The organism is Rhizobium sp. TH135 (assembly GCF_002855515.1).
Lineage (GTDB): Bacteria > Pseudomonadota > Alphaproteobacteria > Rhizobiales > Rhizobiaceae > Allorhizobium.
This window is the reverse complement of the sequence record NZ_PKRP01000006.1, coordinates 385,678-440,060: the sequence shown is the minus strand read 5'-3', so window position 1 is coordinate 440,060 and position 54,383 is coordinate 385,678. Positions and strand designations below refer to the sequence as shown.

Here is a 54,383-nt window from a genome sequence, read left to right as displayed (position 1 = left end):
CAGGAAAATCAACAGAATGAGGACGGGAAAGGACCAGAGGCCGATTTCAATACTGCTCATCAGTGCGCTCCCATCGCAGCAACAATTGGTTTGCCACGGCGGATGTCGCGGATGTCGGCAGCGATCACGAAGAGGCAGACGATGACATTGGCAATCAGGATGGCAAGCGCGATGGCAAAGCCCCACCAGACCGGCATCAGCAGCAGGGGCGTGGTCTCGCCATTGCCGATCTTGTCCATCGTACCGACGGCATGGCGCCAGGTGACGAGGCCGATCAGCAGCGTGATGACAACGTCGCCGATCAGCTGGGTCCAGTTCATGGCTTTCGGTCCGAAGGCGGAAATGAGGATGTCGACCCCCACATGGCCACGCTTCAACTGGCAGAAGGGCAGAAAGGCAAAGACGGCAAGGCCGCACAGCGCCTCGACAAGTTCGATTTCCCCGGGCAGCGGCCGGATCGTCAGGCCGCCGACGATGGAGGCTACCGTCAGGCCGCAGGCGACCACGAGACAGAAGCCGCCGAACAGAACAAGGCCTGAGGCCAGGGCATGACAGCCCCGCTCCAGTCTGTCGAAGCTGGTTGAAGTGGCAGGTGCCATCAATAAGTCCTCTGATACGCTCAAAAGGTCCGGGCGCCTTCCGACAAGCGCCCGGACAAGTCGGGGAGGTTACTTGCTGTTGGCCTGGATCAGGGCAAGAGCGTCGTTGTAAAGCGTGGTGCCATCAAGCCCCTTGCCGTCCATTTCGGCAATCCAGGCCTTGGTCACGGCCTCGCCGGCCGCCTTCCAGCGGGCGGTTTCCGCTTCATCGAGCGTATAGGTCGTGTTGCCGGCCTTGTCGGCAATGTCCTTGCCGCGCACATCGCCTTCATCCATCGCCTTGCCGAAGAGACGAGCCAGTTCCTTGCCGGAATTGTCGTCGATGATCTTCTTCAGGTCGTCGGGCAGCGCGTCGTAGCTGTCCTTGTTCATCGCAAAGACGAAGGTACCGGTGTAAAGCCCGGTGGATCCGGAAAAGCCGGTATGGTTGGGCGCAAGTTCCGCGATCTTGATTGCCGGCGTCACTTCCCACGGCACGACGGAGCCGTCGATGACGCTCTTCGACAGGCTTTCCGGCACGGCCGTGACCGGCATGCCGACGGCCGACGCACCCATGGCTTCCAGCATCTGGTTGACCACCTTGGAGGTGCCGCGCAGCTTCAGGCCCTGCATGTCTTCAAGCTTCTGAACCGGCTTGGAGGCGATGGTGTGGATCAGGCCCGGACCATGCGTATGGACGGCCAGTACGTGATATTCCGCCAGTTCGTCCTTCAGGTGCTTGTCGGCATATTCCTGAAACGCAACCGAGGTCGCTTCCGCCGTCGTCACCATGAACGGCAGCTCGAAGGCTTCCGACTTCGGGAAACGGCCGGGCGTGTAGCCGAACAGCGTCCAGGTGAGGTCGACAACGCCGTCCTTGACCTGGTCGACGAGGTCGGACGGCTTGCCGCCCAGCTGCATCGCCGGATAGAGCTCGACGGCGATGCGGCCGCCGGAATCAGCCTGGATCTTCTCGGCCCAGGGCTGCAGCACCTTCGACGGGATCGTCGCCTGTGGCGGCAGCATCTGGTGCAGCTTGAGGGTAACGTCCGCAGCGAAAGACGCTGCTCCGGTCAGGCAAAGTGCAGCACCGGACAGTCCGGCGATCAAAAATTGGCGCAACATGATTTCCTCCTCCCATGTTTTGTTCAGCTGGGAATATCCACCGGCTCGAGGCAACGGAGCAATCAAAAAACATGACTAAGACAGTCATGTAAAGATCGCGTCGCCCGGTTCCTCACTCCCATCCGGCAGACTCTTCCTTGTCAGTTATGATTACAGAAGGGATGCAGGCAGGCAAATAATTATGTGGCCGGAAACCATAACCGGATTGGTATGTATCCAGCTGTGCAAAGCCGTGTTCGACAAACCTGTCGCAGGTGCGCTGAGCCAGCACTTCCGGCATTCCGCCGGCCTTGGCTCTTGGCGCAACTTCGTTCTGCGGTTATAGCTCGCGCCGGCTGCCCGGTCATGAGGACGCGTGGCGGCGGTTGTCGATCTGCAAGGATGATCCTGTATGCGTTTTCCGACCTTCGGCGGCCATGGCCGGTCGCGTTTGACCCTTTTGGCGCTCTGCGTGGTGTCAACCGCTGGCCTCACCGCCTGCGCCGGAAGGCCCGGACCGGAAACGCTGGATACGGTTGCCGTAGGCGACTTCCAGCCGACACGGGTCGAAACGCTCTATTCGGTCACCACCCGCGACCGTGCCGAGCCCGGCAAGAACGTCTTCACCACCGAAAAGACGCGTCAGCCGAATTATGCGAGCTTCGACGTCTCCATTCCGCCGACCCATGTCGCAGCCAATATCGAATGGCCGAAGCCCGGTCGCAAGGTCGACCCAAAGACCGATTTCGCCGTCGTCTCCCAATCCGTGCTCGACCGGGAAAGCCTGCTGCAGGCGGTTCGCGGGCGGGAGAAGGGCGCGCCTGTCGTCTTCGTCCATGGCTACAACTACAATTTCCAGGAATCGCTTTTCCGGCTGGCCCAGTTGAAGACGGACAGCAATATCGACGGAACGCCCATCCTCTTCTCCTGGCCCTCGCTCGCGGCATTGCCGGGTTATGTCGCCGACAAGGAATCCGCCACCTATTCGCGAGACGCCCTGGCCGACATGCTGACCGACGTCGTGCGCGCCCGCAAAGGCGAAGTCGATGTCTTCGCCCATTCCATGGGTGGCTGGCTCACCGTCGAAGCGCTCCGCCAGCTCCGGCTGGAAGGCAAGGGCGATGTACTCGATCGCCTCCGGGTGATCATGGCAGCCCCCGATATCGACGAGGATGTGTTCACTGCCCAGCTTGATGTCATCGGCCGCATGAAGACCCCGATCACCATTCTGGTCGCACCCGATGACCGCGCCCTGCTTGTCTCCAGCGTGCTGGGTGCCGGCACCCAGAGGGTAGGGGCGCTCGATGCGCGCAATCCCGAGGTGGCCGAGGCGGCAAAGCGCTATGGCATTACCATCGTCGATATCTCCTCGCTGGAATCCGTCGATGCCACCAACCACAATCGCTTCTTCGACGTGAAGCAGCTGGCAACGACGCTGAACAAGCCGGCGTCTGTCGCAACGCTCGGCGATGCCGGTGCCTTCGTCTTCGACGCCGCGGCGCAAACCGTGTCGAGCCCCTTCTCGCTCGCCGCAACCGTCCTGCGTCAGCGCTGACCGTCTGATCCTGACGTGGCGAGGGGGGCATTGGTCCGCTCGCCACGCAGGGCAGTCTTGCGTTTCGTCAGCTTGACCGACGAAGAAATCCGGTGTCTTGCGCAATTTATGCGTTGGCTTACCGACTCGTTTACCCGTTGGTGTCACAAGCTTCGGTCCATGCATGGGCGCTAATAAGCGTTCCGTTTCCCTTTGTTCGTGGTCCGGTTTATGGCTTCTTCTCTGTCCGATGCCGAGGCGGCGGCTCCTGCACCTTCATCAGGTCGCACCAAGCCCCTGTCTGTCGTCGCTCTCTCGCTGATCCCGAAGCTTGTCCTGCGGGCGCCGCGCACCGGCATGGTGCTTGGCGCGCTTGCCATGCTGGCACTGCTCGGTCCGGTCCTGGTTGAAGAGAACCTGTTGAAATTCGGCTGGGGTCTGGTGCTCGCCCGCCATGGCATCGATGCAACCGAAGGCACGCTTGGCCTGTCCATGGTGCTCGGTGTCATCGCCTCGCGTGGCCTGGTGCGCAGCCCGCGCCGCAAGCGGGAAGAGGAAGACGATGCCGCCACCGATGTCGCCCGCGCCACAGCACTTCTGCCGCAGCAGGAGAATGCCAGCGCCGGCCTCGTCCGTCTCGGCGACAAGCGCATCCTCTTCTCTGACTGTGGTCAGGGCTTCATCATGTATGCCCGCCAGGGTCGCTCGCTGGTGGCACTCTTTGATCCCGTGGGTCCCAAACATCTCTGGGCGCCGCTGGTCGAAAAATTCATCGCCGAGGCCCGCCGCACCCGCAGCCGGCCGGTGTTCTACCAGGTTTCCGCCGACTTCCTGCCGGTCGCCGTCGACATGCGCCTCCAGGCGCTGAAGCTCGGTGAGCAGGCGGTCGTTGATCTCACCGCGTTCACGCTGGCCGGTGGCGACTGGCTGAAGCTGCGCCGCTCGATCAACCGCGCCGAGCGCGACGGGCTTGCCTTCGAACTCCTGGCTCAAGAAGCCGTGCCATCCGTCCTGGACGAACTTGAGACCGTATCCGACACCTGGCTCTCTGCACACAAGGCCGGCGAAAAGGGCTTTTCGCTCGGCACCTTCGATCGCGCCTATGTTGCCGCAGGCCCTGTTGCCGTCATTCGCCTTGAAGGCCAAATCGTTGCCTTCGCCAGCCTGATGACCGCGTCTTCGAACGGCGATGCCTTCATCGACCTGATGCGCCATGTCCCCGGCGTCCATCGTGGCATGATGGATTTGCTCTTCGTGAAGATCATGGAAGCGCTGAAGGGGCAGGGGTTCCGCACGCTCAACCTTGGCATGGCGCCGCTGGCGGGGCTCTCAGGACATCGCCGTGCGCCCGCCTGGAACCACGTTGCCCGGCAGGTCTTCGAACACGGCGAACGCTTCTACAATTTCCGTGGCGTGCGCGCCTTCAAGGAGAAATTCGATCCGGACTGGCAGCCGCGTTATCTCGCCGTTGCCGGCCAGGGGCTGCCCATCCTGTCACTGATCGACGTGACGCTTCTGATCGGCGGCGGCCTGAAGAGCCTCTTGCGCAAATGACGCGCCCGCGCGGCCAGAGCCCGATCCTGATCCGGATGGCAAAACTGCTCGCCGCCTGTGGCCTCGTCTTGCCCCTCGTCGCGGGCGTGCCAGATGTCTCGTCTGCCGCCGATGGCATCGTCAGCCTGCCGCAGGACCGGATCACCGCCCCCGACGACGGGAGCATGACAGGCGTCGTTGTGATCATCTCGGATGCCAACGGCTGGGACATGGCCGAGCAGGCAGCACTGGAAACCGTGGTTGCGGGCGGCGCGGTTGGTGTCGGCGTTGATCTGCGAAGCTGGCGTGCCGCACTCTCGCGCGAGACCGAGCGCGATTGCCTCTTCCTGCCCGCCGATATCGAACGCCTGACCCGGCAATTGCATCGCAGCCATACGGCGGAGTTCTATCGCCCGCCGCGCATTCTCGGTTTCGGCGAAGGCGGAGCGCTGGCACTCGCCATCGCCGCCCAGACCCCGAACGGCAGCTTTGCCGAGACGATCGGCGAAACGGTCGCCGTCGACCCGACAGAAGCCATCGCCCTGCCAAAGCCGCTCTGCACGCCGGCCCCGCGCCGCGAGACGGTAGAGGGCACGGCCTACGGCCTTTCCCCCGGAAAGCTGCCCAATCCTGTCCGCATCCCCCTCTCCGTCGCCGCGGATCCAGAGGCCAGGCGGCATGCGGCATCGCTTCGGGAGAGCCATCCCGATGTGGTGGTCGCCGAAGGCGAAGGTGGCCCGGCGCGCATCCTCTCGGCTGAGGCGACCGGTCTCGTCGCCCGCTTGAAGCCCGACGATGTGGCTCTCGATCTGCCGCTAGTGGAAGACATCGTCACGCCCGCCCATGACACGGTGGCTATCTTCTATTCCGGCGATGGCGGCTGGCGCGATATCGACCAGCGCATCTCGGCCCGGCTCAACGAACAGGGCGTGCCCGTCATCGGCGTCGATGCGCTACGCTATTTCTGGAGCGAAAAGACCCCGGAAGCGACGGCCGCCGACCTCTCGGCCATGATCGGCCACTATCGCAAGCGCCTAGGCGTCTCCAAAGTCGTGCTGATCGGCTATTCCTTCGGCGCCAACCTCTTGCCCAAGGTCTATAACCTTCTGCCGGATGAAGACCGCAAGGCCGTCACGCTCCTCTCGCTGCTGGCGCTCTCTCACCAGGCCGATTTCGAGATCGTGCTCCGAAGCTGGGTGGGCGTTGCAGGCACGGCCAAGCATGGCGACCCCGTCGACCATCTCGCCACCATCGACGCAGCCATAGTTCAGTGCGTCTACGGCCTCGAAGAGGAAGACAGCGGCTGCCCGGCGCTCGCCGGCCGCGTCAAGGACGGCCTCGAACTCATCGCCCGCCCCGGCGGCCATCATTTCGATGAGAACTATGAACTGGTGGCAGACCGCATCCTGGCGCGGATCACGTCCCGCTGAGCCCGACCGCCTTATCAGCGGACCGTTTTCGCGGTATGATCCCGCGAGATCAGGGAGCCAGTCCATGAACGAAACCGTCAAGCCATCAGTCCTCGACGACGAGGACTTCCACGCCGCCGCCGAAAGCGTGTTGCGCGAAGGCGAGACCGTGGCCGATCTGATCGACCGCTCGGCACGGGCGGAGGTGGAGTATCGGCGGGAACAGGCGGAGTTCGTGGCACGAGGTCTGGCTGCCCTAGAGGAGGCCGAACGCACGGGCGTCTGGTACACGACGGAAGATGTGCTCTCGATGATGCGAGCCAAGCTTGATGCTGCCAAGGCAGCCCAAGGCAAATGACCTACGAGATCAGGTATACCAAGGATGCATTGGATGACCTTGATCGACTTTACACTTATCTCGTCCAGTATGACCTGGCGCTTGCGGAACGTGCCTACACAGCCGTACAGGCGGCAATTTCCTCGTTAGAGAGGCTTCCGCTCATCCATCGAATGGCTAAGGGTGGAGATCCGGCGTTGAGGGAAATGGTCATAGCCTTCGGAACCACGGGTTATGTCGTGCTCTACCGGATCGTCAGCGACGATCTTCTGACCGTCGCTGCCATCCGCCACCAGCGCGAAGACGACTATCGCTGATCCTTACCGGTCGCTGACTTCCCAGCGCGGGTTGATCCAAGGCTCCTGATTGCTGCGGGGCAGGGGCTGCTTGCCTAGAATATGATCTGCCGCCTTCTCCCCCGTCATGATCGAAGGGCCGTTCAGGTTTCCATAGGTGACATGCGGGAAGATCGATGAATCTGCCACGCGCAACCCCTCGACGCCGATCACCTTGGTGGTCGGATCGACAACCGCCATCGGATCATCCGCGCGGCCCATCTTGCACGTGCCGCAGGGATGATAGGCGCCTTCCAGATGTTCGCGCAGATAGGCGTCGATCTCCTCGTCCGACTGCACATTCGGCCCCGGCGCCACCTCAATCTCTCGATAGGGATCGAAGGCCTTCTGGTTGAAGATCTCGCGGGTGACGCGCACCGCATGGCGGAACTTCACCCAGTCTTCCGGGTCGCTCATATAGTTGAAGCGCAGCACCGGCGCGTCCTTGACGTCAGGCGAACGCAGCGTCACCGAACCGCGCGACTTCGACATGTTGTAGCCGACATGCGCTTGGAAGCCGTGACCACCAACCGCCGACTTGCCGTCATAGGAGATGGCGATCGGCAGGAAGTGATACTGGATGTCAGGCCATTTGACGCCCGCAGCCGAGCGGATGAAGGCCGCCGCCTCGAACTGATTGGACGTGCCCAAGCCCTTCTTGAAGAACAGCCACTGCGCGCCGACGATGCCCATCCAAAACCAGTTGTTCTTCGAATGCAGCGTGATCGGCAGCTTCGACTTGAACTGATGGTAATATTCCAGGTGATCCTGCAGGTTCTGCCCTACGCCCGGACGGTCGGCGACGACGTTAATGCCCATCTCTTGCAGGTGCGCAGCCGGTCCAATGCCCGACAGCATCAGGATCTTTGGCGAGTTGAAGGCCGAGGCCGCAACGATCACCTCGCGGTTCGCCCTGACGATCTCTGTTCTGCCGCCGATCTCGACCTCGACGCCGACGGCGCGGGTGCCTTCCATGACAACCTTGCGGGCATAACAGCGGATCAGCGAAACATTCGGCCGCTTCAGCGCCGGCTTGAGATAGGCATTCGCCGTCGACCAGCGTCGCCCCTGCCAGCTCGTCTGTTCCATCAGGCCGAAGCCTTCCTGTTGCCGGCCATTATAGTCCTCGGTGACCGGGAACCCGGCCTGCCTCCCGGCTTCGATGAAGGCGCGGTAAAGCGGGTTCTTCACCTCGCCGCGCCGCACATGCAGCGGCCCGTCGGTCCCGCGCCAGCCCTCTTCGCCGCCATGCGAACTTTCCTGCCGCTTGAAATAGGGCAGCACGTCGGCATAGCCCCAGCCGGTCGCGCCCAGTTCTTCCCAGCGATTGAAATCCTCTGCGTGGCCTCGCACATAGACCATGCCGTTGATCGACGAAGACCCGCCGATCACCTTGCCCCGCGGCGCAATCATCCGGCGATTGTTGAGGTGCGGCTCGGGCTCGGTCATGTAGCCCCAGTTGTAGCGCTCCATGTTCATCGGATAGGCGAGGGCGGACGGCATCTGCACGAAGGGCCCGATATCGGAGCCGCCGAATTCCAGCACGATGACCGTGTTCTTGCCGTCTTCCGACAGGCGGTAAGCCATGGCAGCCCCTGCCGAGCCGGAACCGATGATGACGAAGTCTGCGCTATGCATGGTCTCAGATCCGAGTGGTTGAAGAGTTATAGCTATTTGCTATAATCGCGAGATGAAGAGGGTGGAGTACACCAAGGCGGCCAGCAAAGTTTTGGACCGGATGCAGCCCAAGCGACGGGATGCAATCCGGTCGAAGGTCGATGCCTTCGCGCGCGGCGAGCGTGTTGACGTGAAGAAGTTGACGGGCAGCGCACTTTTCAGAATTCGTGTCGGTGATGACAGGGTCATCATCGATGAGCAGACGATGCTGGTTATCGTTGTCGAGGTCGGGCCGCGCGGCGGCATCTACAAGGAGTGAACCATGGGCGAGCTGCGAAAGACCGTCATCGACGGCGAGACCTACGTTCTCGTTCCCGAGGACGACTACGAAGACCTGATCGATGGCATTGAGGCCGAGAAGATCCTCGCGCGCGTTAGGGCCGGGGAGGAGACTTGGCCGGATGAGCTCGTTTACGAGCTGTGGGAAACCGACAGCCGCATCCGCACCTACCGCACCTACCGAAAACTCTCCGTTTCCGAGCTTGCCGAGGCCGCCGGTATTTCCCAGCCCTACCTCTCCGAGATCGAAAGCGGCAAGAAGACCGGCTCCGTCGATGTGCTGAAGCGGATTGCTGCGGCCTTGAAGGTCGATCTCGACGATATCGTGGTGTGAACGTTTGTCACGACCGAACGTCTGAAGCCTGAACCGCCCGGCCCCGTCACCCGCGGCGCAACTTGTTGCGCCTGGCCTCCGCTTCGCTCGGCCATCCTCTCCGCGAGGGGAGAGGAGCTGACGTACTCGCCGCGCGCTCCCTCTTCTCCCCAGCGGGGAGAAGGTGCCCGAAGGGCGGATGAGGGGGTGAGCTTGCGCGACGGCCTCGCTCATTTCAATACGGCGCCTCGCACTTGCCCATGCCGACATAAACCGTCTTCAGCTCGGAATAATGCTCCAGCGCCGCTGCCGAATTCTCGCGGCCAAAGCCTGACTGCTTCGAACCGCCGAAGGGGATCTCCACAGGGCAGAGATTATAGGTGTTGATCCACAGCGTGCCGGCTTCCAGCTGATCGACCACGCGATGCGCGCGCGAAAAATCCGCCGTGAAAACACCGGCCGACAGACCGAATTCCGTGGCGTTGGCCCGCGCGATCACCTCTGCCTCGTCCTCGAAATCGAGCACGCACATGACAGGCCCGAAGATCTCTTCGCGCGCGATGGTCATATCGTCGGTGACATCGGCAAACACGGTCGGCTGGATGTAGAAACCTTCACCAGTGACGCTGTTCGGAATGCCGCCGCCGGTGATGAGCGTCGCGCCCTCTGCCTTGCCCTTGTCGATATAGGACAGGACCTTTTCGCGCTGCGCCAGCGAGACCATAGGCCCCATCTGGGTTGCCTCGTCCTGCGGATCGCCGATCAGGATGGCCTCAGTGCGGGCCTTCAGCCGCGCCAAGAACGTCTCCTTGATTGCCTTGTGCACGAAGACGCGCGTGCCGTTCGAGCAGACCTGGCCGGTCGAATAGAAATTGCCCAGCATCGCGCCCGAGATCGCGCTGTCGATATCGGCATCGTCGAAGACGACGATCGGCGACTTGCCGCCGAGTTCCATGGTGACGTGCTTGAGCTGCGAGGCCGCCGCCCCCGCCACCTTGCGGCCGGTCGGCACGGAGCCGGTCAGCGACACCTTGGCGACGTCAGGATGCGACACGAGCAGCGGACCGGTCTCGCGATCCCCCTGGATGACATTGTAGACGCCCTTCGGCGCGCCGGCCTCGATCAGGATCTCGGCGATCTTAAGCGCGCCGAGTGGCGTCACTTCCGACGGCTTGAACACGATCGCATTGCCGGCGGCAAGCGCCGGTGCGCCCTTCCAGCAGGCGATCTGCTGCGGGTAGTTCCAGGCGCCGATGCCGACGACGACGCCGAGCGGCACGCGCTTGGTATAGGCCCAGTCACCGCCGAGCGGGATCTGGCTGCCGTTCATCGCGGTCGCGATGATGCCGCCGAAGAATTCGAAGCTGTCGGCCCCCGAAGTCGGGTCGGCGACGATCGTTTCCTGGATCGGCTTGCCGGTGTCGAGCGTCTCAAGCTCGGAAAGCTCGCGATTGCGCTCGCGCATGATTTCGGCGGCCTTCTTCAACACGCGTCCCCGCACAGCAGGGCTCCACGACGCCCATTCCTTTTGCGCCCGCTTGGCGGACGCGATCGCCTTTTCGATGATCGCAGGTGTCGCGGCATGCAGCCTTGCGATCACCTCGCCGGTCGCCGGATAAATGCTCTCGATGACGGTGCCGTCGGTATCCTCGACATATTCCCCGTCGATGAAGTGGGAGGCTTGCGGTTGGGCTTTCATGTCCTGTCTCCAGACGGGTGTTCGAATTTGCATCTTGCTATTAAGGGCCCCTCATCCGCCCTTCGGGCACCTTCTCCCAGCAGGCGGGGAGAAGGATACTCCGGCGCTAGCGGTCGGCTCTCCCTCCCGCTTGCGGGGAGGGGGTAGGGTGAGGGGCAATTGTCTCAGTGGTCACGGCTTGCAGCTGCCCCGTCACATAATCCTCGACCAATGCGACAGAGGCATCAAAGGAAAGCGGGGCGGCTTTGAGAGATTGCCGGATGTAGAGCCCGTCGATCATCGCGGCTGCGCCATCGGCAATGCGGCTCGCGTCGGCGGGGCCACACAGCGGCTTCAGTCCCGAGATCAGGTTCGACTGCAGCCGCCGGGCATAGAGCGCCAGCAGTCGGCGCACCTCTTCCGAACGCTGCGCTTCCGAATAGAAGGCGAGCCAGGCGGCGACGACTTCTGGCGCGAACTGGTCGGCCTGGAAGGAGATGCGAATGACCGCCGAGATCCGCTCGCGCGGCGTCTTCGCTTCGCTCAGCGCCGCCCCCGCATCGGCGCGCAATTGGCGCAGCAGCGAGCGGATGGTCTCGATCAGCAACTGATCCTTGGAGCCGAAATAGTGGTGAGCGAGCGCTGCCGACACACCCGCCTCGCGGGCGATCTCCGACATGGTCACGGTCAGCGAGCCGTGATGGCCGATCGTCTTCAACGCGGCATCAACGAGCGCCTTGCGGCGCACCGGCTCTATTCCGACCTTCGGCATGTGATATCCCCTATCCTGACCCATGATAATTTTGATTGACTGATCAATCAATAAAAAATCTGCGACATGCACCGTAGCGAGAGCGCCAGCCGTTTAACCGTAAACCGTGTGCAGTGAAGCCCATTCGGATCTGCTGAAGTATGGCGCGCAGTGTCCCGAAAAACCGTCCACAAAGCCTGACACGCAGGGCTTTCCAGACAATTTCTGCTGCGATCCGCCGCCAATACCGGATCGGTTGTGCCATGAAACTTTCATCCCGCTGTCACACAACGGAAAGCCTTTGTTGACGATTGGTCCGCCAAATTTCCGCCCATAAAAACAAATGCATAATGGGAGTATCGCGTATGGGTGCGGGGGTCGCGGAAGATTTGGGCGCGCTGCGGCGTTTTGCCAGTGACCAGCTCGTCACGCTAGCCAAGCTCGTCGTCGAAAACGCCTTCCAGCCGATCGTCGAGGTCGGCACCGGCGCCGTTTTCGGCCATGAAAGCCTGATGCGCGGCCAGGACCGCATCGGCTTCGAAAGCCCGCTCGACCTGCTCGATCAGGCGGCCGCGACCGGCCAGCTTCTGCCACTCGAGCAGATGGTCGCCACCCGGGCTCTCGCCAAGTTTGCGACCCTTCCCGATTGCGCCGGCGCCACGCTCTTTCTGAATCTCGATGTCCGCCTGATCCCTGAAGGCAATGCGCTGGTCGATACGCTGCTCGACCAGCTGCGCAAGGCCCATGTGCCGCCTTCCTCCGTCTGCTTCGAGCTTTCCGAGCGCTTCGACAACACCCGCGTTCCAGAATTTGCAGCCCTGGTCGAGCGCCTGCGCCGCTCCGGCTTCAAGCTTGCCATCGATGATTTCGGCGTCGGCCATGGCGAGATGAAGCTGCTCTGCGACTATCCGGTCGACTATGTGAAGATCGACCGCCACTTCATCGCCGGCCTCGACAGCAATCCGCGCAAGCGCCACCTCGTCAAGAACATCGTCAACTTCTGCCATGTGCTCGGCGTGCGCGTGATTGCCGAAGGCATCGAGACGGAAGGTGAATTCCTCGCCTGCCGCGAATTCGGCGTCGACCTCGTGCAGGGCTGGTATATCGCCCGCCCGAGCACGATCGTGTCGGAACTGAAGAGCGCCTTTCCCCATCTCCAGGACGTCGGCAAGGCCCGCCGCGCCACCCAGTCGCTCGACGAAATCCTCATCCGCAAGCAGATCGAGACGCTCCCGACAGTCTTCGAGCACGAAAACATCGATCACGTCTTCGATCTCTTCCGTCGCAATCCCGGCCAGTCCTTCTTCCCGGTGCTGAACGCCAATGGCGAGCCGCGCGGCATCATCAACGAGCGGCATCTGAAGGAGTATATCTACCAGCCCTTCGGCCGCGACCTGTTGAAGAACAAGCTCTATGAGCGCTCCATCTCGCATTTTGTCGACCGCGCCCCGATCGTCGGCCTCGATGCCGATGCCGAGCGGCTGATGACGATGTTTGCCAATATGGAAGGCTCAGACTGCGTCATCCTGACGGAAAACATGCGTTATGCCGGCGTCGTTTCCGCCGCCTCGCTGATCCGCATCATGAGCGAGAAGCAGCTGAAGACCGCCCAGGATCAGAACCCGCTGACGGGTCTGCCCGGCAACCGTGCTATCCGCGATTTCATGCGCTCGGCAGCGCTGGATGGCGATGGCGCGCGTTTCTTCTGCTACTGCGATTTCGACCACTTCAAGCCGTTCAACGACCACTACGGTTTCCACCAAGGCGACCACGCCATCTCGCTCTTTGCCGCTCTTCTCCGCCGCTACTTCTTCTCCGAAGGCGATTTTCTCGGCCATGTCGGCGGCGATGATTTCTTCATCGGCGTCAGCGACTGGACCCGCGAGGAACTGACCGAAATCCTCGACCGGCTGCTCTCGGATTTCCACGACGACGTCATCGACCTCTATTCCGAGGACGACCGCCAGGCCGGCCAGATCAAGGGCCTCGACCGCCAGGGCCTGGAACGCGATTTCCCCCTGATGCGCTGCTCGATCGGCGTGCTGGAACTCCCCTCCGGCCTCGTCATCGACGACGTCAACCGGATCAGCGGCGAGATCGCCGAGCTGAAGAAGCAGGCGAAGGAGAATGAAGGCGGTCTCTCCTTCGGTTCTATCGGCGCCTGAGCTCGACGTATCTCAACCTCGGTCAGCGAAACAGCTGCATCAATGTTTCGCTGTTGTTGTTGGCGATAGACAGGGACTGCACGGCGATCTGCTGCTGGGTCTGCAGGGCTTTCAGCCTGGTCGAAACCTCGTTCATGTCTGCATCGACAAGGCGGCCGACGCCGCTGTCGATGCTGTTGGAGAGCCGCTCTGCAAACTCTGCCTGCATCTCGATCCGCGTCTGCAGCGCGCCCAGTCGGCTGGCGCTGCTGATCGCCATCTTTTCCATGTGGTCGACACCTCTCAGATACTGGTCGATGGTCCGGACGTTCTGGGTGATGTCGACTTCTGCCAGATCGAAATCAGGCGCATAGGGTGGGTTGGACTGAACATTGCCGACATAGACGCGTGCAGCGCGATTGCCGGCTTCCGGGTAGACTGTCTGGTCGGCGGAGAAGGTGATCGTATCGCCGCTTGCAACCGCCATTAGATTGCTGCCGATGGAGGCCTGGCTGATGACGGTGGCCAGATCCGCCGCGCTGCCGATATAGCCGTCGACCGTGCCGAGTGCCGCATCAACGACCCCTCGATTGATCGTATAGGTCGTCACGGCCCCGGGGCCGACCTGGACATCGAAATAGACCTCCGCCAGGGGAGACACCGTAAACCCGGTGGTGAATGAGATCGACGCCTCGGGATACATGTTGTCGTGGTTCTGGTCCGGTGCGTCCTCCAGCCCCATGGCGAAGCCTCCGGCGAAACTGGAGCCAACGTTGGAGATGGTGATGCTGGATCCCGGATGGCCGGATGTTTCCAGCGATCCGATCTCGAAATGTGTCGTGGAACCAGTGCCGGAAAACAGGGCTTCGTAAGCCGTCGCCGGAACGCCGTTGTCTGTGAATGCCCGTTGTAGCACGGCACGCAACTGCGCGGTACTGGTCACGTTTCCGTCCGTGGTCCCGAGCGCTGCATCCACCAGAGCCTTGTCGATCGTCAGTGTGTAGTCACTGCCCGTCGTATGGGTCCCGCCATCGACATTGATGTCGAAGGTGATGGTATCGCCGGCGCCAAAGGTCACGCCACCGGTGAACTTGTGGCGCTCATGCCCCTGATGCGCGACGGAATTGACACCGGTTCCGCGGAAGCCGCCGATATCGCCGACGCTGTGGATCTGCTTCTGGAGGATGCCGCCACCGCCGCCTTCGTTCAGCATGCTGGAGTGTTTCAGGTCGATATCCATGGTCTTGACCTGAACATTGCTGCTGGCGTCGCGGACGAAGGAAGAGACCACGCTTGTCGTCATCGGCCCCTCTTCGAGCAGGGGCAGAGTGGATTTCGTCTTCAGCAGGTTTTCACCGCTGAAACTCGCCGATTCCACGATGGATTCGGCCTGTGCGTTCAACTGCGAAAGTTCTTCCTGGACCTTCGCCCGGTCGACGCCCTGCTCCTTGGCGGCAACCAGTTTCGCCTTGAATTCCCCGAGTACGTCGACGATGGCGGAGGTGCCGGCATAGGCGGTGTCGAGCTTGGCAGCGCCGAGGCCGAGTGCGTCGGAGACGGCGGAAATCGCCATGTTGTCCGAGCGCATCGTGGTGGAAATAGACCAGTAGGCTGCATCGTCTGCCGCGACGGAGACCCGGAGTCCGGAGGCTGCCTGCTGCTGGGAGACCGTCAGGTCTGCGGCAACGCTCCGCAGTGTCTGGAGCGCAGCAATGGCGCCCAGATTCGTAAGAATACTGGTCATGAAAAAGACTCTCGGAAGGAGAAGAAGGGGACGCATCATGCGTCGCTAAGTGACATCTGTTTAAGTGCGCGCATGGTTAACGAAACGTAACGCGGTCTATGCGAGGTTTCATGCTTTGGGCTTTGCAACCAAAAATGATCACCTTGCCAGCCGAGGCAATTCACCACATTTCTGCTGACGGTATCGTGCGTTAGCTATCATCCCAGTCAATTGGAGTTCCCCCCATGTCACTGCCCGCCACCATGCGCCATGTCGACCTGCCCACCCACGGCGGCCCGGAGGTCATGCGCCTCGTCGAGGGACCGCTGCCGGTTCCGCGCATGGGCGAAGTGCTGGTGAAGGTGGAGGCGGCGGGCGTCAACCGGCCGGATGTCGCCCAGCGCCAGGGCGCCTATCCGCCACCGAAGGATGCAAGCCCGATCCTCGGGCTGGAGATCGCAGGCGAGATCGTAGCACTTGGCGAAGGCGTCACCGACTTTCAGATCGGCGACCACATCTGTGCGCTCGCAAACGGTGGCGGTTATGCCGAATACTGCACCGTGCCTGCCTCCCAGGCCCTGCCATTCCCCAAGGGCTATGACGCCGTGAAGGCGGCAGCACTTCCGGAAACCTTCTTCACCGTCTGGGCCAATCTCTTCCAGATGGCGGGCCTCACCGAAGGCGAGACCGTGCTCATCCATGGCGGCTCTTCGGGTATCGGCACCACCGCCATCCAGCTCGCAAAGGCCTTTGGCGCCACCGTCTACACGACCGCCGGCTCAGCCGAAAAATGCGCCGCCTGTATGGATTTAGGCGCAGCAAGGGCCATCAATTATAAGCTCGAAGACTTCGTCGAGATCGTCAAGGAAGAGACCCAAGGCAAGGGCGTCGATGTCGTTCTCGACATGATCGGTGCTGCCTATTTCGACCGCAACCTGCAGGTCCTCGCCAAGGACGGCTGCCTCTCAATCATCGCCTTCCTCGGCGGCTCCATGGTGGAAAAGGCCAATCTGGCTCCGATCATGGTCAAGCGCCTCACCGTGACAGGCTCCACCATGCGACCGCGCACCGCCGAAGAAAAACGCGCCATCCGTGACGACCTCATGACGGAAGTCTGGCCCCGCCTGGAACGCGGCGAAGTCGCCCCGGTCATTCACACCGTGCTACCCTTCGAAGAGGTCGTCGAGGCGCACCGCCTGATGGAAAGCTCCGCACATATCGGCAAGATCGTGCTGAAGCTGGGGTGAGAATTGCTGTTCGTGCTAGATCAACACTTGGTTATGGCTGGGCTAGCGCCGCCATAGCTGAGGCGGACCATCAACTATGTCTATTGTGTTGAATTCACCTTGAGGTTTAGCATTCAAGATCAAAGGTATCTGATCGGATCTCGGTCAGATCCTGTAGGACCAACCCATATTCAACTCGAAATTTCTCTCGTCCGTACACTTGTGTAAAATGTCACGAACGGCTGTTAGACCTTCTCCGGATTGTTGAGGTGTCGCATCCTTCCCCTCATGCATCAGTACGTTCCGAGTAACACGCAAACTGTCGAGTCGCTGCGCGAGGAACGCCTCTAACACTCCAGCTTCCTTTAAGAAGTTGATGCTGGCGTTTAACTTCATCGATTTGGCTACAGAGCGCGAGATTGGTGTCGCTCGCATGGCATGCGATAAGCGAGCCGGTATGTCTTTGACTAACCCATAAGCGTAGACGAGTTCCTGGAGCGCTGCTTCCGCGACAACCGCTTGCAAAGCGATGCTCGCTCCAGCGTGTTGTCGATTATGCAGTATCATTGCCTGATAGGTCATGACGATTAGCGATACAGGATCAGCCGCTTGATAGCTATGTCGGGCGCTTAGAAGGCGAGAGGCGAGGCCAAACCCATCTAAGACGTGCGAGGTCGGTATCAGTGCTCGGGAAGCACCTCGACCCGAGATGCGCGATAATAGCTCTGCCGCTGCATGTCCTTGGATGCCGAACAAATCTGGACGTGGCAAACACCAGTCGAAGATTTCGTCCAGACCGGGGAAGAGCGCGTCATAAATTGACGAATTGCTCAAATGGGCATGTGTGCCGTATACGCATGCCGTTACGAAGGTCGCGAGACGCATTCTTGCGCTTTGAATTCGAATAATATTCGCAGTGCTATCCATGACTTCCTCTGGGACCTCACCAGAGCCGTCAAATTGAACTTTAGTTATCCCGCCCAGTTCGGGATCGTGGCTGAAGTCGAATGCGAGCAGGCCAACATCAATCGCCAGTGCCTCTGCACCATTAGGCAGGCGCGACCTTGTAACGACGTTGAAGCGTCCATTGCTCAAATTCTCGCCGAAGCAGTAGCGGTCGCTTGGGAGGATTGCGAAGCGATCTGGAAATGGTGTTCTGCGTAAGCCCATGCTTCATTGTAGCTCGTGAATGAGCTCTTAGCTATCCTTTCGGTTGCGTCGCTGCCGTCTGATCGACTAAGGGCGGCGTGCGGCATTTCAGCTCCGGCACGGCTGAGCAGTTATCAGGCCTATGCCCGAACGCGACGAAGTAGCATCGATCATCCATGCACTGATACTACTCACGAAGGGGCGAGGCTCGCAGGCGGATCGGAAGCTCGGGCAGATCGGGGGGCGTGCTGAAGCTTGGGTAAAGCGGCATCTCCGAGAGAAGAAGCCCCGCCTCAGATACCAAACGACCCCGCCCTGCCGTCACGACACGCTCACCGGCTTCGACCGCATCTTGCTGGCCGTTGCCGGATCGGCGCGGCGGCAGAGGCGGGGCGGAAGGCCCTTCATGATCAGTTCGGCATCGGCAACGGCCATGGATCCAAGCGCATAGAAGGCGTCCCGCGTGCCGCCGGTCCTGTGGGCCGAGAGCAGAATGCCCGACGCCTGGCGCACGGGATCGTCGGCGGCCACAGGCTCCTCCGGAAACACATCCGTCGCCACCTGGATATGGCCGGATTGGGCAGCCTCGATCATCGCCGAGAAGTCGACGACGGCGGCCCGGCTCATCAACAGGAAGGCCGCCCCCGGCTTCATCATCGCGAATTCTTTGCTGCCGATGAAACCCTCGTTCTCGCTGGTGACGCTCGCAAAGACGAAGACCATCTGGCTCTCGCTGAGCACCTCGTCGAGCGTCGACGGCTCGCAATCCTGGCCTTCGATGATCTCCTTAGGCAGCCAGGGATCGAAAACGCGAACCCTGTTCTTGAACGGGCGGATGAGGTCGCGAAACGCATGGCCGAGATCGCCGAAGCCGATGATCCCGACAGGCGCTCCGGCAAAACGGAAGGTCTTGGCATTGCCCTCCAGCCCGTAACGCTCGACACCCTGGCGAAAGTCGCGATCCGCCGCAGTGATGCCCCGGGCAAGGTCGAGCGCCATGGCAAGGGCTGCCTCCGCCACCGGTGAGGCGAAGGCCGAGGCCGGTGTGATCACCCAGATCCCGCGCTCGACGCAGGCCTGATAGTCGATATTCGGCAGGAAATTCGACTCGACATTAATGATCGCCTTCAGCCGTGGCGCCCTGTCCAGGCGCTCCCTCGGCATGTCGGTCTGGCCGAAGATCAACACGGTGTCGGGAAGATACCGGTCGACATCTTCGGCAGGCATGGGACGATCCTCTGATACGATCACCTCGCCCAGCGCGTCGAGCCGGGCCCTCACGGACGGCTCCATGATCAGATCGAGTGTCCTCGGCAGTGGATCGACCAGAATGATATTGCGGCGCATTGTTTCCTCCCTCGAGAATCTCGGCTTGATCGAAGCTTAGCTCGAAAAGCCTCTCGCGGGGCAGGCCTCCACCATCTCAGGCAACCAGAGAAAATCTGCCTAGATCCAGGGTGGGGGGCAGTTCGCGGTCGATACCGCCGCCATTTCGCTTCGCGCGGTAGGATGCCTTGTCCGCCGAGGCCATCATGTGGTCCAACTCCGCAGAACCGGCAAGGGCCATCGTATAGCCGAGGCTGATGCCGATGGTGATCTCCTCAGCCACAAGACGATAGGGCCGGCCGAGCGCAGAGAGGATCTGCCGCGCCAGGTTCTCCGCCTCGGCGGGATCGCGAACATCAGGTTGAAGAATGACGAACTCGTCGCCGCCGATTCGAACCGCGATCGCAGGCGGCTCCAGGCTCTCGCGCAGCCGCTCGGCAATCCCCGCCAGCAGCGCATCTCCGACTGCGTGACCGAAGCGATCATTGATCTCCTTGAACCCGTCCAGATCGAAGCAATGCACGCAGGTGAGGGTGTCGTCTGCGCGGCCAAGGCTGGAATAGGCCTCGCGCAGCGCCGTGCGGTTATAAAGTCCTGTCAGCGCATCGTGGCGTGCCTGACGCTCCATCTCCAGACGCAGGCGGATCTCCCGCGTGGTCGTGCGATAGACATGCAGCACGCTCTGCAGCGCAGCGAAGAGGAAGATCGCAGACATCGCAGCCAGGATCCAGTGGACCGTATCGCCATACAGCATGACCGAGATTGTGGTCGGCAGGGCTGCAATCAAGATGGTCGTCGCGGCGATAAAGGGCCGGACCGATATCCTGACGGTCACCCCGGCGCAGTATCCAAAGGTCAGTGATGCGGCGAGGATGTGGACCGACAGGTCCCGGGATGCGAAGGCGATCGTGGCGATCGTCCCCACACAGGCCGCAATCAGAAAGATGAAAAAGCCCTGCACCTTCTCCCAGCGGGCGGCATCCGCAACCGTTGAGCGCTTGGTGGTCTCAGCGCGCCTGTGAGCGAGGGAAACGGCAATCTTGCCCAGCGATGCAATGGCTCCGCAGATCGTCGCAATCAGGATCGGCGTGTTGCCCAGGCTTTCATAGGCGAACAGCCCGACGGCAAGGATGGTGATCCCCATGATCGTCGTCGGGGTCAGCGTCGAGTGCAGCTCCGACACCAGCGTCGTGAACACATCGTCGGCCTCTCTGTAACGCACTCCAAACCTCTCAAGCACCGGTTTCGGACCCGTTGATCGGCCCATGGCTGCAAGCATAGTGAGGTGAGGGAGCTTAACATTCGGTCAGGTCGCCCTACAAAATCTGATACCTTGATAAATAGGCGCTCCTCGGCGGAGCAGCATCTCGTCAGAATTTGCACGGGCGTGGCGCGAGGCAACCGTGAGATCGCCACCTCAAACGTGACGACATCGCCCCATCGAGTAACACTGCCGTGAGAAGCCCCTGTTCCCAGTGCCACGCGAGCAAGCGTCTTTGAACATCCCCACCCTCAGCCTTGATTCCGCCCGCTTCTTAAGAGCTTGTTAAGACTTACATCCTGTCGGAGGTCTTCATGGCGCTTGGCGCTTCGCATCGTTTGCAGGACGGCGTCTTGGCCGTCGAAACCATGACCCGCTTTGCCCTTGCGGTTCTCGCTCTTGCCTCCGGCGTCTATACCTATCTCGGGGTCCGCAGCCTCCTGGATGGCTCGGCGACCGCCGTCTTCTTCGCCGCCATCATCTATGCGGCCTCGGTGTCGGTGGCGATCTATGCCTTCTGGTCCTACATGGCGCGCTTCTATCCGCATGTGACCGGCGCTGCCGGTCGCGGCGCGATGATCGGCGTCATGGCGCTTGGCTGTGCGATGATCATCGCCATGTCGAGCTGGCTGAATGCGGCAGCACTCGCGGGCTCTGCAGCGCTCGAACAGCATCTCGCCGAGACCGTGCAGGACTACACCGCCGACCTCGACCAGGCGCATCAAAACGCGCTGGCCGCCCAAAGCCTGTTGCCGGATATCCAGCGCACATCGGAGCGCTTTTCGCGGCTTGCCGAAGACGAGCGCCAGAACGGTGCGCTCACCGGTACCACGGGTGCCGGCAGCGTCGTCCAGCTTCTGACGCAGATGTCCGCGCAGCTGAACGAGCTGGAAACCGGCATCGTCGCCTCCCGCGAACGGGTCACGACGCTCTTCGACCAGGGGAGGGCGCATCTGGCAACCATGCGCACGCTGGTTTCGGCGCCGGGTGCCGTCGCCCCCCGCAGCGATGAATTCTCGGCGGAAGTCGTCGCCCTCTCGGGCGTCATCACCTCCCTGGAGCAGACCTCGATCGCCCCCTCGGTCAAGCGGGCGGCCGAAGACCTCTCGCTCGGCTTCATCGCCCCGGTGGCCGATGGACGGGCTGCCGATCTGGCCGATCGTCAGGACCAGGTCATGGAAACGATCCGCGCCTCGGTCTCGGCCCAGTCTCAAGTTTTGTCGCAGGCGGCCGACGATATTCTCGCCCGCGAGCCGGTGGCCGAGCGCCGCTTCGTGCCGCTGTCTTCGGCAGAAGCCGTGTTGCGCTATGCCGCCGATTTCATCCCTGCCTGGGCCGGCGCAATCTCCATCGATCTGCTCCCCGCCGTTCTCGTCTTCATCCTCGCCGTCGTCCATGGTGCCATCCGGCGGCAGGAGGAGCGCATGCCCTTTGCCCAGCGGATCACGGCGGCAGAACTGATCGAGGCTCTCGAGGTGCAGCGTGCGCTCGGTCGCCAGGGCATCGATGTGGAGCAGGCCTTGCAGGCCGCAGAAGCCGACGAAGAGCGAAGCCGGGCGGACTCCAATATCACCAGCCTCGACATGTCGGCGAAGGCGCCCAGAAAGGGTCCGCCGGCGTGAAACCCTCCTCGCTCTTCCAGCGTTTGAAGGCAGCCTTTCTCAGGGCCGATGACGGGCTCCTGATGCGCGGCGCATTCTTCGGCCTTCTGGCGGCGGCAGGCGCCTTCCTGTTCGTCGATCTGCGCGAAATGAGCCTCGCAAATGCAGCCCTGCCGGGCCATGATCCGATGACGACCGACGCGCCGGTGCTTCCGCCGGCCCTGACGGATGGTGTGCCGCAAGCGCCTCCGGTCGAGCCGGAAACGTCGCGGGAAATCCTGCGCCAGCCGATGCGCTTCGAGCTGCTGCCCGGTGGCCTGCTCAAGGCGGAAGGCGCAATCGATCTCGGTTCTGCCGACCGCTTTGCCGAAGAGATCGGCGCACGCGGCGAATATGTGAAGGCCGTATTGTTGAATTCGCCGGGCGGCTCTGTCGAAGATGCACTCGCCATGTCCCGGCTGATCCGCGAAAAAGGTCTTGATACGAGAGTGGCGACCAAGGCGCTTTGCGCCTCATCCTGCCCGCTGATCTTTGCCGGCGGCGTCGCGCGCGAGGCAGAGGAGAACGCCATCCTCGGCGTGCACCAGGTCTTCAATGCCGGCGAGGAGCGCCCTTCGCCGGAACAGGCCATGTCGGAAGCCCAGCGCACCACCGCCCGCATCGCCCGGCATCTCGACGAGATGGGCATCGGCGACGGTCTCTGGATCCACGCGCTCGAAACACCCCCGGATCGGCTCTATTACCTGACGCCGCAGGAGATGGTGGAATTCAAGCTGATCACCGCACCGGTCACGACGGCAAAGCAGGCGGATTAGGCTTGGGTGCCGTCGCTCATTTCGTGGCCCCTGGTAGCGAGCGTACCGTCAGCTTGTTGCCGTCAGGGTCACGCATATAGGCGACGAACGATCCGTCCGGCCGCTCCGACGGCGGGGTCTCGATCGAAGTGCCGCCATGCGCGACGCCTTCGGAATGCCAGGCGCGCACCTGATCTGCACTCGCAGCCAGAATGCCGATCGTCCCGCCATTGGCCGAAGTTGCCGGCTTGCCGTCGATCGGTGCAGTGACCATCAGGCGGCTGCCGTTGTGAAGATAAATCAGCCTGCCCCGCGCGTCCGTCTCGCCGGGCTTTCCGCCCAAGGCCACGAAGGTGGCGTCATAGAAGCGCTTCGAGCGCTGCAGGTCGTTGCTGCCGATCATGATGTGGGTGAACATGCCTATCTCCAGAATTGCGGATATTCAAAAATGGTTCGGTCTGCCGATAACAGCCGTCTCCGTTACGTGTTCCGGACACATGGCCCTGCCTGAACTCCGGTGGTTTCGCTTCGCCGGGAATGCCCGATGATGGTGGGCTCTCTCAGATCCCCGAGCCATCCAGCTCCTTCTCGTCCTCACCCTCCCAAGCTGGCGGGCGGGCCATCGCTTCCATATTGACCCCGGGCAGCGGCATCCAGCATTTTAGCTCCGGCTCCGCATAGGCGATGATCAGCCCCGGCGTCGAATCCGACGACCGCCAGCCATCGGCGCCGAAGCGGTCGCCCTTGGACCAGTAGACGAGATCGACGGCGCCCGGCCCCTGTTCGGACGCGCGGATGGTCACCAGAATGCGGCTGCCGTCCCTCGGCGCGCTCAGCATGTTCCGCCAGCGGATCGGTTCTTCCATGATGTACTCCTCCCATTGCAGAGAGGAGTGTCACCGCCGGAGCGGGGACGGTCAATATGAATTGGCGATCTGACCAGTGCTGACCACTTGGCTGCGGGTTTCCACACGGTCTGTTTTCAAGTCCGTTTCATGCCATAGGATATCGCAGGCCTCCTGAGGCCCTGAACGAACCCGCACCGCGACAAGGAAGATCTTCATGCCCAAAAGCCCTGTCACATGTGAAGTTCGCTATCACCTCCATCCGGAACGCATCTCGGAATTCGAGGCTTATGCCCGCATCTGGATCAAACTGATCGAACGTCATGGCGGCACGCACCATGGCTATTTCATGCCGCGAGAAAAGCCGCAGGATGCCAAGGTGAGCTTTGTAGGCTTGGGAAGCGAGGGGGCGAGTGACGTTGCGATCGCGCTGTTCACCTTCGCGGATGAAGAAGCCTATGCGCGCTATCGGGAGCAGGTGGCAAAAGATCCGGATGGCGTGGCCGCGAATGCTCGGTTCGGTGAAGATCCGCCGTTTCGCAGCTATGAGCGCGTTTTTCTGACGCCTCTAGCGAGAGCGGACTGAGCTCCGAAGCAGCGCGCGAATTGTGAACGAAACCTGCCGCAACGCAACACAATTATCCCAACAAATCGTCACACAACGTGCCTTGTCGAATCCCCTCGACCACCCTACCTTCTGATCATCGGCAACGTAACGAAAGGAAGGTGATCCAATGTCTAATGAGATTTCGGTCTGCGTGTGTGACTTTGGTAAGGGTGTGGTTTTGACGGGGCAGCCCTCGGCCTGATCCAGCCTTCCTTCGGACGGTTTCCCGTCCGGGTCCAGACAAAGGACTAAACTCATGGGAGCCACCCTCGCGGGTGGCTCTTTTGATTCATGGGGTTTGTTTCGAGGGCAGGGCGATCAAAGCCCGATCGTGCCGAAGCCCGGCACCTTGATGCCCGGCCGGGCGAAATCCACGCCGGCCACCAGCCCGAGGAAATTCACCTCCAGCCCGCTGCGCACACCCACGGACAGCCCGGCAAAGCCGCCGAGGCTCAAATGCAGGTCGCGGCCATCCTTGTCGAGGTGATAGAAGGCTCCACCCGCCAGATAGTCGCGACCGACGGCATCCGCCGGCAGCACGGCGCCGAGTTCCGGCACCTCGCGCAGCACATGCGCGACGAAGGTGTTCGAGTTCGGGCCCGGATAGATCCGGTAGCCGCCCGGCTGGCCATACTGGTATCCGGCGATCGCCGCTTCCACCATCGGGATCAGCCGCTTGGCCTCTTCGCCCTTCACCTCCGCCACCAGTCGCGGCGGGTTGGAATACCAGAAGGCATCGGGTGCCCGGTGGTTACGGCGGATCGGCGAACCCCATCCCACCTTGTCATAGCGCTGATAGGCGCCATTCTCTTCCTTGGTGACAATCCAGGCATGGCTGGCGATCGCGCCCTTCAGGCCGCCGGTCATCGCCGAGAATATGTAGATCGCTGCCTCCGGGCTCTCCTCAGCCGATGGCAAAAGGCCCGACGAGCCCCATTTCGCTGAACTCCAGCCGTCCGGATGGTCCCGTGTCGCCCAGAGCCCGGCGGACACCAGGGTCGGAAGCACGAAGACCAGCAGGATGACGGAGACGATACGCAGCAGAAATTTCAATCCGGACCTCGAACGCGATGGCGATGCATGCTTTAACAAGTCTCCGAGAATATTGGCATTTTGAGGCAGAGCATGGAAAATCCGATCACGGTTGAAGTCACGCGCGGTCAACTCGTCGAGAGCCGCCATAGGGGTCTGGCGATCGTGGTGGATGCCGAGGGCAAAACCGTCTTTTCCGCCGGGGATGTCGATGCCGGCGTTTTCCCGCGCTCGGCTTGCAAGGCCATGCAGGCCTTGCCGCTCGTCGAAAGCGGCGCGGCTGACGCCTATGGCTTCGGCAATCGCGAACTCGCACTCTCCTGCGCCTCCCATTCCGGCGAGCCGGAGCATGTCGCAACGGCTGCCGCCATGCTGAAGGCTGCCGGAAGGGATGAAAGCGTGCTCGAATGCGGCGCCCACTGGTCGTCGCACCAGTCCGTGCTGATCGACCAGGCCCGCACACTGGAAAAGCCGTCGGCCCTCCACAACAATTGCTCCGGCAAACATTCCGGCTTCATCTGCACCTGCTGCCACACCGGGGAAGATCCGCGCGGCTATGCCGGCTTCGATCATCCGCTGCAGCAGGCGATCCGAGCCATCATGGCGGACCTCACCGGCGCTGTCCTCTCGCGCGACAATTGCGGCACCGATGGCTGCTCGATCCCGACCTATGCCGTGCCGCTGTCTGGCCTTGCCCGCGGCTTCGGCAAGCTCGCAACGGGCAAGGGGCTCGAGCCCATCCGCGCCGCTGCCGCCCGCAGGCTGATCAATGCGTGCATGGCCGAACCCTTCTATGTCGCCGGCACCAAGCGTTTCTGCACGAAGCTGATGGAAGTCGCACCCGGCAAGATCTTCGCCAAGACCGGCGCGGAAGGTGTCTTCTGCGCGCTCCTGCAGGACAAGGGCCTGTCCTTCGCCGTCAAGGCCGAGGATGGCGCGACCCGCGCCGCGGAAGCCATGATCGCGGCCCTGCTTGCCCGTCATTTCGAGGACGGCAGCGCAGAAAAATCCGCCCTGCTTGGGCTTTCCCGCCATGGCATGACCAACTGGAACGGATTGCATGTCGGCACGATCAGGGTGACGGACGTGCTCTTGTCCTGATCTCCAGGTCGCCGCCGCTGCCCCGTCGGTTGAAGGGGAGAGGTCTCTGCCTCAAGGGAGGTTTAACCCTTGGCGGATAGACTGCCGCCTCGACCCATCGCGCGCAACCGACGAGCCCGATCACCATGGATGCTTCGACCAGAGGCCGACAAAGGCCCCAAGGCGAAACTGATGTCTGTTCTTCCATCGGGCGCATTGCGTTCGAGGGGCGCATGCTCGAACTGGAATGCCGCGAAAACCTTGGCCAACTCGCTGATCTCGAGGAAACCTGGCGTGACCTGGAAAGGCGCTGCGCGGAACCCTTCACCTACTTCCAGAGCGCCGACTGGTGCCTGAACTGGGCCAGAACATTCCTTTCGGATGGGCCAGGTTCCGGCGCTAGCCCGAGGGTCTATGTCCTCTGGGATGGCGCCGAATGCCTGATGATCTGGCCGCTGATGACGCGCCGCGTAAGCCCCGCCATCACCGCTCTGGTGCCGCTGACGGCACCGATGAACCAGTATACCACCCTTCTTTATGATCCCGCCCGCTTCAATCCGACCCTTGGCCGCATGGTCTTCGACGAGATCCGGAATGGCGGCGGACCAGACGCAGTCTGCCTCGATCATGTGCCGCAATCCGCGCTTTTGGCGCAGATGTTGGAAGGCGAGGGATATGCGCCAGACCTGATGCAGCAGTCCTCGATCCTTGACCTGTCCGGCATGGCAGACTGGGAAAGCTACCACCGCGCCTTGCCCAAGAAGCAGCGCCTGCAGCGCAACAGCCGCCGCAACAAACTGGAGAAGCTGGGCGCTCTCGATTATCGCATCTGGTCGCCGGGCAGTGAAGGTTTCGCCGAAAACATCGACCGCTGCATCGCCATGAAGCAGGACTGGCTGAAAGGCACCGGCCGCCTGGGCCGCGATCTCTTCGATCCACGCTTTGCCGCCTTCCTGCGAAACTTGGGCGCGGTAGAGGTAGCGGATCACGGGCGCGTCTATCTGCATGCCCTGACGCTCGACGGTGTCCCGATCGCCATGGAACTCGGCATGCGCTTCCATGAGGACTACTACTGCTTCCTCGGCGCCATCGACCTTGCCTATCAGAAATACTCGCCCGGCAAGGTGCAGATGGAAAACGCCCAGCGCTGGGCCATTGAGACCGGCATCCGCCGCTTCGATTTCCTCAATGATCCCTCCACCTACAAGTCGAGCTGGACCAACACCACCGAGCCGCTCACCGCCTGCTACATTCCGCTGACCAGTCTCGGCCAGCTCTATTGCCGACACTGGAAGGCGGGCCTGCGTCCGCGGCTTCGCGCGTTTTATCAGGGCATTGGTCCGGCCTGGAGAACGAGGGTTCGGGGCATTGCCGATGCACTTCAGCGGCTTGCGGGCCGCAGCGGCGGCACGATGAGCCTCGTGCTGTGCTGCATGCCATGATTGGCAAGCTGCGGCGCAAGGCCCTTGATCTCCTCAGCGATCCCGGCCTTCGCGGCGCCCTTGTCAGCATCTCCGTGCGCATTGCAGCAGCCTTTGTCGGCCTTGGTCTGCAGATCCTGCTGGCCCGCCTGATGGCGCTCGAGGACTACGGCATCTATGTCATTCTCTGGACCTGGGTCAGTGTCGTCGGTCAGATCGGCGTGCTCGGCTTTTACGATTCCGCTGCCCGCTTCATTCCCCGCTATGGCAGGCGCGAGAGCCATGACCATCTCGCCGGCTATCTTGCGACCGGCTTTCGCGCCGTCATCGCAGGCTCCGGCCTGCTCGCGGCAGCAGCACTCACCTTCCTCTTCGTCCTGCCGGGTCTTATCGATCCGGCCTTCCTCCTGCCGCTCGGAGTTCTGGCCCTCGGCTTTCCCATTCTCTCGCTCGAAACCTATCTGACCGGTATTGCTCGCGGCTTCGGCTGGTATGCGCTCTCAACCGTCCCTGGTTACATCCTGCGCCCGGCGCTGATCATGCTCGGCGTCGGTCTGGCAAACACGGCAGGCTGCCACCTCGATGCCGTGACGGTTCTCGCCATCGTCGTCTTCGCCTCCATCATCGTCCTGCTCGTCCAGGCACTTCTCCTGCGCGCCCGCCTGCCGAAACGAGCGCGACCGACCACCAACCGTGAGCGCCGCCGCTTCTGGCTTCTCGCCTCTGTCCTGATGATGCCGGCAATGACGGCGGAAGAGCTCTTTGTCTGGATCGATGTGCTGATCCTCGGCTTCCTCGTCGCCCCGGAACAGGCCTCGCTCTATTTCGCCGCCCAGCGCTCGCTCTCGCTCGCAGCCTTCGTGCAATATGGCTTCATGCTGGTTGCCGCCCGCGGCTTTTCGCTGTCGCTCGCCTCCGCCGACAGGGCAGGGCTGCAGGGCCGCATCACGCGCTCCACCAACGCCACCTTCTGGCTGACCATCCCCTCCGTCGCCCTCACGCTGGTCGCCGGCTATCCCTTGCTCCACCTCTTCGGTCCGGCCTTCGTCGCCGCCTATCCGTGCCTTGCCCTGCTCGGCCTTGCCTATGTCATCCGCGGCGCAACCGGCCAGGCGGCAGAACTCCTCGTGGTGCAAGGCCGCTATCGCCTGAGCCTCCTGATCGTCTCGATCTCGGTCGCCACCTGCATTTTGCTGATGCTTCTCTTCGTGCCCCTCTGGGGCATCAACGGTGCCGCTGCCGCCATGGTGCTCGTGCAACTGATGCGTCTCGTCGTTGTGACCTTCCTGGTCCATCGCCAGACCGGCTATTGGGTGCTGGTCCGGCCGTTCACGCGGGTCGCAGACGCGGGCTGACGTTCAGGCGAGGATCAGCGCAGCACCGGCCGCCCTGTAGCCGTCAAGCACTTCAGGGGCCGTCTCCGAGGCCACGATCAGTCCCGTCAGCTCGGAGAGCGATGCGATGCCGAAGGGCGAGACACTGTCGAGCTTGTCCAGCGTCACCGGGCAATAGGTCGCAAGGCTCCGCTCCAGGAGCCTCCGCTTGATCGCTGCCTCCTCGAAGTCGCCCGTCGTCAGGCCTTCCATGGGATGCACCGCCGTCGCACCAAGAAAGAAGACATCCGGCCGCAACCTGTCGATCGCCGCAAGCGCGGTCGGGCCTACAGCCACCATCGAATGCTTGTAGATCCGCCCGCCGACCAGGATGACCTCCACGTCACCATGGCATTCCAGTTCGGCGGCGATCGTCGGCGCATGGGTGATCACGGTCAGCGCCATATCCCGGGGGATCTGCCGCACGATCTCCGCCGTCGTCGTGCCGCCGTCGAAGAACACCACCTGTCCCGGGGCGATCAACCGCACCGCTGCCGCCGCCAGCCGCTGCTTTTCCTCGGTCGCAAGCCCGCGCCGCACGGAAAGCTCGGGCAGGGGCGCCGCAACCGGCAGTGCACCACCATGCACGCGCTTCAGCAGACCCGCCGAAGCCATGTCGCGCATGTCCCGCCGGATCGTGTCCTCCGACACGTTCCACAGCCGCGCAAGCTCGCCCGCCACCGCCCGCCCGTCGCGCTTCAGCACATTAAGGATCTGCCGGCGTCTCTGTTCTGTCAGCATGTTTCTGCCCGAATGTTCACGATATTGCCTAATAATAGCGAGATGGATTCGACAATCCAGAAGAATCGTGCGGATATGGGCATGTTCCCGCATGAGGCGGAACACTTTCAAGGAGAATGACATGCTGATTTTGATTGCCGGTCCTTATCGTTCGGGCACAGGAGACGATCCTGAAAAGATGGCCACGAACCTGAAAGTCCTGGAAGCGCCCTCACACGCCCTGTTCAAGGCAGGCCATGTTCCGATGATCGGTGAATGGGTGGCGCTGCCGATCTGGCATGCAGCCGGTGGCAAGACGGTCGGCGACGATCTCTACGAGGACATCTTCCACCCGGTCGCCGGCCGGTTACTGCAACTCTGCGAGGGCGTCCTGCGCCTGCCCGGCGCTTCCAAGGGCGCCGACAACGATGTCCGCATCGCCACCGAACGCGGCATCCCGGTCTGGTACAGCCTCAAGGACGTCCCCGGCTGCGGCTGAGGGGCGGGGGGCAGGGGGCAGGGGCTAACGCGGGCACTGCTTGAAAAACCCAACTTCATGGGTTACTGTTTTGCATGGTCACCGTACTTCGCAAGCATGGCATGCGCTTCGTGATCTACACAGCGGATCACGAGCCACCGCATGTCCACGTCTATGGCGATGGCGAAGCCCGGATAGACATCGTGACATTGAGGGTCATGACGCAAGGCGGCCTTTCGGATCGGGTCGTTCGCAAGGCCGTCGAGGAGATCAAGACACAGCAAGCGCTCTTTCTGGCAACGTGGAGGCAGTATCATGGTTGAGATCACCGACGCCGAATTGCAGAGCGCCAAGGCCCGCTGGGCAGAGGAGCGGGCAGGGCGACCGATTCCGGTTGGTGTGCGCTTCGATCGCGAAACCGAGCGGATCGTCGTCGATTTCGCCAATGGCGCGACATTCCTGGTCCCAGCCCGGGCTCTCGAAGGCCTCGAACATGCCACTTCCGATGAACTTGCTGAAGTTGAATTGCTGGGCGAAACGGGCCTGCATTGGGAAACGCTCGATGCCGATTATACCATCCAGGGCCTGATGGCCGGCATCTTCGGGTCCCGCGCCTTTCTTGAGGCCCAGCGCCGGGGCGGACAGTCACGCTCCCCGGCCAAGGTCGCCGCCAGTCGCGCCAATGGCGCCAAAGGCGGACGGCCGAGGAAAACTGTCGGTTGAGCGGTCAGGGAGCTTTCGCCCCCTCACTCCACCTCGGCCAGCCGCTTTTCCCACATCGCCTTGAAGCCCGGGCGGGCCTGCACATGGGCGAGCCAGGCCGCCGTCTTTGGATGGGCGTCGAACAGAGGCTGGTAGGCCTGCGCATAACGAACGATCTCGGCCAGGTTGATGTCGGCCACGGTGAAGCGGCCGCCGACGGCATAGTCGTTGGCGGCAAAATGCTTCTCCAGCACGCCGAAGGGCCGGGCGAGAATGCGGGCGACGGCCTTGGCTTCCAGATCGCCGGCCTCCGTGCCAAGACGCCCCTCAGTGTTGGCCATGGAGATCTTCAGCGCTTCCGTTTCGATCGAGGTCGCGGCAAACAGCGACCATTGCAGCATCTGCGCCTCTTCGATGAGATCGCGCGGTCCGATCGGCCCGCCATGCTTGCGCGCCACATAAAGCGTCTGGGCGAGGGACTCGTTCAAGACCAGCCCGTCATCTTCGATCGTCGGAATGCTGCCCATTGGGTTGATATTGAGGAATTCGGCCGAGCGCGTGTTGAGCCGTGCGTCCGGCGCCATCGGGTCCTTGAGCTTGTAGGCCTGCAGCACCGGTACGAGCTCGAATGGAACGCCGAGCTCCTCCAGCAACCAGAGAATGCGTGTCGCGCGCGATTTGTAGACGCCGTAGATCTTCAACATGTGGAACCCCCGTGAGTGTTGCCGCGGAGGCTATCCCGCGTAAGGTCTCCGGGAAAGCCGGTTGCGCTGATGCGACCGATGAAATTTCCTGATCGACGGCGTAATTGACATGATCGGCCTGCCGCGCTTATCTCTGAGCTTCCAGGGTCTGCAGTCCACCCAGGCGTCACCGCCCCGATAAGGGGAGCTAAACCTGCTATTATCTTGTCGATGTCGGCTCGTTTTTCCCGTGCCCCGTCGGAAGTCGGTGACCACCGGCCATGTTGGCTGCTTGAGGCAGCCGGGCACGACCAGGAGACATACGATGTCGAGGATGACCCATGCCTATGCCGCGCCCGATCTGTCGGCGCTGGCCAAGAACCTGAAGCGCGAACTCGAAGCCCGGGCCGATCTGCCCGGCCATGTCGAGCTCTTGAACATACTGACCCGCGCCGTCGGCTTCCGCAACTACCAGCATTTCAAGGCAAGCCACGCGGCTGAAGAGCGCCTCGCCAATCCGCCCGTGGTCGAAGCAGAACCTGCCGCAGACTTCCGTCGCGTCGAGCTCACCGCCCGCTGCTTTGCCGGCACGGATTGCCTCGTCCGCTGGCCGGGCAAGCTCAATCAGCAGCAACTGGCGCTCTGGGTGCTCTGGTCCTTCCTGCCGGCCGGAGAGGAACTTCCGGAAAAGGCCGTGAACGCGGTTCTGATGCGCCATAACGGCTTCGGCGATCATGTCCTGATCCGCCGCGAACTGGTGAATATGGGGCTGCTCACCCGCACACCCGATTGCCGTGTCTATCGCCGCATGGAGAAGCGCCCACCGCCCGAAGCGCGCGCGCTGATCCGCCTGGTCACGAGTGCACGGACTGCGGTCTGATCAGGGGTTAGGGGAGAATGTGATGGGAGCGCGGCGGTATTAAGCTGCCGCGCCTCAGCTTGCCTTGTCGAGCGCCAGGTGCTGGCGCTCACGCAGGATCCGCATCCAGTCTGCGTGGTAGTTGCTGACTTCAAGCATCTCGCGCACGCTGTCGCGATCGACAGGACGGGCAAAGAAATAGCCCTGGCCGGCCTTGCAGTCGAGCGACACCAGTTGCTCGGCCTGGGCTTCTTCCTCGATGCCCTCAGCCACGACCCAGATCCCGAGGCCCCGGGCGATGTCGAGCAGACCCTTGGTGATCACGCTGCCGCTGCCGGCATCGGCCAGACGCCGCACGAAGCACTTGTCTATCTTGATGATATCGACGGGGACGGTGAGAAGATGTGTGAGCGAGGCAAAGCCGGTGCCGAAATCGTCGAGCGCGACCTTGATCCCGGCTTCGCGCAGCGCATGGATCTCGTCGGCAATCACATTGTCCTTCTGGGCGAGATAGACGGATTCCGTCACCTCCGCCACGACCGTACCCGGGGCAAGTCCGACACGCTCAAAGGCGTCGACGATGCGGCGCGTCAACCCGCCCCGGTGAAAGTCGGCCGCACTCAAATTCAGGCCTACGCGCGAGAACAAAAGCCCTTCGCGCGTCCAGTCGCTGGCCGCTGAAGCAATGCGCTCCAGCATGCGATCGGTGATCTCGATCGCCACATGGGCGTCCTTCATCGCTTCGTGAAAATGCGCGGCCTCGATCACGCGCCCGTCGGGCATCCGCATCCGGCAGAGCGTTTCGAAGCCCATGATCCGCCCGGTGGCGAGCTCGATGATCGGTTGGTAATGCGCGTCGATCCGGTCGTTGCGAAGGGCCTGGTCGACCTCCTGGACCGAGCGGAAACGCTTGACGATCGAGGAGTTAAGACCCGGCTGATATTCGAGATAGCGCCCACGCGCCCGTTCCTTGGCATGGTAGAGGGCATAGTCGGCGTTCTGGCGCACCTGCTGCGGGCTTCGCTCCAATCCGGCTCGGGCACCGCCCAGGGTCGCCGCGGGGTAGATGAGGTGCCCGGCGCAATCGGCAGGCTCCTTGATCCGGTAGATAAGCTTTTCGGCAAGTTCCGCCGGATCGGTTGTTACAAGACAGGGCACGATCACGGCAAATTCGTCACCGCCGAGGCGGAAGGTCATGCCCGGTGCGCATTCCTGCTTCATGCGCTCGGCGACAATCCGGATCAGATCGTCTCCGGCGCCATGGCCGAACGTGTCGTTGACCATCTTCAGATTGTCGAGATCGACCAGCATCAGGGCCCAGTCGCCGTCTCGCCGCGAGACCTCGGATATGACCTCGTTGAACCGGCTGCGGTTCGGCAGCCCGGTCAAGCCGTCGGTATCCGCCATGCGTCGGCGCTCCGCCATGCGCTGGTCGCGTTCCATGGCAATGGCGCAGAGATGCACGCAGGCATTGACGATCTGCCGTTCGGGGTCAGATGGCCCACGAATGTTGCGATAATAGAAGGCGAAGGTGCCGAGCACTTTTCCAGATCCGATGATCGGCGTCGACCAGCAGGCCTTCAGCCCCAGCGGCAGGGCAAGCTGCTTGTAAGGCTGCCAGTATTCATGGGTATCGATGTTTTCGACCAGCACAGGTTCCCCGTGAAAGGCAGCCGTGCCGCAGGAGCCAACACCATGGCCGATCGCGATGCCGTCGATTGCGGATGTGTATTCCAGCGGAAGGGAAGGGCCAGCGAGGTGGCGCAGGCGCTGCTCCTCGTCGAGCAGCAGGACGGAGCAGACGATATCGTCCGTCATGGTCTCCACTTCCCGACAAAGGTAATCGACGGTCTCCGCCAGCGACTGTCCAGTCGCGATCTTCTCCAGAATGGTGTTCTGCAAGGGTAGAAGCATGGGACCCGCAATAAGTTGGTTATCGCAGAGTAGATCAGATCGGCCTTAAACAGAAATTACGACAATTCGGAAGGTCTCATGTTGGTTTCCGAATTCTTAACGCTTGCAGTCCGGACCGTTACGGTCCGCCACCACCCGCCCGATTGCCAGAGAGTGTGAGGTGCGGAAATCCGGTCTCGCCATCGGCGATCGGCCCACCGACCCGGTCATTCCAACGATATCCGACCACAGCGCCTTCAGATGCGCCATCGACGATATTGTTGCGGATCACGGTCTCGCCGGCACCTTCCACCACGCTGATCCGCATGCCTTCCGGGCTACCGCGCAGTATGTTGTCGCTGACGATGACATTGCGCAAATAGGGCCCCCAGCCGATCGCGAGCGCTGCCGTCTCGGCCCCATCCACCAGATTGCCGGTCACCAGCGTGTCGGCCTCGACCGAGATGCCGAAGCCGAAGCCGCTGACCGTCGGCTCGTAAGGCCCCTTGTCTGCGATGCCGCGCACGATATTGCCGCTCACCGTCGAGAGCCGCCCGCCATGGTCGAAATTGGCGACCGAGATGCCGATAGCCGCCCCATCGATGACATTGCCCTCGATCAGCGCACCCTCGAATTCAAATTCGGCATAGATCGCCGTCTCGCCCGAGCGGAAGGCCTGGTTGCCGCTGATCGTGATGTTGGAGGCCGAATTCGCGCGGATCGCCGAGAAGGCGCAGTCGGAGACGTGGTTGCCGGACACCAGCACATTGTCGGCCCGGAAGATATTGATGCCATTGCCATATTGCCCGGTGCCGCCATTGGTGGCTGCGATCCGCGCCACTCGGTTGCCCGAGATGACGGTGCCGTCCTCGCCCTTCGTCCAGCGATGAACCAGGATCCCGCCATTGCCGCAGTCGAAGACCTCATTGTCGCGGATGGTGAAGGCGCGGCCCTCGATCGCCCATACCCCGGCCTCGGCAGCACCGGAGATGCGCGAGCCCTCGACCCGCCCGCCGGAGCGCGCGAGATAGATCCCGCATTTGCGGCTGCCAACGATCTCGCAGGCGTCGATCGAGACCTCGTCGACGCTGCGGAAGGCGAGAAGCCCCTCGGTGTAGTCGGCCAGCCAGCGGTTCGCGCCATCGAAGGTGATGCCGGAAAGGCTGACCCGCCGGATGTCCTGGGCCGCGATCAGATGTCCGTCACCACGATAGACGAGCCGCGTCAGCCCCGGAACGCCGGTCAGCCGGCTGCCGTCGCGCAGCTCCAGATTGGCCACCTCATAGGTCCCGGCCGGCAGGAAGACCGGTTGCCCCACGGCGGCTGCCCGATCGATCAGGTCCTGCAGCTTGCGGCTTTGGTCGTCCTCCGTCCCCGGCAGGATACCGGCCTCGGCGGCGTCGAACCCGCCGCGCAACTCCGCCATGGCAAGCGTCTGGGCGCGCGGCGTGCGGAGACCCATGGGCAACCCCGCAGTGGCGAGCAGCCCGCCCAGTCCGGCAATCACCGAGCGTCGAGAAATCATCCTGTCGTTCCTGGCAGAATCCGATGCGCGACCTTGGCCGAAGCGGACTGGACCGGCAACAAAAGGCTTAAAACAGTGTTAACGCCGGACATGAGCCACTTCGCCTTTGGTCTAAGCCTCAGGCGCCAAGGACTTGAGCCAGATCAAGGAAAACCCCGGCAGGCCGCTTATGGTGATCATCGAAAGACATGAACACCAAGGAGACTGATCATGCTTCGTCTGACCGCAGTCCTCTACATCCTCGTCGCCAGCGCCGTGGCGGGTGCGGCGGTGGTCGCGGTCCTGTCGCTCGACATGCGCGAGGGCTGGCAGATCGCAGCGGCATTCGCGGCTGGTCTCGTGATCTCCATTCCGATCGCCGCCGTACTGGGCAAGAAAATCTACAACGCCCTTCAAGGTCCGAAGCCCGTCTGAACCATTCCCTTCGGCGTGGGACGCAAGCCCTTCCTGTCCTGGCGGAGCGGGAAGGGTGGTGAAGAACCAGTCCCATGACGACCGACCGGCATTTTCTCGGGGGAGGGAGTGCCGGTCGGGTCGATTCCAGCCGACGGTCGTTGCGCGCTACCGGTTTTCGTCCTGTTCGAACCGGTCGAACTGCGCCTCAAGCCCTTCGGTAAACCGCATGTAGAGGCGCCCGAAGGTCTCCACGTCCTCGGCCGACCATCCGGCGGTCGCCTCCGTGATCGTCTCGCGCTTGATGGCCTCGATCTCGTCCAGCACCTTCCGGCCCGCAGCCGTCACCCTGACCAGGCTGCGGCGGCCGTCCTCCTGCGAGGCGGCGCGCTCCAGCAGGCCCTGCTTCACGAGATCCGCCACGATCCGGCTCCCGCGCGAAGGGTCGATCCGCAGCTGCTCGGCGATCGTGCCCACCGTCACCTCCTGCTGGCTGCCGATCCGCTTGATCACGCCGATCGCGTCGATGTCGGAGAGTTCAAGCCCCGTCTCCATGCGTTTCAACGCCATGCGCCCGATGAAGCGCCGGCCGATCAACAGCCGCATGCGCGTCATCGCCTGGCCGATGGCAAAGAGCGGCGAGCCGCTCGCGGCCGATCCGTGTTCGGTTTCGGGGGCGTGGTCGGAAGCCACGGGCTTGGGATGCGAAGCAGAGGTCATGATCGAAGCATAGCAGAGCCGCTCTTCGGGGAAAAGCAAAATGCATGCTGTTAGCAAATATGTGCTATTGACATATAATTGCGAGAGGCACATTTTGAGGTCAGACAGGAGCCCCCGATCCATGACCAAGTCCAGCACCGCCGCCCCCTCCGGGCCAGAACCCCGTTTCGAACCCCATCCGACACCATCCAATGGCAGGGGCGGGGCAAACCTCGACAACACGCCGCTGGTCACCGATCCCAGGCTCCGCCTTTTCGTCTATCTCCTCCTGATGTCCGCCATGTTCATGGCGACGCTCGACAACCAGATCGTCTCGACAGCGCTGCCGACAATCGTCGGCGAATTCGGCGAACTCGAGCGCTTCGGCTGGGTCGGCTCCGCCTATCTGCTCACCACCAGCGCCGTCATGCCGCTTTATGGCAAGCTGGGTGATCTCTTTGGCCGCAAATATGTGATCATGGCCGCCATCGCGATCTTTACGCTCGGCTCCCTGGTCTGCGGTCTGGCCGTCTCCATGGACACGCTGATTGCCGCCCGCGTGCTGCAGGCGCTCGGCGGCGGCGGCATCATGGTCTCGATCTTCTCGATCAATGCCGATCTCTTCGAGCCACGCGAACGCGCCCGCTACCAGAGCTATTCCAGCCTCGTGCTGATGGCCTCGGGCGCGCTCGGCCCCGTGCTCGGCGGCACGCTGTCCGACCTTTTCGGCTGGCGCTCGATCTTCCTCGTCAACCTGCCGATCGGCATCGCCGTCTTGATCGGCCTTGCCTTCCTGCTACCCTATCGCAAACCGAACCGTAGGCCGAAGATCGACTATGCCGGCGCCATCCTGCTCGCCGGTGCCGTCGCCTCGATCGTCTTCTGGGCCGATAGCGGCCAGATCTTCGGTTCGCTGATTGCTTGGGAGAGCCTCGCCGTCGTCGCCTTCGGTGCGCTCTGCGCGGTCGGTTGGGTCCTCGTCGAGCGTCGCGCACCGGAACCCGTCGTGCCGCTCTCGCTCTTCTCCAAGCCCACCATCAATCTGCTGCTGATGATCTCGATCGTCTCGGGCGCCATCGGCATCGGCTCGGTCAATTACATCGCGCTCTTCCTGCAGACGACGACGGGCCTCTCGCCCTCCATGGCCGGCCTGCTCTTCGTCGCGACAACAGGCGGCATCGCCTTCGGCTCCATCGCCGCCGGCCGCCTGATTGCGAAGTCCGGCCGCTACAAGCCTTTCTCGATCGCCTCGGCAGCGCTCGGCGTCATCAGCCTCGGAATCTTCTCCTTCATGCATGCCGGAACCCCGCTGATCTTCATCGCGCTGGTCATGCTGCTGCAGGGCTTCGGCGTCGGCATCGGCCAGCAGGTGCCCGTGATCGGCGTCCAGAATGCCGCGTCGCGGGCCGATGTGGGCGCCGCCACCGGCACCGTCACGCTCACCCGCATGGGCGGTGCGGCGATCGCGATCTCCATCTATGGCGCCATCGTCAGCTCCCGCCTCACCCATGTGCAGATCGCGCTACCCGGCGGCGTGGATTTCCGAAACCTCACCCCCGAAGGCCTCGCCGCCCTGCCGGACGCCGCCCGCGCACTCGTTGCCAACGCCTATTCCGACGCCTTCGTGCCGCTCTTCCTCACGGCATCAGGCGTGATGGTCATCGGCCTGATCGCAGCACTGGCTCTGCCCAACATTCGCCTGCCGCGCGAAGGCGAGGGCAAGCCAGCGCCGGCCCCTGTCAACGAATAGCGCAGGCCCAAACGACAAAGCCCCCGGCCGCAGGGCGACCGGGGGCTGATCGTTGCCAGACAGTGACGCGATCAGGCCGCGTAGCGCTGGGCGTTGCCGTCTTTCTGCACCTTGAAGCGGGCGACGAGCGAGCGCAGATGCGCCGTTTCCTCGGCAAGCTTGGCGGTGCTGGCGGCGGCTTCTTCCACCATCGCGGCGTTCTGCTGGGTCATCTGGTCCATCTGGTTGACGGCCATGTTGACCTCGTTCAGGCCGGTCGACTGTTCCTGGGCGGCCGTGGCGATCGAGGTCACCTGGCTGGCAATGCCAACCACCTTCACCTGGATGTCGCTCAGCGCCTGGCCGGTGGAGCTGACGAGATCCACGCCGGTCTGCACTTCCTGCGACGACTTGGTGATCAGCGTCTTGATGTCCTTGGCAGCCGTTGCCGAACGCTGGGCGAGTTCGCGAACTTCCTGCGCCACGACCGCAAAACCCTTGCCCGCTTCCCCGGCGCGTGCTGCTTCAACGCCGGCATTCAGCGCCAGAAGGTTCGTCTGGAAGGCGATTTCGTCGATCACGTTGATGATCTGCGAGATTTCCTTGGAAGCCTGTTCGATCCGGCTCATGGCGGAGGTCGCTTCGCCGACGACTCCGGATGAGGCTTCGGCAAACTGGCGGGCTTCCGTCACCATCTTGCTGGAATCCTGAGCCCGCTCGGTCGAGGTCTTCACGGCGACCGTGATTTCCTCGAGTGCCGAGGAGGTTTCCTCCAGCGAGGCAGCCTGGGTCTCGGTGCGCTTCGACAGGTCGTTCGAGGCCTGGCGGATCTCGTCGGCACCACCATTGATCGCATCGGCCGACTGGCGAACCTGTTGCATCAGGTTGCGCAGGCTGGTCATGGTCTCGTTCACATTGGTCTGCAGGTTCGCAAAGACGCCCTGGTAGCGGCCTTCCATGCTTTCGGTGAGATCGCCCTTGGCGAGTGCCGAGATCACGCGGCCGGTCTCGGCAATGCCGGTATCGACCGACTGGACCAGGGTGTTGACGTTGGCCGCAAAGCGGTCGAGGTCTGGATTGTCATACTGCTTGGTGATGCGGCGGGTGAAGTCGCCGGCGACAGCGGCATCGACCACGGTCGCGATATTCGACTGCAAGTCGGCATTCTTCTCCTGCAGCGCCGCTTCCTGGGCTGCCAGATCGCGGATCTTGATGGCGTTCTGCTTGAAGACGTCGACGGCCTTGGCCATCAGACCGATTTCGCTCTTGTGGTCGAGTCCCGGAATGACGGTGTCGAGCTTGTTGTCGGCGAGCGAGCCCATCGCGCTGGTGATCTGGCCGACCGGGACGGTGATGCTGCGGGCGATGAAGAAGGCGATGAAACCAGCCATGAGCAGGCCGATCGCGGCCAGCGTGCTGCCGATCACGACCGCAGTCTCCATCGTCGACTGGATCTGTGGCCCCAGCGTATCCTGCGTCTTCTTCAGGTCCAGTTTCAACTGTTCGACTGATGTCGAGAGCTGGTCGCCGGCGACATTCATTGACTCGTTGATCACCTGGTTCCGGCTTTTGATCACATCATGCACGGACTGGATGGCGGCCTCATATGTCGCCAATTCCGTTGCCAGCGTGTCCAGAGTGGCAGTCACGGCGGCATCTGTGGAGCTTGCCTTGATTTTCGCGACTTCCTCGCGCGCCGTTCCGGCAAAGGTCTTGGCGTTCTCGAATGCGGCATCGCTGTTGTTCAACAGGAATTTGTTGGTTCCAAGCCGCAGGCTGCTGATTTCATACTTCACGCGTTCGAGCGCGGCGACTGTCTCCACGTTCCCGGAGGCCGCGATAGACTCGGTGATCGTCTCCAGTTCCTCGGCCATCTTCGGTCCGAGTGTGTCGAGCGTGCCGTCGACGAGTTCTTCGCGCTGGGTCTGCAGGGACACGACCTTGTCGAAGCCCTGCGCATAGGTGTCAACGAAGCCATGGAAGCTGGAAACGGTCGTCTTTGCCGCGTCGGTCAGCTTGTAGCTCAGCATCGTGTCGACCGATGCCTTCGTCGTCGCAAGCCGGGTTGTCACATCCTGCTTCAGCTCATCCGTGGGTTCGGCGCGGAACTTGCGGAAGGCGAGGCGCGCTTCCAGCATGTTGGCCTGGATACGGCCCGCTTCATTCGTCTGTCTCGCGCTTTCCCGGTAATCGGCGAACGACGCCTCGTTGGTGAGGTTCGAATAGACGCCGGCCCCGGCGATGACGCCGAGCACCACCAGCACCGACCCAAAGCCAAGATAGATCTTGCTGCCAATTTTCATGTTGTGAAGCACGTTCGTTCGCCCCTGCCAGATGTGAAATGCTGAACAGATCGTGATCGAGACGCCTTAAAAAGTTATGAAACACTAATATCTGTAATACTAAAAATGATAGATTGGCGCCCATCTGACGGCGAAATACAACTTTTGGACAAGTCTATCCGGGCAATGCTCTAAATCCGGGCGCCCACGATGGGGCGCCTTGCATTCCTCGTGCAGCCTGACGGCGCACGCAAATCACCCCCGGCCATAAGCTTCGCGCCAGCCGCGCCTGACAGGATGCAGATAACGCTGTCAGTATGATCAGGTACCGCATGTCCAAGCTCTCGCCCTCCGGTCAGGCCGCTACGGCCTCTCTCCTGTCGAAGCGCCTCCTGTCGCTGGGGCTTGGCACAGCACTCGTCGGCTCGCTGTCGGGCTGCATCCTGATGACCGATACCAGCCGTATGAACATCGACGTCTTCCAGGATGAGGTCGCTCCCGTCTGGTACGATCCGGCCCGCACGCCGCCGGCCGCCGACCAGACGGCGCCGCAGAAACGCGATCTCTACCGCACCCAGTTTCACCAGACCTATGGCCTACCGGTCTCCAATCCGCTGCACCGGACGATCTATGGCCTGGTCGTGGATGAAGGCCACACCCTCTCGCCGATCCCGCTCGATCGGGTGCGCTCGGACATGCTGCGCCAGGAGGTCAGCTACCAGACGGTGGAAGCCCCGGGCACCATCGTCGTCGATACCAAGGCGCACTACCTCTATCTCGTCCAGGCCAACGGCAAGGCGATCCGCTACGGCGTCGGCCTTGGTCGCGACGGCTATGCCTGGTCGGGCAGGGGCGTCATCCAGCGCAAGGCGAAGTGGCCGCACTGGACCCCGACCGATGAGATGGTCGAGAACAATCCGAACCTCAAGCCTGTCTCGGCCGCCCGCGGCGGTCTCGTCGCCGGCCTCAACAATCCCCTCGGTGCCCGCGCCCTCTACATCTATCAGGACGGCAAGGACACGCTCTACCGCGTCCACGGCACGCCGGATTGGCAGTCTGTCGGCAAGGCGACCTCCTCGGGTTGCGTGCGCATGTTCAATCAGGACGTCATCGATCTGTTCGAGCGAGTGCCCGACAACACCCCGATTGTTGTCATTTAGCGACACTCATTTGCGACGGTGCCCCTCTCTCCAAAACGTGAAAGGGGGGTAACGTTGCTTTAATGGAAGCTTTCCTGTTTGCATCGCATCATCGCGGAACAAAGCGCACCTCCCAGCGTCTTCATCCGCAGCGCTGCCACAGGAAATTTATAAATTACATGTCTTCAACGCCTCACCTGACCCGCCGATCGCTCCTGTCGCTGACAGGCCTCGGCGCTGCCTCGCTGCTTGCGAGCTGCACCACCTCCCGTCCTTTGCCGCCGGGCGTACGCCTCGATGGCCCCGTCGTCCCCGCTGCCCCCGCAGGTCGCACCCCCGAACTCGATGCCATGTATGGCGAGGTCTATGACGGCGGTTACGTCATCCCGGCCGTTCCCTACTGGAAGATCCCGGAACGCTTCTATCGCCAGCAGGTCATCGATCCCACCGGCGAAGCCCCCGGCACCGTCGTCGTCGATACGCCTAACCGCTTCCTGTATCTCGTCGAGCGCGGCGGCACCGCCATGCGCTATGGCGTCGGCATCGGCCGCGACGGCTTTGCCTGGGGTGGCGCCGGCGTCATCCAGTGGCGCCAGAAGTGGCCGAAATGGACCCCGCCGGACGAAATGATCGCCCGCCAGCCGGAACTCGAGATCTATTCTGTCCGCAACGGCGGCAAGCCCGGCGGTCTCGACAATCCGCTCGGCGCACGCGCGCTCTACATCTTCCAGAACGGCGAAGACACGCTCTACCGCCTGCACGGCTCGCCGGAATGGAATTCCATCGGCAAGGCCGTCTCGTCGGGCTGCGTGCGCCTGATGAACCAGGACATCATCGACCTCTACGAGCGCGTACCCAACAAGGCCAAGATCGTCGTCCGCCAGTAACGGCTGACCGTTCTCGGTCGTGTCGCGATCGGATTCAGTCACTTACAAAAGAGGCCCCGCCAGCGATGGCGGGGCCTTTCTGCATCTCGGATCTCGGCTTTGAAATCAGGCCGCTTCGAGCGCCTTCTCGATCGCCTCCACGGAGTGGCCGGTCAGGTCCTTGTCCAGTTCGCCGATCAGAACGGCAGACAGCTGCTTGTGATAGCCCTTGCGCATCTCGCCCAGCGTCCGCGGGGCGGCGATGATGACCAAGTTCTTGATCTTGCCCTCCAGCACCTGCCGGTTCAGCATGTCGGTGATGCCGCTGCCGAAACCGTCTTCTTCCTGCTGGCTGTCGTCAGGATTGGCCGCACTGCTGGAATGGCGGGCGCCGGATGCGATCTTCGAGCTGTCGATCTCTTCCGCCGGCATGGCCTTCAGCTTGATATCAAGCGCGTTACCCTCGTTCTGGAAGAGGCTCAGCTTCTCGCCGTCGGCGACGGCAATGACGGTGTTCTGGGGCACTTGCATGAATATTCTCCTTGGTACTCTGCGCGGCGTCCACCATCGGTGGCGCTGCCGCAGTTGACCAAAGGACAACCCCTTGGGGCTGCATCGGTTCCCTTGTCGTCGCCCGGTCAACCGATCCCGTGTCAGGCCTCAACCGCGACAGCGAAACGGGCTGAAAGAACTCGCCGCCCCGGCATTCATCGTGGCAATGGTCAGCCCGTTGGCGACTTCGATATCATCCTCGGTCTCAGGGCAGGCATCGACATCGGCAAGGCAGCCGCTGTCGATGAATTCCTGGTTCCGGGCGAGGAAGCGTTCGGACACACCGTCGCGACCGACATGATCGAGAATTTCGCCAAGTGCCTTGGTATAGACATCGCACTTTTTCCGCTGCCAGTCCGAGCGCTCCTCTGCCGTGACGCCCGCCTCCTGTGCCAGCGCCGGTATGCCGGTCACTGCGATCGAGGCGGCAGCGGTTGCAACGAAGGCGAGGGCAAGGCCCAGCCGAACAGCCGCCACGCCCGTTCTCCTATCCCCTGTCATCGCGCATACTCCGCGAAGATCGCCTTGCCGATCGAAGCAATCGCGGCATCCCGTGTCTTCAGCGGGTGCTTTCGCCCGTCCATATAGATCGCAACGACCAGCGGTGCGCCGACAGGGCGCTGGAGCAGGGCAACGACCCCGCGTGTGCCGTGCCCGCCGGCACCGCTGCGATCGGCGATCTTCCAGCCCACCGGCAGCTCTGCCCGCAACAATCCGTCCGCCACGGCATTGGCCGCCATCCAGGCTTCCAGCTGGTCGCGGGCCTCAGGCTCGAGCGCACCGTCGAGCAACAGCCGTTGCAGCGTCTCTGCCATAGCCTGCGGTGTCGTGGTGTCGCGCGGGTCGCCGGGCGTGGCCTCGTTGAGCTCCGGCTCGTAGCGGTCAAGCCGGGTCGTGCCGTCGCCGATGCGCCGCAGGAAGGCAGTCAGTTCCGACGGACCGCCGATCGACTTCAGGATGGCATTGGCCGCGGCATTGTCACTGGTCCTGAGCGTGATCTCGCAGAGGGAGCGGGTCGAGAGGCTTGTACCCACCCGCTTTTCCGTCACCGGGGAATGCGGGCGAAGGTCGGCCTTGCGGATCTTCGTCTCCTTGGCGAGCACGGCCTCGCCGGCGGAAAGGGCCGTGGCGCAGGCCAGTGTCTTGAAGGTGCTGGCCATGGCAAAACGCTCATCCGCCCGGTAGCTGCGCATCTCGCCGCTGCCGGTATCGATCACCGCAAAGCCGACGCGCATGCCAAGCTCGGTCTCGACACGCTGTGCGGCTGCCATAACCGGCTCGGCGGCTGCGACCTTCGCGGGGGCAAGCCCAGCCGTCATGAGAAGAGCGGGCAGCACCAGCCCCAGCAGGCGGGCGGTGGTCCGGGAAGGGGTGGAGGATGGAATGTGGGTCATGCTTGTCTCCCTGATGCGCTCCTGAAATCGGAGGCGATCAAGGCGAGAGCGAGGCGCAGCGATTTTATCCTGCGTTGTGTTTTAGGTCCGGCAACCGCCGGACTTTTGCCGCGAGCAGCGGGAAGAGGCTTCGCCGTGAGCGAAAACTCAAGTCTCGGGAATGGCCTCGAGATGGCCCTTCAGCCGCTTCAGGCTCTCGCGCAGGCTCTCAATCTCTGAGATCTCGTAGCCCGTCTGGTTGCCGATCGCCGAGAACACCTCGAGCGCGCGCGCCTTCAAGGCCCGGCCTTCGGCAGTCAGCGTGATGAACACCACGCGCTCGTCGGCCGCGTCGCGGCGGCGGGAGACATAGTTGATCTGCTCGAGCCGCTTCAGCAAAGGCGACAGCGTGCCCGAATCGAGCCCCACCTTTTCGCCCAGCGTCTTCACCGAGAGATCGTCTTCCTCCCACAGGGCCATCATCACCACATATTGCGGATAGGTCAGGCCGAGCGGCGAGAGCAGCGGCTTGTAGGCACGGGTAAACGCATGCGCAGCGCCGTAAAGCGCAAAGCACAGCTGCTTGTCCAGCCTCAATTCCTTTTCGAGCGTTTCGTCGGTCATGGCCCTTGATGAACCCCTGTCGGCATCTATTGTTTCTACAGTGGCCAAAACTGGCCCGGATTTCAATGCGCAAAAAACAATTGCGCGCAATTCATTTGTGCCCTATATATGTAGTCACCACCCCGCAAACAAGGAGAACACGACAATGGCAATTCTCTACACAGCACACGGTCACGCCACCGGCGGCCGCTCCGGCCATGGCGCCAGCGATGATGGCGTGCTCGACGTCACGCTGACGACGCCCAAGGAACTCGGCGGCGACGGCGCCACCGGCACCAACCCCGAGCAGCTCTTCGCCGTCGGTTATTCCGCCTGCTTCCTCGGCGCTCTCAAGGCCGTTGCCCGCAAGGAAAAGGCCACAATTCCGGAAGATGCAAAGGTCCATGCCGACGTCGGCATCGGTCCGCGCGAAGACGGCACCGGTTTCGGCATCGAGGTGAAGCTCTCCGTCGAGATCCCCGGCATGGAGCGCGAACTGGCCGAGAAGCTGGTTGCTGCCGCCCACATCGTCTGCCCCTACAGCCATGCCATGCGCACCTCGACCGAAGTCCCGGTCTCGGTAATCTGATCGCCACACCGCGAGCAATCTGTTCCACTACCCGAAGGCCGGCCTCGTGCCGGCCTTTTTGCGTCGAGGCGAGGGGAGCCGACCTTTTCTCAAGCGGTCTCGAGAAGCGAGTCGGGAACCGCATCGCCCCAGTCACGCATGGCGTATAAGATGTCCTTCAGCGAAGCCCCGAGAGGGGTCAGTTCGTAGACCACGCGCGGCGGCGTCTCGGCGAAAGCCTGCCGCGTCACCAGCCCATGTTCTTCGAAGCGCCGAAGCCGGTGCGTCAGCGTATGGGCGCTGATGCCGGGGAGCGCGTGTTTCAGCTCCGTGAAGCGTCGCGATCCGTTCAGGAGCTCGCGGATAATGAGTGTAGCCCAGGGACCATCGAGCAGAACGAGGAAACGCTCGACGCCGCAGCACGGTGATTTTTTCTCACTCATCGAAATTTTCTTCCATTAGTGCATTTGACGTAACCGATGCAGTTATTGCACCAATGGGTTCTCGTTCCAACCGATTAAGGAAATTCGAATGTCGTTTGTCATCCATGGCGCCACGGGCGCTCATGGAGCGCCCCTGTTTGACCTCATGCTGGAAAAGGGCCTTGATGCCCGTGCGGCAGTGCGAGATCTCGACAAGTCCGGCGGTCGCCCCGCCGTTCTGGCCGATGCTGCCTCACTTCCCTCCCTGGAGGCGGCATATCGCAATGCCGAGGGTATCTTCGTCCATCTGCCCCAGGTGCCGGAACCGCTCAGGGTGGAATACGCCGGCAACATTCTGACCGCCATCGAGCGTAGCCGTCCTACCCGCGTCGTCTTCTCCACCAGCGGTGTCATCGTCGATGAGCCGGGCTCTCCCCTGCAGGCCGGTGAGGACAGCGCGATCGGCCTGCTGTTGCGGGGTCTTCGTGAAAGCGGAGTATCCCATGCGGTAATCGCACCACGCCTCTATCTGGAAAATCTGACGCTCCCCATGGTCATCGAGCCGGTGAAGGCGACCGGCATTCTGCGCTACCCCATCCGCGCCGATCTTCCCGTCTCCTGGAGCTCCCACGCCGACATCGCTGAGGTTGCGCTGCGTCTGCTGACAGACACCAGCGTTTCGGGCATTGTCGGTGTCGGTCATCTGCCGGGCTTGACCGGGCCGCAGCTCGCAGAAGCCTTTGGAGCGCATCTCGGCCGCGCGGTTACCTTCGTTTCCCAGCCTCCTGAAGAGTTCAGGACAGAACTGGAGCCATTCATCGGCCCGGCCGCGGCAGCCATTGCCTCCTTCTATCAGGCTCTGTCGGAGCGAAGAGACAATGTCATCGCTGAAGCAACGAGCGCGCAGGCCCTGATTGGCCTCTCGCCACGCCGTGTTGCGGACTGGTTGAAATCTGTCTGAACCTCGGTCGGGCCGGTGTTCACCGGCCTGCCTTCTCTGAAGTTCGCGATGCCCCATTGGCGGGGGAGGGGAACACTTCACCGCGAACTCTGTTGGACTTCACACCAGTCAACAGAGGATAAAACCATGCACACGACAACTGTGAACGAAATCCACGAAGACCACCGCCTCTCGCCCGATCTGCCGGTTGGTGAGGAAACCCGTAACGAGATCCGCCGGCAGTATCCGGCCTCGGCCTTTTACGGTCCGCTTTTCGAAGGTCGCGACCGGATTGCGCTCGCCATGGCGACGATCATGCTGATCGGCCCGCTCGCCGTGCTGCCGCTCGGCTTCGGTGGCTGACGCAAGGCGTCAGACGCTTACCTCCATCAGTCCTCTGCGCAGGGCTGATGGGTCGCTTTCCATACCGGCCTCGATGACGCGGTGCAGGTCCCGCCAGATCGGCACGGCGTCAGCCAGCGCATTCGACCCTTCAGGTGTAAGCCGCAGGCGCTTGCCGCGTTTGTCCTTCGGATCCGGCTCGATCGACACCCAGCCGCGCGCCGAGAGTGGCTTGAGCGCCGCTGTCAAAGTTGTGCGATCCATGGCCAGAAGTCTGGCAACAGGGCCCATCGGCGGCGGCTCTGGCCGGTTCAGCGCCATCATCAAGGAAAATTGCTGGTTGGTCAGGCCCGTCGGCTTCAAAGCCATGTCGAAGCGGCGGGCAAGCGCCCGTGCGGCGCGCTGGGCGTGCAGGCAGAGGCACGTATCGCGCACATGGATGGTAGTGGAATAGGGAATCACGGGCAGATTTGACATTGACCAAATATGTTGATATCAACGTAAAAGTCAAGAGGAGGATCGGAAAAATGGAATATTCGACTGTTTCTCGAGAGGAGTGGCTGGAGGCCCGCAAGGCCTTGCTGCAACAGGAGAAAGAACTGACCCGCCAGCGTGATAGGGTCAACGCCGCGCGCCTCGCGCTGCCCTGGGTGCGGGTAGAGAAGGACTATCGTTTCCAGACCCCGTCAGGCGAAAAGACACTCGCCGATCTCTTCGATGGCCGCAGCCAGCTGATGATCAACCACTTCATGTTCGGGCCTGACTGGGATGCCGGCTGCCCCGGCTGCTCCTTCTTCGCCGATCATATCGACGGCATGCTGCCCCACCTCAACAATCACGACGTCACCTTTGTCACGGTCTCGCGCGCGCCGCTCGACAAAATCGATGCCTACAAACGCCGCATGAACTGGCACTTCCCCTGGGTCTCCTCCTTCGGCAGTGATTTCAATTACGACTTCAACGTCTCGTTCACGCCGGAGCAGCTTGCCTCGGGCTCGGTCACCTACAATTTCCGCGAAACCCCGCGCGAACAGGCCCATGACGAGCTCCCCGGCCTGTCGGCTTTCTACAAGAACGACAAGGGCGAGATCTTCCATACCTATTCGCAATATGCCCGCGGCGGCGAAGAGGCGCTGGGAACCTTGATGATCCTCGACCACGCCCCGCTCGGCCGCAACGAGACGGGCACCTTGAGTTTCGTCAAGCGCAAGGACGAGTATGTCGCAAAGCCGGCCGAAAAGGCCGGCTGCTGCCATTGAGGGAGGGCGTGTCATGGAATTCCCGAAACCCAGCGAGCACCACCGTGTTCTCGATCGCCTCGTCGGCGACTGGCTCTATGTCACCTCGAGCGCGGTGGAGGGCTATGATCCCGAGGATCCGTTGAAACGTTGGACCGAGAAGGTCCGCTCCATCGGCGGCCTTTGGGTCATAGCCGAAGGGCAGGGCGGTATGGGCGACGACACCGCCACCATGATCATGACGCTCGGCTACGACCCGCGCCAAGGTCACTATGTTGGCAGCTGGATCGGCTCGATGATGGACAAGTTCTGGATCTACAAGGGCTGGCTGGAGGATGACGGCCAGACGCTCGTCCTCGAAGCCGAAGGCCCCGGCATGCAGGATCCCTCCCGCACCGAGCTTTATCGCGATGTCATCCACTTCATCGATGATGACAGGAGAACCTTTTCCGGCAGCGTCCGCCAGCCGGATGGCAGCTTCAAGACCTTCATGTCCAGCGAAGCAAAGCGTATCGGCTGATACGCCAATAACAAAGAGAGGGACTGCGCATGCATGGGACATTTATCTGGCATGAACTGATGACGCCCGATCCGGCGGCAGCCAAGGCCTTTTACGGCGCGCTGCTCGGCTGGGAGCCGACCGATATGGTGATGGAGGGCTTCACCTACACCACGTTTGCAGTTCCCGGCTTCCCCTCGGGCGTCACCGGCATGATGGCGCTCGGTGACGAGATGAAAGAGCAGGGCATCCCGCCGAATTGGACCGGCTATATTGCGGTTGATGATGTCGACAAGACGGCCGCCGAATTCGAGCGCGACGGCGGCGCGATCCACCGCGCGCCGGAGGACATCCCCGGCATTGGCCGTTTCGCCGTGGTCGCCGATCCGCAAGGGGCCGTCGTCTGCCTCATGACGCCGAAGATGCCGGATGGCGAAACCGGCAGCTGGCCCACCCCCGGCAGCACCGGCACCGTCGGCTGGAACGAGTTGATGGCCGGTGACTGGGAAAAGGTCTGGGATTTCTACGCCGCCCGCTTCGGCTGGGAAAAGGACATGGCCGTCGACATGGATGCCATGGGCATCTACCAGACCTTCAAGCTCGGCGATCGCGGCATTGGCGGCATGATGACCAAGCGCCCGGAAATGCCGATGGCCTATTGGGGCTTCTACTTCATCGTGCCGGGCATCGATTCGGCGATCGAAAAGGTGAAGTCGCTCGGTGGCGAGATCCTGATGGGCCCCCACCAGGTCCCCGGCGGTTCCTGGATCGCCGCTTGCCAGGATCCGCAGGGCGCCTACTTCAACCTGACCTCGGCAAACCGATAACGTGAAAAGGCCGGAGCGCCCCATGGCGGCTCCGGCCTTCTCGAATTCTTTAGTCATCGGTGGTGTGCGCTGGCCTCAGCCGCGCTTCACGGCCTTTTTCACGGCACGCTTCTTCGGTGCGGGCGCGTTTTCGGCCTCAAGCGCCTCGCGCTCCAGACGCAGCGCTTTCAGCGCTTCGGTCTTGCGGTCACGCGCGGTTGCTTCCTGAGCGATCAGCGAACGAGCAACGCTGTCGGTTGTCGCGGCCTTGTCCTGCGGCGAAACCTTTTCAGGCTTGAAAAACGTCTCTTTGGTAGCGGTCATGTCCGGGTCCTTCCTGCAGCCTGGCTGCCTGTCTCGGCATGGGGGTGAGGTCCGTCCGCTCCTGGCCAAATGGCCGGGGCCGGTGACCGAGGAGAGGCGTTGTGCCTTCCTCGTGGTCGGACATCCGCGCGCCCGAAGGCGCACGGAGGGGTCGAAATTAGCGTGCGCCGCGAACTGCAGCCTTCTTCGGGGCCGGCAGCAGGCCTTCGCGCTGCATCTTTTTGCGCGCGAGCTTGCGCTGGCGGCGAATGGCTTCAGCCTTTTCGCGAACGCGCTTTTCCGAAGGCTTTTCGAAGGCGCTGCGAGCCTTCATTTCGCGGAAGAGGCCTTCGCGCTGCATCTTCTTCTTAAGCACACGAAGCGCCTGGTCGACATTGTTGTCACGAACGAGAACTTGCACGGTCGTTTCCTTTCCGGGCGTGAGCCCGATTTAACTGGGTTGCAAAAGAGGGGATACGACAAGCTAACGCGCGACGCCCCGGCGGAGATCCCGATCGGATCGGGAGAAATGGAAAGTCGAACGCGAGCAGCCTTCGACGCAAACAAAAAAGGCCGGGCGGAACCCGACCTTTCCTCGCCACTCAGCCCTCGCAGTCGGTAAAACCGTTGTCAGCAAGGGCGAGCGACAAATTATTAAGCGGCGCGCAGGTTGTCGGCCGAGCTCTTGCCCGAACGCTTGTCCTGAACGATGTCGTATGCGATCTTCTGGCCTTCGACCAGGTCGCGCATGCCGGCGCGCTGAACGGCAGAGATGTGGACGAACACGTCGGCAGAGCCTTCATCCGGCTGGATGAAGCCAAAACCCTTGGTGCTGTTGAACCACTTTACGGTACCTGTGTTCATAACGATTTCCTTTCAATCGTTGGGCTTGCCGGCGAGACATTCGACGGCTGGTATATCGACGTTGAAGGAAATCTGGCGTGCGCCGGAGGCGCGTAGACAAAGTCGCTCGCAATCTTCGATGGCGGCAATATAGAGGCTCGGTCGCCGCGACACAAGCAAAAATGGGCAAAACTGCCATTTCGTCGCGGTAAAATGTCGGGGATGCCCTGCTCAAGCCCCTGATTCAAAAGCTTGAATCTCCACGCGCCGGGAAGCCAAAAAACGCCGTGAAAGCCAGTATGGCAGGTCTGTTTGGCATCCTTTAGCCATATCGCCAACATCAGGAATAATTCATATGGATGCGGTGATTCCACGCAAAAACAGTACGACAATCTTCACCGCTGCTTGCTAGGAAACCTCGCCCGGCACGTTGGTCACGCGCTCGCGCCGGCTCACCTTATCACTCATCCACGGGCTCATCCGATGAACAAGTTCCTTGCCGCCACCGCAATCTTCCTGATCACCGCATCCGCCTCCGTTGCGGGCAGCTTCACCTTCCCGGCCGACGAGCCAGCCGCAACCGTCGAAATTCCGGACGACTGGCAGCCGACCGCGACCGATTACGGCATCGAAGGCAATTCGCCCGACGCCGGCACCTATATCTCCTTCGACATAGCCGGTGTTGAGGACATGGACCAGGTCATGACCGACGTCTTCGCCTTCCTTGAGGAAAACGGCGTCACGCCGGATCCGGCAAGCCAGACCGAAAGCAAGGGCGAGCAGAACGGCATGCCTTACGAGACGCTGTCCTGGAAGGGCACGGACAAGGACGGCCCGGTGACCATCGGCGTCGGCTTCATCACGCTGTCGGACGAGAAGGCCGCGATCGTCACCTACTGGGCCTCGGCCGAAACGGAAGAAAAGAACATCCCCGAGGTCAACAAGATCCTCGAATCGATCAAGCCAGCCCAGTGATCGCGCCGAGGCGCCCGCAACTGGCGGCCGCCGCGCAGTTCTGCTGACATCTCTTGGCCCCGCGTCTTCTGGCGCGGGGCTTTCTCATTCGGGAGTGTCGCCGAATCAGCGCAAAGCGCTCGGGCATCGTCCGCCGATCTCGCGACACGATCCGGCCCCGCTGATGAATACGGCCCGACGAAATGCCGCAGCCTCCGTCGTATGGGAGTTCCATGGCGACAAGTCGGCTGCGATCTGCTAGGACAGCCCACCCGTTCCAGGAGTGACGGGCGATCTCTAAGCCACGAAAGCCAGCCGACCATGACCATTGCTGTGGGCCTCTCCTTCGGATGCCCCGTGTCGCGCGCCCCGATTTTGGGCGTATCGAGCCCCTCCGCCGCCTTCCCCGATCCAATCAACCTCTCGGAGGCCGGCCTGTGAGCGCTGCATTCGACTACCGCGACGATCAAATCCCCGAGGACGAGACCCCTGATGCCAAGGCCTGGCTGAAGATCGTCAATGCCTATCGCAAGCCGAACCTCACCCGGTCCAGCTTCGAACTCGGCATCACGCTCGTGCCCTTCATCCTGCTCTGGGCCGGCGCCTGGGCAAGCTTCCATTTCGCCTTCTGGCCGGGCCTCGTTCTGGTCCTGCCGGCTGCAGCCTTCCTGCTGCGCCTCTTCATCATCCAGCATGATTGCGGCCACGGCGCCTTCTTCGCCCGCCGCTCGGTCGACGACTGGACCGGCCGCCTGCTCGGCGTCCTCACCTACACCCCTTATGACTACTGGCGTCGCGCGCATGCCGAACATCATGCGACCGCCGGCAATCTCGAGGAACGCGGCGTCGGCGACATCACCACGCTGACGGTCGCCGAATATCGCGCGCTCTCGCCGCTCGGCCGCCTCGGCTACCGCCTCTATCGCAATCCGATCGTGCTCTTCGGCATCGGCCCGATCTGGGTCTTCCTGCTCAAGCAGCGTCTGCCCTTCGGCATGATGAAGGACGGGGCTCTGCCCTGGGTCTCCACCATGGCCACCAATGCAGGCATGGTCGCCATGGCCGCACTGATGATCTGGCTCGCCGGTCTCGATGCCTTCCTCGTCGTGCATCTGCCGATCGTGCTGCTTGCCGGTGCGCTCGGCATCTGGCTCTTCTATGTCCAGCATCAGTTCGAAGATACCCACTGGTCGAACCCTCCGGAGTGGCAGTTCCAGCACGCGGCTCTTCACGGCGCCTCGCATTACGACCTGCCCTGGGGCCTGCGCTGGCTGACCGGCCATATCGGCGTGCACCACGTGCATCACCTGTCGAGCAAGATCCCCTTCTACCGTCTGCCGGAAGTCCTGCGCGACCATCCGGAGCTGAAGACCATCAGCCGCATCACGCTGAAGGAAAGCTTCGCTTGCGTGAAACTCGTCCTCTGGGACGAAGCCCGCGGCCGTCTCGTCTCGTTCCGCGAAGCGCGCCGGATGGCTGTGGCCGCCTGATCTCTGCGCCACAATTTCAAGATCGAGACGCCCGTTGCTCAACCGAGCAGCGGGCGTTTTCTTTTCCAAGATGCGAAACGAGGCTTCGGCTCAGCCTTTGGTGCCCGTCTCCCAGCGCGCCACCCAGAGCTTGCGCAACCGATCGCCCTCACGCCGGAAATGTGCACCCGTTGTCCGACACGCCTTGACTCGATCAACGCGGAAATTGCGGATCGCCTCCCGCAACTCGCACCAGCCGACGATGACGGCAGCCTCGGCATAATGGATCACCGCGATCGGCCGGATCCGCCGAGTCGTCGCCTGCTGCTGTTCGTTGACATAGTCGATGTCGAGCTTCTCCTCGTCGCGGATTGCCCGGCGGATCATCGAGAA

Annotated in this window: 60 protein-coding genes (2 of these 60 only partly in view); 31 read left to right on the top strand and 29 right to left on the bottom strand. The window is 62.3% G+C overall.

Annotation, left to right across the window (positions count from 1 at the left end):
- The 3 genes from C0V73_RS19745 to C0V73_RS19735 form a co-directional block, all read right to left on the bottom strand.
- A protein-coding gene (locus C0V73_RS19745; RefSeq protein WP_102021692.1) for a TRAP transporter large permease crosses the window boundary here: on the bottom strand, positions 1-60 show its start. Its footprint begins 1,251 nt before the window's first position; only the first 60 of its 1,311 coding nucleotides appear in the window; it begins with the start codon at positions 58-60; its stop codon lies off the left edge, out of view.
- Entirely contained in the window at positions 60-599 is a 540-nt protein-coding gene (locus C0V73_RS19740) for a TRAP transporter small permease (RefSeq protein ID WP_102021691.1), read from the bottom strand. Before C0V73_RS19740 ends, C0V73_RS19745 begins: the two co-directional genes overlap by 1 nt.
- 69 nt (positions 600-668) lie before the next feature.
- The gene (locus tag C0V73_RS19735; RefSeq protein ID WP_102021690.1) at positions 669-1,703 is read right to left on the bottom strand and encodes a TRAP transporter substrate-binding protein; all 1,035 of its coding nucleotides are present in this window, start codon (positions 1,701-1,703) and stop codon (positions 669-671) included.
- Positions 1,704-2,094: 391 nt separating this feature from the next.
- Here C0V73_RS19735 and C0V73_RS19730 point away from each other — a divergent pair, with 391 nt between their 5' ends.
- The 5 genes from C0V73_RS19730 to C0V73_RS19710 all read left to right on the top strand — a co-directional run bounded on the left by C0V73_RS19730 (position 2,095) and on the right by C0V73_RS19710 (position 6,812).
- Positions 2,095-3,237, top strand: coding sequence for an alpha/beta fold hydrolase (locus C0V73_RS19730; protein ID WP_102021689.1), 1,143 nt, complete (start codon positions 2,095-2,097; stop codon positions 3,235-3,237).
- A gap of 210 nt (positions 3,238-3,447) precedes the next feature.
- The gene (locus C0V73_RS19725) at positions 3,448-4,770 is read left to right on the top strand and encodes a phosphatidylglycerol lysyltransferase domain-containing protein (RefSeq protein WP_245408041.1); all 1,323 of its coding nucleotides are present in this window, start codon (positions 3,448-3,450) and stop codon (positions 4,768-4,770) included.
- Positions 4,767-6,179, top strand: coding sequence for an AcvB/VirJ family lysyl-phosphatidylglycerol hydrolase (locus tag C0V73_RS19720; protein WP_245408040.1), 1,413 nt, complete (start codon positions 4,767-4,769; stop codon positions 6,177-6,179). Before C0V73_RS19725 ends, C0V73_RS19720 begins: the two co-directional genes overlap by 4 nt.
- A gap of 64 nt (positions 6,180-6,243) precedes the next feature.
- The gene (locus C0V73_RS19715; RefSeq protein WP_102021688.1) at positions 6,244-6,516 is read left to right on the top strand and encodes a prevent-host-death protein; all 273 of its coding nucleotides are present in this window, start codon (positions 6,244-6,246) and stop codon (positions 6,514-6,516) included.
- Entirely contained in the window at positions 6,513-6,812 is a 300-nt protein-coding gene (locus C0V73_RS19710; protein ID WP_102021687.1) for a type II toxin-antitoxin system RelE/ParE family toxin, read from the top strand. Before C0V73_RS19715 ends, C0V73_RS19710 begins: the two co-directional genes overlap by 4 nt.
- A gap of 3 nt (positions 6,813-6,815) precedes the next feature.
- Here C0V73_RS19710 and betA read toward each other — a convergent pair whose 3' ends face one another.
- Positions 6,816-8,468 (bottom strand): choline dehydrogenase, encoded by a 1,653-nt coding sequence (gene betA / locus C0V73_RS19705; RefSeq protein WP_102021686.1) that lies wholly within the window; start codon positions 8,466-8,468, stop codon positions 6,816-6,818.
- Between the two features lie 52 nt (positions 8,469-8,520).
- Between betA and C0V73_RS19700 the strand changes: the two genes are divergently transcribed.
- Positions 8,521-8,766 (top strand): cytotoxic translational repressor of toxin-antitoxin stability system, encoded by a 246-nt coding sequence (locus C0V73_RS19700; RefSeq protein WP_102021685.1) that lies wholly within the window; start codon positions 8,521-8,523, stop codon positions 8,764-8,766.
- 3 nt (positions 8,767-8,769) lie between these two features.
- A complete protein-coding gene (locus C0V73_RS19695; RefSeq protein ID WP_102021684.1) occupies positions 8,770-9,120 on the top strand; it encodes a helix-turn-helix transcriptional regulator in 351 nt (116 codons plus the stop codon).
- 214 nt (positions 9,121-9,334) lie between these two features.
- Here C0V73_RS19695 and betB read toward each other — a convergent pair whose 3' ends face one another.
- Positions 9,335-10,798, bottom strand: a complete 1,464-nt coding sequence (gene betB, locus C0V73_RS19690) for a betaine-aldehyde dehydrogenase (RefSeq protein WP_102021683.1) — start codon at positions 10,796-10,798, stop codon at positions 9,335-9,337.
- Positions 10,799-10,904: 106 nt separating this feature from the next.
- Complete coding sequence (gene betI / locus C0V73_RS19685) at positions 10,905-11,549, bottom strand: transcriptional regulator BetI (RefSeq protein WP_102021682.1); 645 nt, start codon at positions 11,547-11,549, stop codon at positions 10,905-10,907.
- A 329-nt stretch (positions 11,550-11,878) separates the two neighbouring features.
- Here betI and C0V73_RS19680 point away from each other — a divergent pair, with 329 nt between their 5' ends.
- Complete coding sequence (locus C0V73_RS19680) at positions 11,879-13,693, top strand: GGDEF domain-containing protein (protein WP_348627205.1); 1,815 nt, start codon at positions 11,879-11,881, stop codon at positions 13,691-13,693.
- A gap of 22 nt (positions 13,694-13,715) precedes the next feature.
- On the opposite strand, the gene C0V73_RS19675 is transcribed toward C0V73_RS19680, so the two are convergent.
- A complete protein-coding gene (locus C0V73_RS19675) occupies positions 13,716-15,416 on the bottom strand; it encodes a flagellin (protein ID WP_102021680.1) in 1,701 nt (566 codons plus the stop codon).
- A 224-nt stretch (positions 15,417-15,640) separates the two neighbouring features.
- Here C0V73_RS19675 and C0V73_RS19670 point away from each other — a divergent pair, with 224 nt between their 5' ends.
- The gene (locus C0V73_RS19670; RefSeq protein WP_172450238.1) at positions 15,641-16,642 is read left to right on the top strand and encodes an NAD(P)H-quinone oxidoreductase; all 1,002 of its coding nucleotides are present in this window, start codon (positions 15,641-15,643) and stop codon (positions 16,640-16,642) included.
- 144 nt (positions 16,643-16,786) lie between these two features.
- On the opposite strand, the gene C0V73_RS22985 is transcribed toward C0V73_RS19670, so the two are convergent.
- From C0V73_RS22985 to C0V73_RS19650, 3 genes are all read right to left on the bottom strand, one after another.
- Positions 16,787-17,716 (bottom strand): hypothetical protein, encoded by a 930-nt coding sequence (locus tag C0V73_RS22985; protein ID WP_143708355.1) that lies wholly within the window; start codon positions 17,714-17,716, stop codon positions 16,787-16,789.
- A 375-nt stretch (positions 17,717-18,091) separates the two neighbouring features.
- Positions 18,092-19,117, bottom strand: a complete 1,026-nt coding sequence (locus C0V73_RS19655) for a hydroxyacid dehydrogenase (RefSeq protein ID WP_102021677.1) — start codon at positions 19,115-19,117, stop codon at positions 18,092-18,094.
- A gap of 76 nt (positions 19,118-19,193) precedes the next feature.
- Complete coding sequence (locus C0V73_RS19650; protein ID WP_172450236.1) at positions 19,194-20,318, bottom strand: GGDEF domain-containing protein; 1,125 nt, start codon at positions 20,316-20,318, stop codon at positions 19,194-19,196.
- A gap of 353 nt (positions 20,319-20,671) precedes the next feature.
- Between C0V73_RS19650 and C0V73_RS19645 the strand changes: the two genes are divergently transcribed.
- A complete protein-coding gene (locus C0V73_RS19645) occupies positions 20,672-21,979 on the top strand; it encodes a hypothetical protein (protein WP_102021675.1) in 1,308 nt (435 codons plus the stop codon).
- Between the two features lie 62 nt (positions 21,980-22,041).
- Entirely contained in the window at positions 22,042-22,773 is a 732-nt protein-coding gene (locus C0V73_RS19640) for a hypothetical protein (RefSeq protein ID WP_102021743.1), read from the top strand.
- Between the two features lie 16 nt (positions 22,774-22,789).
- Here C0V73_RS19640 and C0V73_RS19635 read toward each other — a convergent pair whose 3' ends face one another.
- Complete coding sequence (locus C0V73_RS19635) at positions 22,790-23,170, bottom strand: VOC family protein (protein WP_102021674.1); 381 nt, start codon at positions 23,168-23,170, stop codon at positions 22,790-22,792.
- Between the two features lie 142 nt (positions 23,171-23,312).
- Positions 23,313-23,618: a hypothetical protein gene (locus tag C0V73_RS19630; protein WP_102021673.1), complete on the bottom strand. Its 306-nt coding sequence runs from the start codon at positions 23,616-23,618 to the stop codon at positions 23,313-23,315.
- Positions 23,619-23,814: 196 nt separating this feature from the next.
- Here C0V73_RS19630 and C0V73_RS19625 point away from each other — a divergent pair, with 196 nt between their 5' ends.
- Complete coding sequence (locus C0V73_RS19625) at positions 23,815-24,183, top strand: NIPSNAP family protein (RefSeq protein WP_102021672.1); 369 nt, start codon at positions 23,815-23,817, stop codon at positions 24,181-24,183.
- A gap of 339 nt (positions 24,184-24,522) precedes the next feature.
- On the opposite strand, the gene C0V73_RS19620 is transcribed toward C0V73_RS19625, so the two are convergent.
- Complete coding sequence (locus C0V73_RS19620; RefSeq protein WP_102021671.1) at positions 24,523-25,257, bottom strand: DUF3750 domain-containing protein; 735 nt, start codon at positions 25,255-25,257, stop codon at positions 24,523-24,525.
- A 72-nt stretch (positions 25,258-25,329) separates the two neighbouring features.
- Here C0V73_RS19620 and C0V73_RS19615 point away from each other — a divergent pair, with 72 nt between their 5' ends.
- The 3 genes from C0V73_RS19615 (at position 25,330) to C0V73_RS19605 (ending at position 29,092) form a co-directional block, all read left to right on the top strand.
- Positions 25,330-26,337 (top strand): asparaginase, encoded by a 1,008-nt coding sequence (locus C0V73_RS19615; RefSeq protein WP_102021670.1) that lies wholly within the window; start codon positions 25,330-25,332, stop codon positions 26,335-26,337.
- Positions 26,338-26,549: 212 nt separating this feature from the next.
- On the top strand, positions 26,550-27,758 hold the full coding sequence (locus C0V73_RS19610) for a GNAT family N-acetyltransferase (RefSeq protein ID WP_172450235.1): 1,209 nt from the start codon (positions 26,550-26,552) through the stop codon (positions 27,756-27,758).
- A complete protein-coding gene (locus C0V73_RS19605; RefSeq protein WP_102021668.1) occupies positions 27,743-29,092 on the top strand; it encodes an oligosaccharide flippase family protein in 1,350 nt (449 codons plus the stop codon). Before C0V73_RS19610 ends, C0V73_RS19605 begins: the two co-directional genes overlap by 16 nt.
- Positions 29,093-29,095: 3 nt before the next feature.
- On the opposite strand, the gene C0V73_RS19600 is transcribed toward C0V73_RS19605, so the two are convergent.
- The gene (locus C0V73_RS19600) at positions 29,096-29,851 is read right to left on the bottom strand and encodes a DeoR/GlpR family DNA-binding transcription regulator (protein ID WP_102021667.1); all 756 of its coding nucleotides are present in this window, start codon (positions 29,849-29,851) and stop codon (positions 29,096-29,098) included.
- A 121-nt stretch (positions 29,852-29,972) separates the two neighbouring features.
- Here C0V73_RS19600 and C0V73_RS19595 point away from each other — a divergent pair, with 121 nt between their 5' ends.
- From C0V73_RS19595 to C0V73_RS19585, 3 genes are all read left to right on the top strand, one after another.
- Positions 29,973-30,329 carry a DUF4406 domain-containing protein gene (locus tag C0V73_RS19595; protein WP_102021666.1) on the top strand — a complete coding sequence of 119 codons (357 nt, stop codon included), beginning with the start codon at positions 29,973-29,975 and terminating at the stop codon, positions 30,327-30,329.
- A gap of 74 nt (positions 30,330-30,403) precedes the next feature.
- Positions 30,404-30,631 (top strand): DUF4160 domain-containing protein, encoded by a 228-nt coding sequence (locus C0V73_RS19590; protein WP_102021665.1) that lies wholly within the window; start codon positions 30,404-30,406, stop codon positions 30,629-30,631.
- The gene (locus C0V73_RS19585; RefSeq protein WP_102021664.1) at positions 30,624-31,031 is read left to right on the top strand and encodes a DUF2442 domain-containing protein; all 408 of its coding nucleotides are present in this window, start codon (positions 30,624-30,626) and stop codon (positions 31,029-31,031) included. The genes C0V73_RS19590 and C0V73_RS19585 overlap by 8 nt, the downstream gene beginning before the upstream one ends.
- Positions 31,032-31,054: 23 nt before the next feature.
- Here C0V73_RS19585 and C0V73_RS19580 read toward each other — a convergent pair whose 3' ends face one another.
- Complete coding sequence (locus C0V73_RS19580; RefSeq protein WP_102021663.1) at positions 31,055-31,714, bottom strand: glutathione S-transferase family protein; 660 nt, start codon at positions 31,712-31,714, stop codon at positions 31,055-31,057.
- 304 nt (positions 31,715-32,018) lie between these two features.
- Between C0V73_RS19580 and C0V73_RS19575 the strand changes: the two genes are divergently transcribed.
- On the top strand, positions 32,019-32,573 hold the full coding sequence (locus C0V73_RS19575; RefSeq protein ID WP_102021662.1) for a DUF2087 domain-containing protein: 555 nt from the start codon (positions 32,019-32,021) through the stop codon (positions 32,571-32,573).
- 54 nt (positions 32,574-32,627) lie between these two features.
- On the opposite strand, the gene C0V73_RS19570 is transcribed toward C0V73_RS19575, so the two are convergent.
- Complete coding sequence (locus C0V73_RS19570) at positions 32,628-34,466, bottom strand: EAL domain-containing protein (protein ID WP_102021661.1); 1,839 nt, start codon at positions 34,464-34,466, stop codon at positions 32,628-32,630.
- A 118-nt stretch (positions 34,467-34,584) separates the two neighbouring features.
- Complete coding sequence (locus tag C0V73_RS19565) at positions 34,585-35,970, bottom strand: TIGR03808 family TAT-translocated repetitive protein (RefSeq protein WP_102021660.1); 1,386 nt, start codon at positions 35,968-35,970, stop codon at positions 34,585-34,587.
- Between the two features lie 210 nt (positions 35,971-36,180).
- Between C0V73_RS19565 and C0V73_RS19560 the strand changes: the two genes are divergently transcribed.
- On the top strand, positions 36,181-36,384 hold the full coding sequence (locus C0V73_RS19560) for a hypothetical protein (protein ID WP_102021659.1): 204 nt from the start codon (positions 36,181-36,183) through the stop codon (positions 36,382-36,384).
- Positions 36,385-36,531: 147 nt separating this feature from the next.
- Here C0V73_RS19560 and C0V73_RS19555 read toward each other — a convergent pair whose 3' ends face one another.
- Complete coding sequence (locus tag C0V73_RS19555) at positions 36,532-37,083, bottom strand: MarR family winged helix-turn-helix transcriptional regulator (RefSeq protein WP_102021742.1); 552 nt, start codon at positions 37,081-37,083, stop codon at positions 36,532-36,534.
- A 121-nt stretch (positions 37,084-37,204) separates the two neighbouring features.
- Between C0V73_RS19555 and C0V73_RS19550 the strand changes: the two genes are divergently transcribed.
- Positions 37,205-38,812, top strand: coding sequence for an MDR family MFS transporter (locus C0V73_RS19550; protein WP_245408039.1), 1,608 nt, complete (start codon positions 37,205-37,207; stop codon positions 38,810-38,812).
- 71 nt (positions 38,813-38,883) lie between these two features.
- Here C0V73_RS19550 and C0V73_RS19545 read toward each other — a convergent pair whose 3' ends face one another.
- Positions 38,884-41,094, bottom strand: coding sequence for a methyl-accepting chemotaxis protein (locus C0V73_RS19545; RefSeq protein ID WP_245408038.1), 2,211 nt, complete (start codon positions 41,092-41,094; stop codon positions 38,884-38,886).
- Positions 41,095-41,405: 311 nt separating this feature from the next.
- Here C0V73_RS19545 and C0V73_RS19540 point away from each other — a divergent pair, with 311 nt between their 5' ends.
- Entirely contained in the window at positions 41,406-42,233 is an 828-nt protein-coding gene (locus C0V73_RS19540; protein WP_102021657.1) for a L,D-transpeptidase, read from the top strand.
- A gap of 158 nt (positions 42,234-42,391) precedes the next feature.
- The gene (locus C0V73_RS19535; RefSeq protein ID WP_102021656.1) at positions 42,392-43,099 is read left to right on the top strand and encodes a L,D-transpeptidase; all 708 of its coding nucleotides are present in this window, start codon (positions 42,392-42,394) and stop codon (positions 43,097-43,099) included.
- Between the two features lie 105 nt (positions 43,100-43,204).
- Here the strand turns inward: C0V73_RS19535 and C0V73_RS19530 are convergent, their stop codons facing one another.
- The 4 genes from C0V73_RS19530 to C0V73_RS19515 form a co-directional block, all read right to left on the bottom strand.
- Positions 43,205-43,609: a host attachment protein gene (locus tag C0V73_RS19530; RefSeq protein WP_102021655.1), complete on the bottom strand. Its 405-nt coding sequence runs from the start codon at positions 43,607-43,609 to the stop codon at positions 43,205-43,207.
- 129 nt (positions 43,610-43,738) lie between these two features.
- Positions 43,739-44,107 (bottom strand): hypothetical protein, encoded by a 369-nt coding sequence (locus tag C0V73_RS19525; protein ID WP_102021654.1) that lies wholly within the window; start codon positions 44,105-44,107, stop codon positions 43,739-43,741.
- 20 nt (positions 44,108-44,127) lie between these two features.
- Positions 44,128-45,024 carry a class A beta-lactamase gene (gene bla / locus C0V73_RS19520; protein ID WP_245408037.1) on the bottom strand — a complete coding sequence of 299 codons (897 nt, stop codon included), beginning with the start codon at positions 45,022-45,024 and terminating at the stop codon, positions 44,128-44,130.
- Positions 45,025-45,171: 147 nt separating this feature from the next.
- Positions 45,172-45,627, bottom strand: a complete 456-nt coding sequence (locus C0V73_RS19515; protein WP_102021653.1) for a MarR family transcriptional regulator — start codon at positions 45,625-45,627, stop codon at positions 45,172-45,174.
- 145 nt (positions 45,628-45,772) lie between these two features.
- Here C0V73_RS19515 and C0V73_RS19510 point away from each other — a divergent pair, with 145 nt between their 5' ends.
- On the top strand, positions 45,773-46,195 hold the full coding sequence (locus tag C0V73_RS19510; protein ID WP_102021652.1) for an organic hydroperoxide resistance protein: 423 nt from the start codon (positions 45,773-45,775) through the stop codon (positions 46,193-46,195).
- Between the two features lie 89 nt (positions 46,196-46,284).
- Here C0V73_RS19510 and C0V73_RS19505 read toward each other — a convergent pair whose 3' ends face one another.
- Positions 46,285-46,617: a helix-turn-helix domain-containing protein gene (locus tag C0V73_RS19505; RefSeq protein WP_102021651.1), complete on the bottom strand. Its 333-nt coding sequence runs from the start codon at positions 46,615-46,617 to the stop codon at positions 46,285-46,287.
- A gap of 88 nt (positions 46,618-46,705) precedes the next feature.
- Here C0V73_RS19505 and C0V73_RS19500 point away from each other — a divergent pair, with 88 nt between their 5' ends.
- Together C0V73_RS19500 and C0V73_RS19495 are read left to right on the top strand one after the other, a co-directional pair.
- Complete coding sequence (locus C0V73_RS19500; protein ID WP_102021650.1) at positions 46,706-47,557, top strand: NmrA family NAD(P)-binding protein; 852 nt, start codon at positions 46,706-46,708, stop codon at positions 47,555-47,557.
- A 126-nt stretch (positions 47,558-47,683) separates the two neighbouring features.
- Positions 47,684-47,899 (top strand): hypothetical protein, encoded by a 216-nt coding sequence (locus C0V73_RS19495; RefSeq protein WP_102021649.1) that lies wholly within the window; start codon positions 47,684-47,686, stop codon positions 47,897-47,899.
- A gap of 9 nt (positions 47,900-47,908) precedes the next feature.
- On the opposite strand, the gene C0V73_RS19490 is transcribed toward C0V73_RS19495, so the two are convergent.
- Positions 47,909-48,355, bottom strand: a complete 447-nt coding sequence (locus C0V73_RS19490) for a MarR family winged helix-turn-helix transcriptional regulator (protein ID WP_102021648.1) — start codon at positions 48,353-48,355, stop codon at positions 47,909-47,911.
- A 50-nt stretch (positions 48,356-48,405) separates the two neighbouring features.
- Here C0V73_RS19490 and C0V73_RS19485 point away from each other — a divergent pair, with 50 nt between their 5' ends.
- Genes C0V73_RS19485 through C0V73_RS19475 form a run of 3 tightly spaced genes read left to right on the top strand, consistent with a single transcriptional unit; the run spans position 48,406 to position 50,442 of the window.
- Positions 48,406-49,137, top strand: a complete 732-nt coding sequence (locus C0V73_RS19485; protein WP_102021647.1) for a thioredoxin family protein — start codon at positions 48,406-48,408, stop codon at positions 49,135-49,137.
- Positions 49,138-49,150: 13 nt separating this feature from the next.
- Positions 49,151-49,636 carry a DUF1579 domain-containing protein gene (locus C0V73_RS19480; protein WP_102021646.1) on the top strand — a complete coding sequence of 162 codons (486 nt, stop codon included), beginning with the start codon at positions 49,151-49,153 and terminating at the stop codon, positions 49,634-49,636.
- A 29-nt stretch (positions 49,637-49,665) separates the two neighbouring features.
- Positions 49,666-50,442, top strand: coding sequence for a VOC family protein (locus C0V73_RS19475; RefSeq protein ID WP_102021645.1), 777 nt, complete (start codon positions 49,666-49,668; stop codon positions 50,440-50,442).
- A gap of 75 nt (positions 50,443-50,517) precedes the next feature.
- Here C0V73_RS19475 and C0V73_RS19470 read toward each other — a convergent pair whose 3' ends face one another.
- The 3 genes from C0V73_RS19470 to C0V73_RS19460 form a co-directional block, all read right to left on the bottom strand.
- Complete coding sequence (locus C0V73_RS19470; protein WP_102021644.1) at positions 50,518-50,745, bottom strand: hypothetical protein; 228 nt, start codon at positions 50,743-50,745, stop codon at positions 50,518-50,520.
- Between the two features lie 157 nt (positions 50,746-50,902).
- Entirely contained in the window at positions 50,903-51,145 is a 243-nt protein-coding gene (rpsU, locus tag C0V73_RS19465; RefSeq protein ID WP_102021643.1) for a 30S ribosomal protein S21, read from the bottom strand.
- Between the two features lie 233 nt (positions 51,146-51,378).
- Positions 51,379-51,588, bottom strand: a complete 210-nt coding sequence (locus C0V73_RS19460; RefSeq protein WP_054156754.1) for a cold-shock protein — start codon at positions 51,586-51,588, stop codon at positions 51,379-51,381.
- 462 nt (positions 51,589-52,050) lie between these two features.
- Here C0V73_RS19460 and C0V73_RS19455 point away from each other — a divergent pair, with 462 nt between their 5' ends.
- Both C0V73_RS19455 and C0V73_RS19450 read left to right on the top strand, forming a co-directional pair.
- Positions 52,051-52,542, top strand: a complete 492-nt coding sequence (locus C0V73_RS19455; RefSeq protein ID WP_102021642.1) for a histidine kinase — start codon at positions 52,051-52,053, stop codon at positions 52,540-52,542.
- Positions 52,543-52,958: 416 nt separating this feature from the next.
- Positions 52,959-54,011, top strand: a complete 1,053-nt coding sequence (locus C0V73_RS19450) for a fatty acid desaturase (RefSeq protein ID WP_172450234.1) — start codon at positions 52,959-52,961, stop codon at positions 54,009-54,011.
- A 90-nt stretch (positions 54,012-54,101) separates the two neighbouring features.
- Here C0V73_RS19450 and C0V73_RS19445 read toward each other — a convergent pair whose 3' ends face one another.
- Positions 54,102-54,383 carry the end of a YafY family protein gene (locus tag C0V73_RS19445; protein ID WP_102021641.1) on the bottom strand. It continues 411 nt past the right edge of the window, so the window shows 282 of its 693 coding nt (coding positions 412-693); its start codon lies beyond the right edge, outside the window; it ends in the stop codon at positions 54,102-54,104.

Excerpts from the sequence above, each read along its gene's own strand:
- C0V73_RS19740 (WP_102021691.1), bottom strand. The coding sequence starts at position 599 with ATGGCACCTGCCACTTCAACCAGCTTCGACAGACTGGAGCGGGGCTGT.
- C0V73_RS19735 (WP_102021690.1), bottom strand. The coding sequence starts at position 1,703 with ATGTTGCGCCAATTTTTGATCGCCGGACTGTCCGGTGCTGCACTTTGC.
- C0V73_RS19730 (WP_102021689.1), top strand. The coding sequence starts at position 2,095 with ATGCGTTTTCCGACCTTCGGCGGCCATGGCCGGTCGCGTTTGACCCTT.
- C0V73_RS19725 (WP_245408041.1), top strand. The coding sequence starts at position 3,448 with ATGGCTTCTTCTCTGTCCGATGCCGAGGCGGCGGCTCCTGCACCTTCA.
- C0V73_RS19720 (WP_245408040.1), top strand. The coding sequence starts at position 4,767 with ATGACGCGCCCGCGCGGCCAGAGCCCGATCCTGATCCGGATGGCAAAA.
- C0V73_RS19715 (WP_102021688.1), top strand. The coding sequence starts at position 6,244 with ATGAACGAAACCGTCAAGCCATCAGTCCTCGACGACGAGGACTTCCAC.
- C0V73_RS19710 (WP_102021687.1), top strand. The coding sequence starts at position 6,513 with ATGACCTACGAGATCAGGTATACCAAGGATGCATTGGATGACCTTGAT.
- betA (WP_102021686.1), bottom strand. The coding sequence starts at position 8,468 with ATGCATAGCGCAGACTTCGTCATCATCGGTTCCGGCTCGGCAGGGGCT.
- C0V73_RS19700 (WP_102021685.1), top strand. The coding sequence starts at position 8,521 with ATGAAGAGGGTGGAGTACACCAAGGCGGCCAGCAAAGTTTTGGACCGG.
- C0V73_RS19695 (WP_102021684.1), top strand. The coding sequence starts at position 8,770 with ATGGGCGAGCTGCGAAAGACCGTCATCGACGGCGAGACCTACGTTCTC.
- betB (WP_102021683.1), bottom strand. The coding sequence starts at position 10,798 with ATGAAAGCCCAACCGCAAGCCTCCCACTTCATCGACGGGGAATATGTC.
- betI (WP_102021682.1), bottom strand. The coding sequence starts at position 11,549 with ATGCCGAAGGTCGGAATAGAGCCGGTGCGCCGCAAGGCGCTCGTTGAT.
- C0V73_RS19680 (WP_348627205.1), top strand. The coding sequence starts at position 11,879 with ATGGGAGTATCGCGTATGGGTGCGGGGGTCGCGGAAGATTTGGGCGCG.
- C0V73_RS19675 (WP_102021680.1), bottom strand. The coding sequence starts at position 15,416 with ATGACCAGTATTCTTACGAATCTGGGCGCCATTGCTGCGCTCCAGACA.
- C0V73_RS19670 (WP_172450238.1), top strand. The coding sequence starts at position 15,641 with ATGTCACTGCCCGCCACCATGCGCCATGTCGACCTGCCCACCCACGGC.
- C0V73_RS19655 (WP_102021677.1), bottom strand. The coding sequence starts at position 19,117 with ATGCGCCGCAATATCATTCTGGTCGATCCACTGCCGAGGACACTCGAT.
- C0V73_RS19645 (WP_102021675.1), top strand. The coding sequence starts at position 20,672 with ATGGCGCTTGGCGCTTCGCATCGTTTGCAGGACGGCGTCTTGGCCGTC.
- C0V73_RS19640 (WP_102021743.1), top strand. The coding sequence starts at position 22,042 with ATGCGCGGCGCATTCTTCGGCCTTCTGGCGGCGGCAGGCGCCTTCCTG.
- C0V73_RS19635 (WP_102021674.1), bottom strand. The coding sequence starts at position 23,170 with ATGTTCACCCACATCATGATCGGCAGCAACGACCTGCAGCGCTCGAAG.
- C0V73_RS19630 (WP_102021673.1), bottom strand. The coding sequence starts at position 23,618 with ATGGAAGAACCGATCCGCTGGCGGAACATGCTGAGCGCGCCGAGGGAC.
- C0V73_RS19625 (WP_102021672.1), top strand. The coding sequence starts at position 23,815 with ATGCCCAAAAGCCCTGTCACATGTGAAGTTCGCTATCACCTCCATCCG.
- C0V73_RS19615 (WP_102021670.1), top strand. The coding sequence starts at position 25,330 with ATGGAAAATCCGATCACGGTTGAAGTCACGCGCGGTCAACTCGTCGAG.
- C0V73_RS19610 (WP_172450235.1), top strand. The coding sequence starts at position 26,550 with ATGCTCGAACTGGAATGCCGCGAAAACCTTGGCCAACTCGCTGATCTC.
- C0V73_RS19600 (WP_102021667.1), bottom strand. The coding sequence starts at position 29,851 with ATGCTGACAGAACAGAGACGCCGGCAGATCCTTAATGTGCTGAAGCGC.
- C0V73_RS19595 (WP_102021666.1), top strand. The coding sequence starts at position 29,973 with ATGCTGATTTTGATTGCCGGTCCTTATCGTTCGGGCACAGGAGACGAT.
- C0V73_RS19590 (WP_102021665.1), top strand. The coding sequence starts at position 30,404 with ATGGTCACCGTACTTCGCAAGCATGGCATGCGCTTCGTGATCTACACA.
- C0V73_RS19585 (WP_102021664.1), top strand. The coding sequence starts at position 30,624 with ATGGTTGAGATCACCGACGCCGAATTGCAGAGCGCCAAGGCCCGCTGG.
- C0V73_RS19580 (WP_102021663.1), bottom strand. The coding sequence starts at position 31,714 with ATGTTGAAGATCTACGGCGTCTACAAATCGCGCGCGACACGCATTCTC.
- C0V73_RS19575 (WP_102021662.1), top strand. The coding sequence starts at position 32,019 with ATGTCGAGGATGACCCATGCCTATGCCGCGCCCGATCTGTCGGCGCTG.
- C0V73_RS19570 (WP_102021661.1), bottom strand. The coding sequence starts at position 34,466 with ATGCTTCTACCCTTGCAGAACACCATTCTGGAGAAGATCGCGACTGGA.
- C0V73_RS19565 (WP_102021660.1), bottom strand. The coding sequence starts at position 35,970 with ATGATTTCTCGACGCTCGGTGATTGCCGGACTGGGCGGGCTGCTCGCC.
- C0V73_RS19560 (WP_102021659.1), top strand. The coding sequence starts at position 36,181 with ATGCTTCGTCTGACCGCAGTCCTCTACATCCTCGTCGCCAGCGCCGTG.
- C0V73_RS19555 (WP_102021742.1), bottom strand. The coding sequence starts at position 37,083 with ATGACCTCTGCTTCGCATCCCAAGCCCGTGGCTTCCGACCACGCCCCC.
- C0V73_RS19550 (WP_245408039.1), top strand. The coding sequence starts at position 37,205 with ATGACCAAGTCCAGCACCGCCGCCCCCTCCGGGCCAGAACCCCGTTTC.
- C0V73_RS19545 (WP_245408038.1), bottom strand. The coding sequence starts at position 41,094 with ATGAAAATTGGCAGCAAGATCTATCTTGGCTTTGGGTCGGTGCTGGTG.
- C0V73_RS19540 (WP_102021657.1), top strand. The coding sequence starts at position 41,406 with ATGTCCAAGCTCTCGCCCTCCGGTCAGGCCGCTACGGCCTCTCTCCTG.
- C0V73_RS19535 (WP_102021656.1), top strand. The coding sequence starts at position 42,392 with ATGTCTTCAACGCCTCACCTGACCCGCCGATCGCTCCTGTCGCTGACA.
- C0V73_RS19530 (WP_102021655.1), bottom strand. The coding sequence starts at position 43,609 with ATGCAAGTGCCCCAGAACACCGTCATTGCCGTCGCCGACGGCGAGAAG.
- bla (WP_245408037.1), bottom strand. The coding sequence starts at position 45,024 with ATGACCCACATTCCATCCTCCACCCCTTCCCGGACCACCGCCCGCCTG.
- C0V73_RS19515 (WP_102021653.1), bottom strand. The coding sequence starts at position 45,627 with ATGACCGACGAAACGCTCGAAAAGGAATTGAGGCTGGACAAGCAGCTG.
- C0V73_RS19510 (WP_102021652.1), top strand. The coding sequence starts at position 45,773 with ATGGCAATTCTCTACACAGCACACGGTCACGCCACCGGCGGCCGCTCC.
- C0V73_RS19505 (WP_102021651.1), bottom strand. The coding sequence starts at position 46,617 with ATGAGTGAGAAAAAATCACCGTGCTGCGGCGTCGAGCGTTTCCTCGTT.
- C0V73_RS19500 (WP_102021650.1), top strand. The coding sequence starts at position 46,706 with ATGTCGTTTGTCATCCATGGCGCCACGGGCGCTCATGGAGCGCCCCTG.
- C0V73_RS19495 (WP_102021649.1), top strand. The coding sequence starts at position 47,684 with ATGCACACGACAACTGTGAACGAAATCCACGAAGACCACCGCCTCTCG.
- C0V73_RS19490 (WP_102021648.1), bottom strand. The coding sequence starts at position 48,355 with ATGTCAAATCTGCCCGTGATTCCCTATTCCACTACCATCCATGTGCGC.
- C0V73_RS19485 (WP_102021647.1), top strand. The coding sequence starts at position 48,406 with ATGGAATATTCGACTGTTTCTCGAGAGGAGTGGCTGGAGGCCCGCAAG.
- C0V73_RS19480 (WP_102021646.1), top strand. The coding sequence starts at position 49,151 with ATGGAATTCCCGAAACCCAGCGAGCACCACCGTGTTCTCGATCGCCTC.
- C0V73_RS19475 (WP_102021645.1), top strand. The coding sequence starts at position 49,666 with ATGCATGGGACATTTATCTGGCATGAACTGATGACGCCCGATCCGGCG.
- C0V73_RS19470 (WP_102021644.1), bottom strand. The coding sequence starts at position 50,745 with ATGACCGCTACCAAAGAGACGTTTTTCAAGCCTGAAAAGGTTTCGCCG.
- C0V73_RS19460 (WP_054156754.1), bottom strand. The coding sequence starts at position 51,588 with ATGAACACAGGTACCGTAAAGTGGTTCAACAGCACCAAGGGTTTTGGC.
- C0V73_RS19455 (WP_102021642.1), top strand. The coding sequence starts at position 52,051 with ATGAACAAGTTCCTTGCCGCCACCGCAATCTTCCTGATCACCGCATCC.